This window comes from Alloyangia mangrovi (assembly GCF_002300555.2).
In the GTDB taxonomy this organism is placed as follows: Bacteria; Pseudomonadota; Alphaproteobacteria; order Rhodobacterales; family Rhodobacteraceae; genus Salipiger; species Salipiger mangrovi.
This window is the reverse complement of the sequence record NZ_NTHN02000043.1, coordinates 1-48,372: the sequence shown is the minus strand read 5'-3', so window position 1 is coordinate 48,372 and position 48,372 is coordinate 1. Positions and strand designations below refer to the sequence as shown.

General features: G+C 67.1%; 42 protein-coding genes, 1 tRNA gene and 6 pseudogenes. 23 read left to right on the top strand and 26 right to left on the bottom strand.

Features of this window, described 5'->3' with window-relative positions; genetic code table 11:
- The first annotated feature begins 98 nt into the window (after nucleotides 1-98).
- Entirely contained in the window at nucleotides 99-542 is a 444-nt protein-coding gene (dtd, locus tag CLG85_RS19750; RefSeq protein ID WP_224844268.1) for a D-aminoacyl-tRNA deacylase, read from the top strand.
- 12 nt (nucleotides 543-554) lie between these two features.
- Here the strand turns inward: dtd and CLG85_RS19745 are convergent, their stop codons facing one another.
- The 8 genes from CLG85_RS19745 to CLG85_RS19710 all read right to left on the bottom strand — a co-directional run bounded on the left by CLG85_RS19745 (nucleotide 555) and on the right by CLG85_RS19710 (nucleotide 9,195).
- Nucleotides 555-1,625 carry a hypothetical protein gene (locus tag CLG85_RS19745; protein WP_260349898.1) on the bottom strand — a complete coding sequence of 357 codons (1,071 nt, stop codon included), beginning with the start codon at nucleotides 1,623-1,625 and terminating at the stop codon, nucleotides 555-557.
- A gap of 535 nt (nucleotides 1,626-2,160) precedes the next feature.
- Entirely contained in the window at nucleotides 2,161-2,613 is a 453-nt protein-coding gene (locus CLG85_RS19740; RefSeq protein WP_095883405.1) for an NUDIX hydrolase, read from the bottom strand.
- 141 nt (nucleotides 2,614-2,754) lie between these two features.
- Nucleotides 2,755-2,877, bottom strand: coding sequence for a cytochrome bd-I oxidase subunit CydX (gene cydX / locus CLG85_RS19735; protein ID WP_095883406.1), 123 nt, complete (start codon nucleotides 2,875-2,877; stop codon nucleotides 2,755-2,757).
- 16 nt (nucleotides 2,878-2,893) lie between these two features.
- Complete coding sequence (gene cydB, locus CLG85_RS19730) at nucleotides 2,894-4,054, bottom strand: cytochrome d ubiquinol oxidase subunit II (RefSeq protein ID WP_095883407.1); 1,161 nt, start codon at nucleotides 4,052-4,054, stop codon at nucleotides 2,894-2,896.
- A gap of 5 nt (nucleotides 4,055-4,059) precedes the next feature.
- Nucleotides 4,060-5,673, bottom strand: a complete 1,614-nt coding sequence (locus CLG85_RS19725; protein ID WP_095883408.1) for a cytochrome ubiquinol oxidase subunit I — start codon at nucleotides 5,671-5,673, stop codon at nucleotides 4,060-4,062.
- A gap of 176 nt (nucleotides 5,674-5,849) precedes the next feature.
- Nucleotides 5,850-7,526 carry an amino acid ABC transporter ATP-binding/permease protein gene (locus CLG85_RS19720; RefSeq protein WP_260349897.1) on the bottom strand — a complete coding sequence of 559 codons (1,677 nt, stop codon included), beginning with the start codon at nucleotides 7,524-7,526 and terminating at the stop codon, nucleotides 5,850-5,852.
- On the bottom strand, nucleotides 7,520-8,062 hold the full coding sequence (locus CLG85_RS19715) for an ATP-binding cassette domain-containing protein (RefSeq protein ID WP_260349896.1): 543 nt from the start codon (nucleotides 8,060-8,062) through the stop codon (nucleotides 7,520-7,522). Before CLG85_RS19715 ends, CLG85_RS19720 begins: the two co-directional genes overlap by 7 nt.
- Nucleotides 8,017-9,195 (bottom strand): ABC transporter transmembrane domain-containing protein, encoded by a 1,179-nt coding sequence (locus CLG85_RS19710; RefSeq protein ID WP_260349895.1) that lies wholly within the window; start codon nucleotides 9,193-9,195, stop codon nucleotides 8,017-8,019. Before CLG85_RS19710 ends, CLG85_RS19715 begins: the two co-directional genes overlap by 46 nt.
- A gap of 251 nt (nucleotides 9,196-9,446) precedes the next feature.
- On the opposite strand from CLG85_RS19710, the gene CLG85_RS19705 reads away from it, so the two are divergent.
- Nucleotides 9,447-10,007, top strand: coding sequence for a DUF4202 domain-containing protein (locus tag CLG85_RS19705; RefSeq protein WP_095884085.1), 561 nt, complete (start codon nucleotides 9,447-9,449; stop codon nucleotides 10,005-10,007).
- Nucleotides 10,008-10,104: 97 nt separating this feature from the next.
- The gene (locus CLG85_RS19700) at nucleotides 10,105-10,800 is read left to right on the top strand and encodes a CbiX/SirB N-terminal domain-containing protein (RefSeq protein ID WP_095884086.1); all 696 of its coding nucleotides are present in this window, start codon (nucleotides 10,105-10,107) and stop codon (nucleotides 10,798-10,800) included.
- A gap of 80 nt (nucleotides 10,801-10,880) precedes the next feature.
- On the opposite strand, the gene CLG85_RS19695 is transcribed toward CLG85_RS19700, so the two are convergent.
- The 4 genes and pseudogenes from CLG85_RS19695 to CLG85_RS19680 form a co-directional block, all read right to left on the bottom strand.
- A tRNA-Arg gene (locus tag CLG85_RS19695) sits at nucleotides 10,881-10,957 on the bottom strand.
- Between the two features lie 66 nt (nucleotides 10,958-11,023).
- Nucleotides 11,024-12,405 (bottom strand): annotated as a pseudogene (locus CLG85_RS19690) (sensor histidine kinase).
- A 19-nt stretch (nucleotides 12,406-12,424) separates the two neighbouring features.
- The gene (locus CLG85_RS19685) at nucleotides 12,425-13,843 is read right to left on the bottom strand and encodes a dihydrolipoyl dehydrogenase family protein (RefSeq protein WP_260349894.1); all 1,419 of its coding nucleotides are present in this window, start codon (nucleotides 13,841-13,843) and stop codon (nucleotides 12,425-12,427) included.
- Nucleotides 13,844-13,862: 19 nt separating this feature from the next.
- Nucleotides 13,863-14,604 (bottom strand): annotated as a pseudogene (locus CLG85_RS19680) (TVP38/TMEM64 family protein).
- 350 nt (nucleotides 14,605-14,954) lie between these two features.
- Here CLG85_RS19680 and rpmH point away from each other — a divergent pair.
- The 11 genes and pseudogenes from rpmH to CLG85_RS19625 all read left to right on the top strand — a co-directional run bounded on the left by rpmH (nucleotide 14,955) and on the right by CLG85_RS19625 (nucleotide 23,435).
- On the top strand, nucleotides 14,955-15,089 hold the full coding sequence (rpmH, locus tag CLG85_RS19675; RefSeq protein WP_095881835.1) for a 50S ribosomal protein L34: 135 nt from the start codon (nucleotides 14,955-14,957) through the stop codon (nucleotides 15,087-15,089).
- Nucleotides 15,090-15,222: 133 nt separating this feature from the next.
- Nucleotides 15,223-15,600 carry a ribonuclease P protein component gene (rnpA, locus tag CLG85_RS19670; protein WP_235865365.1) on the top strand — a complete coding sequence of 126 codons (378 nt, stop codon included), beginning with the start codon at nucleotides 15,223-15,225 and terminating at the stop codon, nucleotides 15,598-15,600.
- On the top strand, nucleotides 15,597-15,818 hold the full coding sequence (yidD, locus tag CLG85_RS19665) for a membrane protein insertion efficiency factor YidD (protein WP_095881837.1): 222 nt from the start codon (nucleotides 15,597-15,599) through the stop codon (nucleotides 15,816-15,818). Before rnpA ends, yidD begins: the two co-directional genes overlap by 4 nt.
- 8 nt (nucleotides 15,819-15,826) lie before the next feature.
- Nucleotides 15,827-16,717, top strand: coding sequence for a tRNA 2-thiocytidine(32) synthetase TtcA (gene ttcA / locus CLG85_RS19660; protein WP_095881838.1), 891 nt, complete (start codon nucleotides 15,827-15,829; stop codon nucleotides 16,715-16,717).
- 61 nt (nucleotides 16,718-16,778) lie between these two features.
- A pseudogene (locus CLG85_RS27475) lies at nucleotides 16,779-17,645 on the top strand (diguanylate cyclase domain-containing protein); the annotation flags it as partial.
- A 19-nt stretch (nucleotides 17,646-17,664) separates the two neighbouring features.
- On the top strand, nucleotides 17,665-18,342 hold the full coding sequence (locus CLG85_RS19650) for an EAL domain-containing protein (protein ID WP_311735011.1): 678 nt from the start codon (nucleotides 17,665-17,667) through the stop codon (nucleotides 18,340-18,342).
- A 376-nt stretch (nucleotides 18,343-18,718) separates the two neighbouring features.
- Nucleotides 18,719-20,546, top strand: a pseudogene (gene yidC, locus CLG85_RS19645) (membrane protein insertase YidC).
- Nucleotides 20,543-21,286: an MOSC domain-containing protein gene (locus CLG85_RS19640; protein WP_095881840.1), complete on the top strand. Its 744-nt coding sequence runs from the start codon at nucleotides 20,543-20,545 to the stop codon at nucleotides 21,284-21,286. Before yidC ends, CLG85_RS19640 begins: the two are co-directional and overlap by 4 nt.
- A complete protein-coding gene (gene yihA / locus CLG85_RS19635; protein WP_095881841.1) occupies nucleotides 21,283-21,939 on the top strand; it encodes a ribosome biogenesis GTP-binding protein YihA/YsxC in 657 nt (218 codons plus the stop codon). The genes CLG85_RS19640 and yihA overlap by 4 nt, the downstream gene beginning before the upstream one ends.
- Nucleotides 21,940-22,017: 78 nt before the next feature.
- Nucleotides 22,018-22,911 carry an acetylglutamate kinase gene (gene argB / locus CLG85_RS19630; protein ID WP_095881842.1) on the top strand — a complete coding sequence of 298 codons (894 nt, stop codon included), beginning with the start codon at nucleotides 22,018-22,020 and terminating at the stop codon, nucleotides 22,909-22,911.
- A gap of 32 nt (nucleotides 22,912-22,943) precedes the next feature.
- Nucleotides 22,944-23,435: a SixA phosphatase family protein gene (locus tag CLG85_RS19625; RefSeq protein WP_095881843.1), complete on the top strand. Its 492-nt coding sequence runs from the start codon at nucleotides 22,944-22,946 to the stop codon at nucleotides 23,433-23,435.
- A gap of 346 nt (nucleotides 23,436-23,781) precedes the next feature.
- On the opposite strand, the gene CLG85_RS19620 is transcribed toward CLG85_RS19625, so the two are convergent.
- The 10 genes and pseudogenes from CLG85_RS19620 to CLG85_RS19575 all read right to left on the bottom strand — a co-directional run bounded on the left by CLG85_RS19620 (nucleotide 23,782) and on the right by CLG85_RS19575 (nucleotide 34,412).
- Nucleotides 23,782-24,570, bottom strand: a complete 789-nt coding sequence (locus CLG85_RS19620) for an amino acid ABC transporter ATP-binding protein (protein WP_095881844.1) — start codon at nucleotides 24,568-24,570, stop codon at nucleotides 23,782-23,784.
- A gap of 11 nt (nucleotides 24,571-24,581) precedes the next feature.
- Nucleotides 24,582-25,898 carry an ABC transporter permease subunit gene (locus CLG85_RS19615; protein WP_095881845.1) on the bottom strand — a complete coding sequence of 439 codons (1,317 nt, stop codon included), beginning with the start codon at nucleotides 25,896-25,898 and terminating at the stop codon, nucleotides 24,582-24,584.
- A 1-nt stretch (nucleotide 25,899) separates the two neighbouring features.
- The gene (locus tag CLG85_RS19610; RefSeq protein ID WP_095881846.1) at nucleotides 25,900-27,324 is read right to left on the bottom strand and encodes an amino acid ABC transporter permease; all 1,425 of its coding nucleotides are present in this window, start codon (nucleotides 27,322-27,324) and stop codon (nucleotides 25,900-25,902) included.
- A gap of 158 nt (nucleotides 27,325-27,482) precedes the next feature.
- A complete protein-coding gene (locus CLG85_RS19605; RefSeq protein WP_095881847.1) occupies nucleotides 27,483-28,502 on the bottom strand; it encodes an amino acid ABC transporter substrate-binding protein in 1,020 nt (339 codons plus the stop codon).
- 196 nt (nucleotides 28,503-28,698) lie between these two features.
- Nucleotides 28,699-29,412 (bottom strand): ATP12 family chaperone protein, encoded by a 714-nt coding sequence (locus tag CLG85_RS19600; RefSeq protein ID WP_095881848.1) that lies wholly within the window; start codon nucleotides 29,410-29,412, stop codon nucleotides 28,699-28,701.
- A complete protein-coding gene (locus CLG85_RS19595; RefSeq protein ID WP_095881849.1) occupies nucleotides 29,409-30,086 on the bottom strand; it encodes an HAD-IA family hydrolase in 678 nt (225 codons plus the stop codon). Before CLG85_RS19595 ends, CLG85_RS19600 begins: the two co-directional genes overlap by 4 nt.
- A gap of 4 nt (nucleotides 30,087-30,090) precedes the next feature.
- Nucleotides 30,091-31,143, bottom strand: coding sequence for an RluA family pseudouridine synthase (locus CLG85_RS19590; RefSeq protein WP_095881850.1), 1,053 nt, complete (start codon nucleotides 31,141-31,143; stop codon nucleotides 30,091-30,093).
- Complete coding sequence (crcB, locus tag CLG85_RS19585; protein WP_095881851.1) at nucleotides 31,140-31,514, bottom strand: fluoride efflux transporter CrcB; 375 nt, start codon at nucleotides 31,512-31,514, stop codon at nucleotides 31,140-31,142. Before crcB ends, CLG85_RS19590 begins: the two co-directional genes overlap by 4 nt.
- Nucleotides 31,515-31,690: 176 nt before the next feature.
- Nucleotides 31,691-33,010: a replication-associated recombination protein A gene (locus CLG85_RS19580; protein ID WP_260349892.1), complete on the bottom strand. Its 1,320-nt coding sequence runs from the start codon at nucleotides 33,008-33,010 to the stop codon at nucleotides 31,691-31,693.
- 12 nt (nucleotides 33,011-33,022) lie between these two features.
- A pseudogene (locus tag CLG85_RS19575) lies at nucleotides 33,023-34,412 on the bottom strand (trypsin-like peptidase domain-containing protein).
- Nucleotides 34,413-34,590: 178 nt separating this feature from the next.
- On the opposite strand from CLG85_RS19575, the gene serB reads away from it, so the two are divergent.
- Entirely contained in the window at nucleotides 34,591-35,457 is an 867-nt protein-coding gene (gene serB, locus CLG85_RS19570) for a phosphoserine phosphatase SerB (protein ID WP_095883103.1), read from the top strand.
- Between the two features lie 132 nt (nucleotides 35,458-35,589).
- Here the strand turns inward: serB and CLG85_RS19565 are convergent, their stop codons facing one another.
- Nucleotides 35,590-36,606 carry an asparaginase gene (locus tag CLG85_RS19565; protein ID WP_260349891.1) on the bottom strand — a complete coding sequence of 339 codons (1,017 nt, stop codon included), beginning with the start codon at nucleotides 36,604-36,606 and terminating at the stop codon, nucleotides 35,590-35,592.
- 189 nt (nucleotides 36,607-36,795) lie between these two features.
- Between CLG85_RS19565 and CLG85_RS19560 the strand changes: the two genes are divergently transcribed.
- The 5 genes and pseudogenes from CLG85_RS19560 to cueR all read left to right on the top strand — a co-directional run bounded on the left by CLG85_RS19560 (nucleotide 36,796) and on the right by cueR (nucleotide 42,193).
- Complete coding sequence (locus CLG85_RS19560; protein WP_095883288.1) at nucleotides 36,796-37,323, top strand: invasion associated locus B family protein; 528 nt, start codon at nucleotides 36,796-36,798, stop codon at nucleotides 37,321-37,323.
- A gap of 163 nt (nucleotides 37,324-37,486) precedes the next feature.
- Nucleotides 37,487-38,684, top strand: a pseudogene (gene rlmN / locus CLG85_RS19555) (dual-specificity RNA methyltransferase RlmN).
- A gap of 103 nt (nucleotides 38,685-38,787) precedes the next feature.
- Nucleotides 38,788-39,213: a hypothetical protein gene (locus CLG85_RS19550; RefSeq protein WP_224844314.1), complete on the top strand. Its 426-nt coding sequence runs from the start codon at nucleotides 38,788-38,790 to the stop codon at nucleotides 39,211-39,213.
- A gap of 101 nt (nucleotides 39,214-39,314) precedes the next feature.
- On the top strand, nucleotides 39,315-41,804 hold the full coding sequence (locus CLG85_RS19545) for a heavy metal translocating P-type ATPase (RefSeq protein WP_260349890.1): 2,490 nt from the start codon (nucleotides 39,315-39,317) through the stop codon (nucleotides 41,802-41,804).
- Nucleotides 41,801-42,193: a Cu(I)-responsive transcriptional regulator gene (gene cueR / locus CLG85_RS19540; RefSeq protein WP_260349889.1), complete on the top strand. Its 393-nt coding sequence runs from the start codon at nucleotides 41,801-41,803 to the stop codon at nucleotides 42,191-42,193. Before CLG85_RS19545 ends, cueR begins: the two co-directional genes overlap by 4 nt.
- Before the next feature lie 3 nt (nucleotides 42,194-42,196).
- Here cueR and CLG85_RS19535 read toward each other — a convergent pair whose 3' ends face one another.
- Together CLG85_RS19535 and CLG85_RS19530 are read right to left on the bottom strand one after the other, a co-directional pair.
- Complete coding sequence (locus CLG85_RS19535; RefSeq protein WP_260349888.1) at nucleotides 42,197-44,755, bottom strand: hybrid sensor histidine kinase/response regulator; 2,559 nt, start codon at nucleotides 44,753-44,755, stop codon at nucleotides 42,197-42,199.
- Nucleotides 44,752-45,255 (bottom strand): putative pterin-binding protein, encoded by a 504-nt coding sequence (locus tag CLG85_RS19530; RefSeq protein ID WP_260349887.1) that lies wholly within the window; start codon nucleotides 45,253-45,255, stop codon nucleotides 44,752-44,754. Before CLG85_RS19530 ends, CLG85_RS19535 begins: the two co-directional genes overlap by 4 nt.
- A 167-nt stretch (nucleotides 45,256-45,422) precedes the next feature.
- Between CLG85_RS19530 and CLG85_RS19525 the strand changes: the two genes are divergently transcribed.
- Entirely contained in the window at nucleotides 45,423-46,025 is a 603-nt protein-coding gene (locus tag CLG85_RS19525; protein ID WP_224844325.1) for a response regulator, read from the top strand.
- A 36-nt stretch (nucleotides 46,026-46,061) separates the two neighbouring features.
- Here the strand turns inward: CLG85_RS19525 and CLG85_RS19520 are convergent, their stop codons facing one another.
- A complete protein-coding gene (locus tag CLG85_RS19520) occupies nucleotides 46,062-47,054 on the bottom strand; it encodes a zinc transporter ZntB (protein ID WP_224844326.1) in 993 nt (330 codons plus the stop codon).
- Nucleotides 47,055-47,466: 412 nt separating this feature from the next.
- Between CLG85_RS19520 and CLG85_RS19515 the strand changes: the two genes are divergently transcribed.
- Together CLG85_RS19515 and CLG85_RS19510 are read left to right on the top strand one after the other, a co-directional pair.
- Nucleotides 47,467-47,703: a hypothetical protein gene (locus CLG85_RS19515; protein ID WP_260349886.1), complete on the top strand. Its 237-nt coding sequence runs from the start codon at nucleotides 47,467-47,469 to the stop codon at nucleotides 47,701-47,703.
- Between the two features lie 188 nt (nucleotides 47,704-47,891).
- Entirely contained in the window at nucleotides 47,892-48,146 is a 255-nt protein-coding gene (locus CLG85_RS19510; RefSeq protein WP_224844332.1) for a hypothetical protein, read from the top strand.
- Nucleotides 48,147-48,372: the final 226 nt, after the last annotated feature.

Genomic DNA, 48,372 nt, shown 5'->3' with positions numbered 1-48,372 from the left:
CTGCGCCCGGCGGTCGCGCTCGGCGCGCAGGCGGCTGCGGTGACCGTCAGCCGCGCGGGCGCCAACCCGCCTTGGGCACACGAGCTGGAGGCCAGCGCATGAGGGCGCTGATCCAGCGCGTCTCGGAAGCCAGCGTGACGGTCGAGGGCGCGGTGGTCGGCGAGATCGGCCCGGGCCTCCTGATCCTGATCTGCGCCATGCAGGGCGACACCGAGGCGCAGGCCGACAAGCTCGCAGCCAAGATCGCCAAGCTGCGCATTTTCCGCGACGCCGAGGGGCGGATGAACCGCTCGGTGCTCGACACCGGCGGCGCGGCGTTGGTGGTCAGCCAGTTCACCCTCGCCGCCGACACCCGCAGCGGCAACCGCCCCGGCTTTTCCACGGCCGCCGCCCCGGCGGAGGGCGAGCGGCTCTACGAATATTTCGCGGGGCGCGTGGCAGAGCAGGGCATCGCCACCGCCACCGGCCGTTTCGGAGCCGACATGAAGGTGGCGCTGCTCAACGACGGGCCGGTGACGATCTGGATGGACAGCGAGGGCTGAGCCCCCACCCGGTCACAACTCCGAGCCCGCGACCAACGTGCCGCGCAGGTAGGCCAGCCGCAGCTCGGCATGGGCCAGCGCAAACCTTAGGGTGATCTCTTCGTCCTGTGCCTGCAGCGCGCTCGAAAGCGGGCCGAGAAGCTGCGCCGCGGTCATCTGCCCAGCCCCCAACATCTGCTTGCCGCGGGCTGCCTGTGTCAGGGCCCAGCCCCGTGCCCTTTCAGCAGCGGCGAGGTCGCCACGCAGTGCCTCGCGCTCCTGAGCCGCCGTGCCAATCTCGAAATCGCCGGTGGACGAGGGTCCCTGCGACCAGCGCGGGGCCGCGTCGGGCGGAGCCCAGTCCCCCGCCTCGCTGCCCTCGCCGTCGTAGCCCGAAGCCTCCTCCAGCGCTGCCAGCTCCTCGGGCGAGCGGCGCGAGTCGAGCCCGTCGAGCAGCATGTGAAGCGCGCGGCGCTCCTGCGCCTCCGCCCCGGCGCGCAGGACACCGGCCCGCAGCTCGGAGAGCGGCGGCAGAGAGACCAGCTCGCGCAGCGTGCCGATGCCTTCGACCCCGCCCAACCGACTGTCGCCCATCGCGGCCAGCTCGAAATGGGCGCGCTGCGCCTCCGCCCCCGCGGAGACCCGCTCCGCGCGCATCAGCGCCACCTGAGCGCGCAACTCCTGCAGGCGCTCCGCGGGCACGAGGCCAGCCCCGACCGCCTGCGCAATCGGCCAATCCAGCGAGGCGAAATCGCGATAGGCAGCCTCGAGAAGCGCCGCGCGGGCGCGCGCTTCCTCGGCGGCGAGGTGCTGATCAATCGCCTCGAAGACAAGCGCGTTTGCCTCTTCGGCCAGTGCCAGCGCGGCATGGTCGATCTCGGCCAGTGCGAGGTCCCGCTCGGCCTGCTTGCGCGGAGTGTCGAAACGATCGGGCCCGGCCTGAGCGCTCTCGGACAGGCGCGCCAGCGCGGCCAAGGACAGCTCCGGCCCGAGGTCGGGCAGCCAGGCCAACTCTTCGGCCTCGCCGCGCAGCCAGGCCAGGCGCAGCTCGGAGGCCGTGCGGAAGCTGCCCCCCCTCCAGCACCGCGCGCGCGATGGCCGCATAGGGCGTTCCAGGCAGAATTGCCCCCGGTCGTTGCGCCAGGGTTCCGATCACCGTGCCACGGCCTTCGGCTCGCAGAAGCATGACCTGTGGCACAGCCGCGGTGCCCGGTTCGGATCCCGTGGTGCCATATCCCTGCATGCAACCAGGCAGCAGCGCGACCAGCGCAATGCCGCAGCCCAGACGGAAAGATGACTTGCTCATCCCCCCTCCCCTCTACTCAATCACTCGTTCAACACGCGGCATTGCGCCGCGGCACAGACCGGCAGAGTTGAGAAATCGCGTCGCCCGGCGCTACGTGCGCCGGCCGCCGGCAAGACGGATCCGCCCGCCCCCCTGGACGCGCCGAAACCCGCTCTTGTCGAAAATCGCACTGCTCTGCCTGGAACGGGCTGCTCTTGTAAGAGATCCGGCACCCTCGCCCCTGGATTTGGGTTACCTTATTTTCGCCATATTCCCCAGAGGCCACGCGATCACATGATGCACAATCGCGAAGCTGGCGTTGCTGGAATGCCGCATGGTCGCCCAGGCGACAGTTCAGCTCAGCAGCGCGGAGATGAGGGGAATCTTGTGCGGTGCATCGCAGAGAGTCAGCAGCAGTTCGGAAAGCTCCGGCTCGTCGACGCGCTTGGCGGCGGCTTTGGGGGTGAACCACTTGCGCCTGCGTTCCTTGCGCTCTTTCCAGTCGCGCGAGAGCGTGTCGACGATCATCGGGTAGACCCGCACCCGGCAGCGCAGCGCCGAGCCGCCATCGCGCTGCTTCGGATAGTGGTAGATGCCGATCTCTTTCTTGCCAATGTGGCCCTTGGCACCGGCTTCCTCGAGCGCCTCGATCTCGGCCGCCGCCCAGGGCTTCTTGCCGTCCATTTCCCAGCCCTTGGGCATCACCCAGCGCCCGGTATCGCGTGAGGTCACCATCAGCACCCGAAGCTTTCCGTTCTTGTCCCATCGCATGGGAAGTGCCGCGATCTGCTCACCGAGTGAGGTCATTCCGTCCGATACCTGTTGGGAAACCCGAGCCTGCTACGCGAGAAATGTAACCCCGATGTGACAACGGACAATATACACTGCGCTAAAACGGCAAGGGGCGGCCCGATACGGACCGCCCTCGAGCAGGCACGCTTGGCGAGGTCAGCTCTCGCGTTCGGCTTCCGCAACCATGCGCGCGTCGTCCCGCAGCTCCAGCCACATCGCGTTCATCACCGCGAAGAGCGCCGCCAGCGGCAGGCCGAGGATCCAGGCGAAATACCACATGTGTTCTCTCCTTTTCTCAGTAGGCGCTGTGCGAGCTGGTCACGTCGTCTTCGGTGACCTTGCCCCAGAGCACTTTGTAGACCCAGGCCGTGTAGGCGAGGATGATCGGCAGGAAGATCACCGTCGCCACCAGCATGACGAACAGCGTCAGGTGCGAGGACGAGCTGTCCCAGACGGTGAGCGAGCTGCGCGGATCGACTGTCGAGGGCAGGATGAAGGGAAACATGGTCAGCCCGACGCTTGAGATGACCCCGAGGATCGCCAGTTTCGACCAGAGGAAGGTCGAGACCTCGAACCCCTCGCGCAGCCCTCGCACCGCCATGAAGATGCCCGTGAAGCCGAGGATCGGCGCGATCAGGATCCACGGGCGCTCGGTATAGGCGATCAACCACGACCCCTCGTGCGCCACGTCCTTGAAGAGCGGGTTCGACGGGCCGTCCTTCACGATCTCCGAGGTGATGTGGAAGCCGTCGATGCCGAAGGCCAGCCACAGGCCGGCGAGCGCGTAGCCCGCCGCCGCGACCATCCCCGCCACGGTGCCGATGCGCTGCGCGCGGAAAGCGACCATGCCCTTGGTCTTCACCGACAGCCAGGCCGCGCCGTGCATGATCAGCATCGACAGCGAGACCACCCCGCAGAGCAGCGCGAAGGGGCGCAGCAGACCGAGGAACTTGCCGTAGAAGCTGCCGTCATACATCGGCATCAGATCCTCGGTCAGGTGGAAGGGCACGCCCAGCAGAACGTTGCCCACCGCCACGCCGAAGAGCAGCGCCGGGGCCGCGCCGCCGACGAAGAGCGCCCAGTCCCAACTGCTCCGCCACGTGGCGCTGTCGCGCTTGGAGCGGTACTTGAAGCCCACCGGGCGCAGGATGAGCGCCGCGAGGATGGCAAACATCGCGAGGTAGAAGCCCGAGAAGCTGACCGCGTAGAGCGGTGGCCAGGCGGCGAAGATCGCGCCGCCACCGAGGATGAACCAGACCTGGTTGCCTTCCCACACCGGGCCGATGGTGTTGATCACCACGCGGCGCTCGACATCGGTCTTGCCGACGAAGGGAAGCAGCGCGCCGACGCCCATGTCGAAGCCGTCGGTGAGCGCGAAGCCGATCAGCAGCACGCCGAGCAGCGCCCACCAGATCAGGCGGAGAACTTCGAAACTGATAAGATCATGCAGGATCATGAGGGTTACTCCGCAGGCGCATCGGCAAAGGGACCCTTGCCGTCATGGGTGCGCAGCCGGTGCTCGTGCCGCGCCATCCATTTCTCGGTTTTCTCCACATCCTCCTGCGGGCCCTTGCGGATGTACTTCAGCATGAGGCCCATCTCGACGATGAAGAGCACGGTGTAGAAGAGCGCGAAGCCCGCGAGGGTGAACAGAAGGTCGCCGACGCTCAGGTGCGAGGCCGAGAGCGCGGTGGGCAGGATGCCGTCCACCGTCCAGGGCTGGCGACCGTATTCGGCGACGATCCAGCCCATCTCGGCGGCGATCCACGGCAGCGGGATCCAGAGCACCGCCAGCCGCAGCGCCCAACGGGGATAGGCCCCGCGCCGGAAGTTGCTGAGCACGAAGAAGAGCCCGGTCAGCGCGATGAAGGAGAAGCCGAGGCCGACCATGATCCGGAACGACCAGAACAGCGGCGCGACGCCCGGCACAGTGTCGTCCGCGGCCATCTTGATCTGCTCTTCGGTCGCCTCGCGCGGGTCATCCACGTAGCGCTTCAGCAGCAGCGCGTAGCCAAGGTCTGCCGAGTGCTGCTCGAAGTTCGCGCGCACCTCCGCGGGGGTGGCATCGCGCTCGGCACGGATGGTCATCAGCTCGTCATAGGCGATGATACCTGAGCGGATACGTTCCTCGGATTCCGCGACCAGCTCGTTGATGCCGGGGATTTCCTGCGTCAGTGAGCGCGTCCCGATCAAGCCCATGACCCAGGGGACATGCACCGCGTAATGGGTCTCGCGCGCTTCCTGGTCGGGGAAGCCGATCAGGGTGAAATGTGCGGGCGCGGGCTCGGTCTCCCACATCGCCTCGATGGCGGCGAGTTTCATCTTCTGGGTGTGGCTGGCCGAGTAGCCCGACTCATCCCCCAGCACGACAACCGAGAGCGAGGCGGCCAGGCCGAAGGAGGCGGCGACGGCGATCGACCGGCGCGCCAGCTCCAGGTGACGCCCCTTCAGCATGTACCAGGCCGAGACACCGAGCACGAAAATCGAGGCGGTGATGTACCCCGCCGAGACGGTATGCACGAACTTGGCTTGCGCCACCTCGTTGAAGACCACCTCGAAGAAGTTGGTCATCTCCATGCGCATGGTCTCGGGGTTGAACTCGGCGCCGACCGGATTGACCATCCAGCCGTTGGCGATGAGAATCCACAGCGCCGAGAAATTCGAGCCGATCGCCACCAGCCAGGCAACGATGCAATGCGCCACGCGCGAGAGCCGGTCCCAGCCGAAGAAGAACAGCCCGACGAAGGTCGCCTCGAGGAAGAAGGCCATCAGCCCCTCGACCGCCAGCGGCGCGCCGAAGATGTCGCCGACGTAGTGGCTGTAGTAGCTCCAGTTCATGCCGAACTGGAATTCCATGGTGATCCCCGTCGCCACGCCGAGAACGAAGTTGATCCCGAACAGCGTGCCCCAGAATTTCGTCATCTGTCGCCAGATCGGGCGGCCGGTCATCACATAGACCGTCTCCATGATCGCCACGAGGATCGACAGACCCAGCGTGAGCGGCACGAAGAGGAAGTGATAGAGGGCCGTCATCGCAAACTGCAAACGCGACAGCTCGACAATATCGAGCTCCATGTCAGTACTCCTCTGCGCATGTTGTCCAAAGGCAAGCACCGCCGAATGGCGACCCATAGACCCTTGGTCCACAAGTTAAAATTCGAGGTGGGCGGGTACTCTTTACCGAACGACACCTTTCAGATGCCCTGCTACACCCCACCATTGTGACAGCGGATTGATCTGCATCAAGTTCATCATGATTCTGGGATATAGCTTTTGAGATCGATCACCTGATCGGCGGCCTCCAGCTCCGCGGCGCGGTGCGAAGCTGTGATGATCGCCGCATCTGGCAGAAACTTTCTTGTTCCTGCAATGACTTGCCGAGCCATGTCCGTATCGAGGCCCTCGGTCGGCTCGTCCAGAAGAAGCAGCTTCGGGCGGCGTAGAAGCGCCCGTGCCAACACCAGTCGGCGGGCCTGACCACCCGAGAGCCCGGCCCCGCCCTCACCCAAAGGTGAACCGAGGCCGCCGCGCTCTGCGACCGTCTGTGCCAATTGCACGGCCTCCAGCGCCTCCAGCGCTTCGGCCTCGGTCAGACCGGGGCGGGCGAGCGCGAGATTCTCCAGCACCGTGCCCGACACCAGCGCCGCGCGCTGCGGCACGAGGGTCAGCACCTCGCGCAGTTCCCTGTCCGGCCAGGTTGCCAACGGGCGGTCCAGAAGAGTGATCTCTCCCGCCGTCACCGGCTCCAGCCCGGCGATGACGTCGAGCAGGGTGGATTTGCCAAGCCCCGAGGCGCCGCGGAGCGCGAGCGTTTCGCCGACCCGCAGGCCGAAGGACAGATCATGCAGCAGAAGCCGGGACCAGCCGGGCCGCGCCAGCGAGAGGTGCCGAAGGGTCAGGAGCATCTCCGCATGTGCCTCTGTGACGGCCGTTGCACGAGCCGGGGCCAAGGGGGCCTCTCCCGGCGGTTCAGCAAGCACCCGGCCCGCCGCGTCGCGCATCCGGCCAATCTCGGCCATGCCCCGGCGCAGCGGCAGGAGCGTCTCGCCAAGCGCGAGCGCCACGAAAACGCCGATGGCGGCACGTGCCGGGTCGAGGTCGCTCTCGGCCACCAGCCAGCCCGCCAGCGCGAAGACCCCCGCCGCGGCCAGCGTCACGATCGCCGAAAGCGCCTGCCCCGCGCCGGTGTCGATGCGGTCGAGCTGATCCATGGCATAGCGCGCCTCGTCCTCGACCCTGTCCAGACCTGCGCGCCAGCTCGGCAACACCCCCTGCAGGATCGCCTCGCGCCGCCCGCGGAACAGGCCGATGGCGCGGCGCCGCAGGTCCTGCGAGGCCTCCTCGGCCCGCGCCGAGAGGCCCAGCGTCGCCCGCGCCACCCGCCAGAGCACCACACCGCCGCCCATCATGTAGCCCGCCGCGACCGAGAGCGCGATCGCATGCGAGGTCAGGGCCCAAAGTCCGAAAAACACCGCCAAATGGGTCAGCAGCGCCGCGGCGACAGGCAGGGCCAGCCGCAGCACCACCCCATCGAGCGCGTCCACGTCGGCGGTGATCCTGGTCAGAGCCGAAGCCCCCCGCAAGCGCCGCAGGTCGGCCACGGGAAAGCGCTCGAGCCTCTCCAGCAGGGTGACCCGCAGCGCCGCGAGCGCGCGCAATGTGGCGTCATGAGTTAGCAGGCGCTCGCCGTAGCGTGCCGCCGCCCGGCCAAGCGCCAGCCCGCGCACCCCGGCACTGGGGCGGAAAACGTCGAAGGCGATACCCACCCCCGCGACACCCGCCATGCCCGTCGCGGTGATGAACCAGCCCGAGAGTCCGAGCAGCGCCGCCCCCATCAGCAGCACGAGCACCGCCAGAAGCGCCCCCCGCCACATCGCGAAGGGATGCGCACGCCACAGCAGGCGCAGGATCTGCCAGAGCTTCAGCATGGGGCGGGCTCCAGATCGATGGTGCGGCCCATGGCACCGGCCAGCGCCGGATCATGGGTGGCGACAATCACCGTGCGTCCCTCGGTGGAGAGCTCCTTGAGCACCTCGATGATCGCGGCGCCGGTGGTCGTGTCGAGATCGGCGGTGGGCTCATCGGCGAGGATCACATCGGCGCCGCGGATCAGCGCACGGGCCAGCAGCAGCCGCCGCGCCTCGCCGCCCGATACCCCCGCCCCGCTTTCGCCCAGCACCGTTTCCAGCCCCTCGGGCAGCGCGGCGACGATGCGTTCGGCCCGCGCGCGGCGCAGCGCCTCGGCCGGAACCTCGCCCTCTGCGTTGCCGGTCAGGAAGGCGCGCAGGCTCATGTCCGGGATGTGCACCTGCTGCGGCACATAGGCAATGCGCGCCCGCCAGGCGTCGGCGCTTGCGTGGTCGAGCGGCCGCCCGGCCACCCGCACCTCACCTAGGTCGGACACAAGCAGCCCCGCGATCAGCTCGAGCGCCGTGGACTTGCCGACCCCGCTCGGTCCGCGCAAGGCCAGCGACTCGCCCGGGGCCACTTCGATGTCCGGCAGCGCCACACGGTGCGCCCCCCCCGCGCCACCTGCACCCCGCTGAGCGCCACCGAGGCGGGTCCGGGCAGCGGCGCGGCCTCCACCCCCTGCCCCAGCACCGGGACCGCCTCAGAGGTGACGAGCACCGCGAGGTCCTCCGCCACCGCCTCGGCCGCCGCCTTGTCGTGCCAGGCCGCCGCGAGATCGCGCAGCGGCTGGAAGAAGTCCGGCGCCAGCAGCAGCAGGAACAGCCCTTGGAACAGCGTCAGCCCCGGCCCGAAGAGCCCCCAGGTGCCGATGGTGATCTCCCCCAGCAGCGAGAAGCCGACGTAGACCGCCACCATCGCCACCCCGAGCGCCGAGAAGAGCTCGAGCACCGTCGAGGAGAGGAAGGCCACCCGCAGCACCGCCATGGTCCGCTCGCGCAGCCCCTCGGCGCGCGCCGAGAACTCGGCCCGCGAGGCCTCGGTGGCGTTGAGCAGCAGCAGGTCCGGCAGCGCCGAGATGCGGTCGATCAGCAGCGTATTCATCGCGCCTACTTCGACCATCTGCTTGCGGCTCGCGTCCTGCGCCGCCATGCCGACCAGCGCCATGAAGAGCGGGATCAGCGGCCCGGCGACCAGCAACACCAGCCCCGCGGCCCAGGAAATCGGCAGGATCACCGCGAGAGAGAGCAAGGGCAGCAGCCGGGCGCGCGCCATTGCCGGGCGGAAGCGGGTGATCCAGGGGCCGAGCGCGGCCAGTTTCTCGGTCAGCAGCGCGGCCAGCGCCGCCGAGGATGCGCCGCCCGAGCGCAGTGACTCGCGGTCCAGCAGCGCCTGCCTCTGGACGTGCAGCGTTTCGTCGGCGGCACGGTAGGCGCGCCGTGCGGCTTGGCGCTCTGCCCAGCCGCGGAAGAGCCCGAGCAGCGCAAAGGCCAGCGCCATCCAAAGCGTACGTGCGAGCGGCGCCGCCTCGGCCCATCCGGCGATGCCCCAGGCCAGCGCAGCGGCCTGCGGCAGCCAGAGCGCGCCCGCGAACACCGAGAGGCGCGAAGCCTGGCGCAGTTGGCGCTGCGCCTCGGTGCCAAGCAGGCTCTCGGTGCGGGTCCGCTTCGGCTCGGAGGCTAAAGACATAACGGCTCCACGAGAAAATCTGTTTCTCCCTCAATGAGATAGATGAACGCCGAGGGTTTCAACCCCAAGCCGCCCCGCGCGTCATTCTGCCGCCACCCGCAAAGCCCGCTTCCCGGGCAGCGCGGAGAAAGCCGTGGCCGCCCGCCGCGCCGGAGATTGCGCCGCGCGACCGCCCGTGCGACGCTGAAAGCTCCAGCCCGACAGGAGATTTTCCAGATGCCCCAGCCCCCTAATTGCAAAGGAGCCCGGAGATGAGCGCGCTTGATGACGTCCTGTCCGAGATCGATTCCGCCAACGCGCAAGACCCCAACCGCGAAGACGGCCAGCCCGCCGCGCTGCTCTACGGCGAGCGCATGAGCGCGGAGCTGAGCCGGCTCTTTCCTGCGGCCTCGGAGGTGCTGCAGATCGCCGCGCGCGGCCAGCACGTCGAGCGCTGGCTGCTGCCGCGCGAGTCCTACCCCATGGACCGCCCCGGCTATTTTGCCTGGCGCAAGGAGCAGGGCCGCCGCCATGGCGCACGGCTCGCAGGGATGATGGCAAAGGCGGGCTTTGACGCCGAGGCTCAGGAGCGCGTGGGCGTGTTGCTGCGCAAGGAGGGGATCAAGCGCGACGCCGAGGTGCAGGCGCTGGAGGACGTGATCTGCTTCACCTTCCTCAAGTGGTACTTCTCGCCCTTTGCCGAGACCCGTGATGCCGAGGGGCTGCAGCGCATCGTCGAGAAGACGGCGCTGAAGATGTCCCCCGAGGGCCGCGCCCGGGTGCTGCAGGAGTTCGACCTGCCCGAAGCGTTTGCCGAAGCCTTCCGCGACTGAGACCCACGCGGGGTCCATCGAAGGAACTTGGAAGAGTTTTCGAAACCTCTTGCGGCGCTAGTTTGCGCGGCACGACTGACTATCGAGGCCTGAAGACATGACCCGATCCGCCCTCATCGTCGCCCATGGCAGCCCCTCAGATCCCGATCCGCAGGAAGCGGCGTTGAAGGACCTCGCGGCGCGAGTCGGCGCGCTGCTTCCCGGCTGGCGCATCGGCGGTGCCACGCTGGCCAAGGAGGGGGCCTTCGACGCAGCCGTGGCAAAGCTTGGTGGCCCCTGGATCTACCCCTATTTCATGGCGCGTGGCTATTTCACCAAGAAGGTGCTCGCCGAACGGGCCGAACCGCTGGGGCTGCGGGTGCTGGAGCCCTTCGGCACCGAGCCTGCGCTGGTGACCAGTGCCGCCCATGCGCTGCAGCGTGCACTCTGCGAGAAAGGCTGGCCGGCGCAGGATACAACCCTGCTGATCGCCGCCCATGGCAGCGCCGTGTCCCGCACCAGCGCGGAAAGCGCGCGCGACTTTGCCGCCGCGCTGAAGGCCGAGATGGGATTCGCCGAGGCACTTGCGGGCTACGTGGAAGAGCCGCCCTTCCTGAGCGAGTCGGCCCGGATTATCGGTCAGGCGATCTGCCTGCCGCAATTTGCGCTCAACGCGGGTCATATGCTGGAGGATGTGCCGGAGGCGCTGGCGGAGGCAGGGTTCGCAGGGCCGGTCCTTCCGGCCTTCATCGACTGGCCGGAAACCCCGGAGCTGATCGCGCAAAGCCTTGAAAGACAGGCCGCTTCCGCCTGATCCGGGGGCAGCGGAAACACAAAAAAGAAGGCCACCGCGTTGCGGTGGCCTTCTTTTTTTTGCCGTCCCCCGGTGGGGAGTGGCGGACCGAGGAGGATTCGAACCCCCGACCCCTTGATTCGTAGTCAAGTACTCTATCCAGCTGAGCTATCGGTCCGTGAGGGCGGGGTTTAGAGTTTGTTCGGAGGATGCGCAAGAGCGATTTCGAAAAAAACTTCCGATCTTACCCTAAGTCACCGGTAGGAAGGCGAATTTCGAAGCAGGTGCCGCCCTTGTCGGAGCGCAGGAGCTGCAGTTTCCCGCCGTGATTCCGCACCAGCTCGGCAACGATGGCCAAACCGAGTCCCGCCCCGCCCTTGCGCGCGCCGCCCTGGAAGGGCTGGAAGAGATGCTCGCGCGCCTTCGGCGGCAGCCCGGGGCCGGTATCGGTGACCTCGATCACCCAGGCGTCCTCCTCGGCCCGGCCGATACGGCGATCTCGCCCTCCACGCCGGAGCCGGTGATCGCCTGACGGGCGTTGCGCACGAGATTCCCGATGGCGCGATAAATCTGCTCGGGATCGCCGCGAATCTGCATCGAAGCGGGAATGTCCTCCGAGAGACTCACCTCGTGCTCGCCGATCGCCAGCCGCTCAGCCTCGAGCACCTCGTTCACCAGCTCGGCGAGGTTGAACTGGGTGAGCATCGGCGCGGGCTCCTCGGCCTTGCCGAAGGCCAGCGTCGTCTCGCAGAGCGACACGGCTCGGGTGATCGAGCTGACCAGCTTGGGCGCCATGCGCTTCACCGCCGGATCCTCGGACATCTCGATGCGGTCGGTGAAGAGCTGCGCCGAGCTGAGGATGTTGCGCAGGTCGTGGCTGACCCGCGCCACAGCGCCACCAAGCTGCGCCAGCCGCTCCTTCTGCCGCAGCGACTGCGAGAGCTGTGTCTCGAGGGATTTCAGCGCCTCCTCGGCCTCGCGAATCTCGCGCACGCTGGCGATGGGCTTGATGATCCGCCGCGCGTCCTCGGGATCCTCCGCGTAGCGCTGCATGTGGCCGACAACTCCCTTGATCGGCTTCACCAGCAGCACCCGCACCGCCAGGAAGAGCAGCAGCGCGGTGATCAGCGACAGCAGCGCCGAGACCAGCAACACCCCGAGACCGAAGTCGATCATCGCGGTGCGAAGCGGCAGGCTGTCCATGGTGACCTCGATCAGCTCGCCACCGTCGTCCTTGGGATAGCCGAGCACCCGGATCAGCCGGGGATTGGGGTCGATCAGCCGTTTCAGCGCGTCCTTCATCAGGATCAGCGGGCCTGCCTCGCGCAGATCGTAGGTCTCGTCCACCGAGCTCGGCATCGGCGACGACAGCGCCAGTTCGCGCCGTTCGTCGCGCTGCAGCACGACGTTGTAGACCCCGGCATTGTCGAGAAGTTCGGCCTCGAGCTCGGGCGCCAGCACGTCGTCGGCCAGCAGCGCCAGAGAGGCGATCTGCGCGCGCTCGAGGTGGTCGTTGAGAAAATCCTGCCGGAATCGCGCCACCGAGGGCACGAAGATCAGCACTTCGGCCAGCATCACGAAAACGGTCGTGAGGACAAGAAAGCGGCCTGAGAGCGAGTTGAACATGAAGGGCGGTCTTGAGCTTTCAGGGGAGCAGGCGTTGAACTGTTCGTGTAACAGCCTTGACCGTGCGGTTTTCAAACAATCTGGGTGTGAAATAGGATCCGGCAACCCGTTTGTTAAGCTCCCCCAACGTCGGATAGGGCGCGACCATGCCCGCGATCTGGCTGATCTTCACCTTTGCCGAGAGCGCCAGCGCCCATGTGGAGATGAGATCGCCGGCCTGCGCGCCGACGATCGTGGCCCCCACGGGCCGCCCCTTGTGCACCATGACCTTGGCCAGACCGGCGGTCTCGCGCTCGGCGATGGCGCGGTCGTTGTGTTGCAGCGCCTCGCGCAGCACCTCGAGCTTCTCGCCATAGCGCTGCCGCGCCTCCACCTCAGTGAGGCCGACATGGGCAAGCTCGGGCCGCGTGTAGGTGGCGCGGGGAATGTGGTGCGTCGCGACCTTGGCCGGCAGGCCGAAGAGCGCCGAACGGATCACGATGCCGGCGTGGTAGCCTGCCAGATGGGTGAACTGCAGCCCGCCCGCCGCGTCGCCGATGGCATAGACCCTGCGGTTTGTCGTGCGCAGACCTGCGTCGACCTTGATGCCCGTCTTGGTCGAATCGATCCCGGCCACCTCCAGCCCGAGCCCCGCGGTGTTCGGCCGGCGCCCCGCCGCGATCAGCAGGTGCGAGCCGGTGAGGGTCTTGCCGCTTTCCAACTGCAAATCGATGGCGCTGCCCTTCTGGCTGGCCGCCGTCACGGTTTCGCCTTCGAGAATCGTCACCCCCTCGCTGCGCAGGTGGTCGAGCACGATCGCCGCCATTTCCGGGTCTTCCCGTCCGAGCGCCCGCGCCCCCTCGACCACGGTGACCTGCGATCCGAATCTTCGGAAAGCCTGCGCCATCTCCATACCGATGGGGCCGCCGCCGAGAATCAGCAGCTGAGCGGGCAGCGTGTCCAGCCCCCAGAGGGTCTCATTGGTCAGATAGGGAACATCCGCGAGCCCCGGAACCGGCGGCACGGCGGGGGCCGACCCCGTGGCCAGCACGATGCGGCGCGCGGTGATGCGGTGGCGCCCCGCCTCGACCTCGCGGGCCGACACGAAGCGCGCCTGTTCGCGGATGACCCGCACGCCGAGCCCCTCGAAGCGCTCCTGCGAATCCACCGGAGCGATGCGGGCGATGATCTCCTGCACATGGGCGCGGACGCGGGGCCAATCGACGCGCGGCGCCTCCAGATCGACACCGAAGGCACCGGAGACCTCGGGGGCGTAGGCCTGCGCCGCAGCCGCAATAAGCGCCTTCGAGGGTACGCAGCCGTAGTTCAGGCAATCCCCGCCCATCTCGCCGCGCTCGACCAGCACCACGCTGGCCCCCATCTGCACCGCGCCCGCGGCGACCGAGAGCCCGCCCGAGCCGGCGCCGATGATCAGAAGGTCGGTCTTGATCGTTTCCATGGCACGCGTCTCCCTGACCTCAGATACCCTTGCGCGCTCGCCAAGAGCGCAGAATGATCGGCAGCGCCGCCAGCGCGGCGAGCCCCAGCAGCGGGCCGATGACCTGCGGCGCCCAGAGCAGGCTCAGGTCCGGCGTCTCGCCCCGGTCGAAGACAGAACCGACCCCCACCCCGATCGAGGTGAAGACCAGCGCCCCCGGAATGATGCCCAAGGCGGTCGTCCAGGCAAAGTTCCAGAGCCCGACGCCGACCAGCGCGGGCAGCAGGTTCGCCACGAAGAAGGGCACCGCCGGTACCAGCCGCAGCAGCAGCAGCACGCTCACCTCGTTCTGCCGCAGTCCGTCGCGCAGTGTCTTCAGCTTGCCCTCGGAGGCATCGAGCCTGGCCGCGAGCACCCGCCCCAGCCCGGCGCGTGCCGCGAGAAAGATGGCGACGGCACCAAGGCTGGCCGAGAGCACGTTCAGCGCCGTGCCCGGTCCGAGGCCGAAGAGGAAGCCTCCGGTCACCGAAGCGACCGCGGCCCCCGGCAGCGAGAAGGCGACGATGGCGACATAGGCCGCGACGAATCCCCCCGGCGAGCGCCAGGTAATTGCTGTCGCGCAGCGCCAGCAGCGCCGACCGATTCTCGCGCAGCGTGTCGAAACTGATGTAGTCGCGCAGCGTGAGCGCACCGATCACCGCAACCAGCGCGATCAGTGCCAGTGGCAGGTGCCGCAGGAGGCGGGCGCGGGAAGGCGGAGGAGTAGGGTCCTGATCTGTCATCCTCCTAGAATGGCGTGCGGAATCGCCCGCGCACAGCCCTATCACGCGGCCTTGATCACGACCCGTCCATGCGCGCCGTCTTGCGCCCCGAGCACCGAACCTGCAAGGGCGCAACACGCCCGGCTTCGGAAATCTTGCCCGCAGGTCCGGTTAGAGGTTTGACACGGGAGCCACTCCTGCCTATAGCACGGGCCTCGAATGACCCGGCCCGGCGAATCCGCTTAGGGCCTTCTGTGATGTAAGCTCTTGCTGCCAATCCACTGGCGCACCGGGCGGACGCCGCAGGCAGCAATGAGACCATGTAGACAGACCGGCCTCCCCCGAGGCCAGATCAGACGGAGAAGAGCGCGATGAAACGCACCTTTCAGCCTTCGAACCTCGTTCGCAAGCGCCGCCACGGCTTCCGTGCCCGGATGGCCACCAAAGGCGGCCGCGCGGTTCTGAATGCGCGCCGCGCACGCGGCCGCAAGAAGCTCAGCGCCTGAGCCGCGCGCTCTGCCCATGGCGGAGCGTGTGCACAAGACACCGGCCAAGGCCGCTTCGGGACAGACCGGGGCGGCCTTTGCGCTTGGCGTGCGTGCGGATGCGGAACTCAGCAACGCCCAAGGCGATGCCCTGATGGGGACGGATACCCCGAAGCTCGAGGTCCTGCGCAAGCGCAGCGATTTCCTTGCGGCGGCGCGTGCCCGGCGACAGCCGGTGCCGTCCTTCCTGCTTCAGGCGCGCTACCGCGATGACGGCTCCGACCTCATCCGCGTGGGCTTCACCTGCTCGAAGAAGGTCGGCAATGCCGTCGCCCGCAACCGCGCCAAGCGCCGGCTGCGCGAGATCGCGCGCCTCGGCCTGCCGGAGCTCGGCAAGCCGGGCTGGGATTACGTGCTGATCGGCCGCGCCGGTGCAACCGCCGAGCGCGAGTTCACCGCACTGCAGGGCGAGCTTGCGCAGGCGGTGCGGCAGATTCATGCGCCGCGGAAGCCCCGGAAGCCGCAGTCGTGAGCCCGCTCGCGCATATCGCTGCCCTGCCCGTCCGCGCCTATCGCCTGATCTTCTCGCCCTGGGTCGGCCATGGCTGCCGCTTCCAGCCGACCTGCTCCGCCTACGCGCTCGAGGCGCTCGAGAAGCATGGGGCGGTCAAGGGCTCCTACCTGACGATCCGCCGCATCCTGCGCTGCCACCCGCTCGGCGGGTCCGGCATCGACAACGTCCCCGATTGAGGCCGCCCATGTTCGACGACGACGCCGACGACATCCACCCGCTGTTCTACGGCGCCCCCAAGAGCACCGAGTTCAAGAAGCTGCGCAAGCGCATCGTGCAGAACACCCGCGAGGCGGTGGAGCAATACGGCATGATCGAACGCCGCGAGGATGGCTCCATGCCCAGATGGCTGGTCTGCCTCTCGGGTGGCAAGGATAGCTACACATTGCTCGCCGTGCTGCACGAGCTGAAGTGGCGTGGCCTGCTGCCGGTCGAGATCCTCGCCTGCAACCTCGACCAGGGCCAGCCGGGCTTTCCTGCGACGGTGCTGCCCGAGTTTCTCGAGAAGATGGGCGTGCCGCACCGGATCGAGTATCAGGACACCTATTCGATCGTCATGGACAAGGTCCCGCAGGGCCGCACCTACTGCGCGCTCTGCTCGCGCCTGCGCCGCGGCAACCTCTACCGCATCGCCCGCGAGGAGGGCTGTTCTGCGGTCGTGCTGGGCCACCACCGCGACGACATCCTCGAGACCTTCTTCATGAACCTCTTCCACGGCGGACGGCTTGCCACCATGCCGCCGAAGCTGGTCAACGAGGAGGGTGACCTCTTCGTCTACCGCCCGCTGGCGCATGTCTCCGAGGCGGATTGCGAGAAATTCGCCCGCTCGATGAACTACCCGATCATCCCCTGCGATCTCTGCGGCTCGCAGGACGGGCTGCAGCGGCAGCAGGTGAAGCAGATCCTCGATGGCTGGGAGAAGAACTCCCCCGGTCGGCGCCAGGTGATGTTCAAGGCGCTGACCAACATCCGTCCATCGCACATGATGGACCCCAAGCTCTTCGACTTTGCCGGGCTGATGCGCGACATGACAAAGCGCGCGCCCGATGCCGACGACGGGATTCCCGACCTGCGTTAAGCCTCGCCTTACCCCTTTGCGCTAGTTCTGGTGCCGTCTCTGACGACGCAGGGGGCGCACCATGCCGCCGGATCACGCATATAGGCCACCTCTCCACCACAGTGCGGCACGGACACGGGCGCTGCTGCACCGCTGGATGCTCGGGCCGCACATGCTGGCCTTTCTCCCCGCCATCTCCCTTGCCGGCTTCTGGCTTGGTGGGGAAGTGCTCCTTCTGGCGCTGGCGCTGACCATTCCGCTGATCTACGGGCTGCTGCTCACTGGCGACTCCCACGCTGCCCTCAGCAGCGCCCGCAGTGGACGCGACCTCGTCAGCATGGCCATGGCGCAGGAGCTTGCCGAAGACAGCTATGAGCGCGCCCGCGCCGCGGAAATGCACACCGCCTGCCTGCTCTTCGAAGCCGAGGGGCTGGACACCATCTCGCGCCGCATAGGCGAGGAGGTGGCGGAAACCCTGCGGGTGCTCTTCCTCCACCGCCTGCGCGAGCTGCTGCGCCCCGAAGACAGCGCGATGCGTATCGGCGACTCGCGCTTCATGGCGCTGATCGCCCCCGGACTCCGCCTCGATCTCGAGGCGCTGCTTGCCCTTGCCGACCGGCTTCAGCATGGGTTGGAAGAGCCCGCCGCCACTGACACGGGCGTGCATTACCTTTCAGTCGCCATCGGCTTCTGCGGCTCCTCGCGGCTTCGCAAGGGGGCCGAGGGCTCCGACATGCTCGACTGCGCCCAGGCCGCGCTGCGCGAGGCGATGGACAATGCCCCCTCCGCCATCCGTGCCTGGAGCGAGGGGATGCGCGCCGAGCGTCGGGCGCGCACCGCCCTGCTCTCCGAGGTCGAAACCGCTCTGGCGAAAGGGCAGATCCAGCCCTGGTACCAGCCGCAGCTCTGCACCTCGACCGGCGAGATCAGCGGGGTGGAGGCCCTGGTGCGCTGGATGCACCCGCAGCATGGCATCGTGCCCCCCCGCCCGGTTTCTCGAAGCGCTGCAGGATTCGGGCCGCATGGAACAGCTCAGCGACGCGGTGCTGCACCACAGCCTGACGGCGCTGCGCGGCTGGGATCAGGACGGGCTGCGCATCCCCCGCGTCAGCATCAACTTCTCCGAGGTCGAGCTGCGCAATCCGCGGCTCGTCGACCGCCTGAAATGGGATCTCGACCGCTTCGGCCTGCCCGCCAGCCGACTCGGGGTGGAAGTGCTCGAAACGGTGATCGCCGAAAGCCCCGACGGGATCATCGCCCGCAATATTTCAGCGCTGGCGCGGATCGGCTGCCGCATCGACCTCGATGATTTCGGCACTGGTCACGCCTCGATCGGCGCGCTGCGGCGGGTCACCGTACACCGGCTGAAAATCGACCGCAGCTTCGTCACCCGCATCGACCGCAGCGAGGACCAGCGGCGCATGCTCGCGGCAATCCTCGGGCTGGCGGACCGCCTGGGCCTGGAAACCGTGGCCGAGGGTGTCGAGAGCAGTGGCGAACACGCCCTGCTGGCACAGCTCGGCTGCGACCACGCGCAGGGATTCGGAATCGCCCGCCCCATGCCCGCACCGCAGCTCGCCGAATGGGCCCGCGCGCACGCGCTGAACATCGCCGCTGCGCAGAAACTCGGACGCAGCAACGGCTGACCCCCCGCACCTGCTCCAATCGGACCGCCGCTGGTCTCCCGCGCCATCGCAAGCCGGCCCCCATGCAGGCGCCCACGCCGGCCAGTCGTCAGCCTGCCTCCGTCGAAGTCGCGGAGAGGACATGCTGTTTGGCGTCCCCCAGGCCACGCATCCGGTGCGCCCTGGCCAGCTTGCGCCCTTGCCCACTCGGCGGAGCCGTCCGCGATCGCTCGGCCTGATCGAGCCTGCCCGCGCTGCCCCACCTCTCTGTAACGCCACGCTCCATGGCCTGAAACGCCGACAAACCCCCTTTTCGGTCATGATTCGGCTTGACCTTTGGGGGTCCGCCCTGTTGAACCCGGCCTTGACTTTCCAAGGACAGGTGGCGGTCTCTCGCATGGACAATCAGAACAAGAATCTGCTCATCGCCACGGCGCTGAGCTTCGTCGTGATCCTCGTCTGGTTCCTGCTTTTCCCGCCACCGGAAACGACGGTGGACGCGACGGCCCCGGCCGCGACCGAGCAGACGCTCGGAGACCGCGCCCGGCGTGACCGCGCCGAATGCGGCGACCGAGACGACCGAGGCCCCGGCCTCCACCGCGACCCCCGCGGCCACGCTCGAAACCGCGCGCGTCGACATCGCCGCGCCGAACCTGATCGGCTCCATCGCCCTCACCGGCGGCCGGATCGACGATCTCAAGCTGAGCCAGTACCACGAGACCAACGACGAGAGCTCGCCGATGGTGACGCTGCTCGAGCCCGTGGGCAGCGACAGCCCCTATTACGCCGTCTACGGCTGGGCCCCCGGCAACGGGCTGCAGGCCGGCGACGTGCCCGGTCCGAACACCGAGTGGAGCGTCGAAAGCGGCGAGACCCTCGATGTCGACAGCCCGGTCACCCTGCGCTGGGACAGCCCCGCCGGCCTGATCTTCCGCCGTACCTTCGCCGTCGACGAGAAGTTCATGTTCCGCGTCACCCAGTCGGTGGAGAACACCTCGGGCGCCGAAGTCTCCGCCGCACCCTACGGCATCCTTGCCCGCCACGGGGAGCCGGCGGATCTCAAGAACTTCTTCGTGCTGCACGAGGGCTCGGTCTCGATGACCGACGGCACCCTGGCCGAGAACAAGTACAAGAAAATCCGTGATTTCGACCCGGCAGCCGAAGCCGGAACCCGCGCCGAGACCTACCAGGTGTCGCAGAACGGCTGGATCGGCTTCACCGAACACTACTGGGAAACCGTGCTGATCCCCGATGGCGGCACCAGCTACCGCCAAGCGATCAAGTACAACGAGGCCCGCGACATCTATCAGGCAGAGATCGTTCTGCCGACGCAGACCATCGCCCCCGGTGCCACTGCCGAGGTCTCGACCCGCATGTTCTCGGGCGCCAAGGTCTGGGAAGTGATCAACGCCTATCAGGACCAGGGCGTCGACCGCTTCGTCGACAGCATCGACTGGGGCTGGTTCTTCTTCCTCACCAAGCCCATCTTCTGGCTGCTGCACCATCTGCACCAGTGGATCGGCAACATGGGTGTGTCGATCATCGCCCTGACCATCTTCCTCAAGGCACTGCTCTTCCCGCTGGCCTACAAGTCCTACGTCTCCATGGCGAAGATGAAGGAACTGCAGCCGCAGATGGAGGAGATGAAGAAGAAGGCCGGCGACGACCGCCAGAAGCTCCAGCAGGAGATGATGGCCCTCTACAAGCGCGAGAAGGTCAACCCGGCTTCGGGCTGCCTGCCGATCCTGCTGCAGATCCCGATCTTCTTCTCGCTCTACAAGGTGATCTTCGTGGCCTTCGAGCTGCGGCACGCGCCCTTCTTCGGCCCGTTCCAGGACCTCTCGGCACCTGATCCCACCTCACTCTACAACCTCTTTGGCCTGCTGCCCTGGGCGGCTCCCGAGGCGGGCACGACGCTGGCCATGATCTTCATAGGCATCCTGCCGATCCTGCTGGGCATCTCGATGTTCCTGCAGCAGAAGCTGAACCCGACCCCGGCAGATCCGGCGCAGGCGATGATCTTTGCCTGGATGCCCTGGGTGTTCATGTTCATGCTCGGCGGCTTCGCTTCGGGCCTGGTGCTCTACTGGATCACCAACAACACGATCACCTTCACCCAGCAGTACCTGATCATGCGCAGCCACGGGGCCAAGCCTGACGTGTTCGGCAACATCCGGTCGACCTTCAAGCGCAAGCCCAAGGACGCGAAGTCGGGCGGAAAATGAGCGGACGGGTCACCCAAATCTGGCGCCACCCGATCAAGGCCCATGGCCGCGAGGCGCTGGACCGGGTGACCCTTCATGCGCACCAGTGCCTGCCCTTCGACCGGGCCTGGGCGGTGGCGCACGAGCTCTCGGATGCGGACGGCTCCGAATGGGTCCGCTGCGGCAACTTCAGCCGGGGCGCCAAGGCGCCCCAGCTCATGGCGATCAGCGCCGAGATGGACGAGGCGGCGGGCACCATCACCCTGCACCACCCGGACCGCCCTGACCTGACCTTCGATCCCGATAGCGACAACGACGCCTTCCTCGACTGGGTGCGCCCGCTGATGCCCGAGGACCGGGCGCAATCGGCGCGGCTCGTCCGGGCGCAGGCGCGCGGCATGACCGATGCGCCCTTCGCCTCGATCACCCTGTGCAACATGGCCTCGCACCGTGCGGTCGAGGCGCAGATCGGCCAGCCGCTGTCGATCCACCGCTGGCGCGGCAATATCTGGCTGGACGGGCTGGCGCCCTGGGAAGAGTTCGATTGGGTCGGGCGCGAGATTCGCATCGGCGGCGCGACCTTCATCGTGCGCGAACGGACCGGCCGCTGCGCCGCCACCACTGCAAACCCCGAGACAGGCCAGCGCGATGCGGATACGCTGGGCGCGCTGCGTCACTGGGGACATACGGATTTCTCGGTGCAGGCCGAAGTGACAGAGGGCGGCGAGATCGCCCATGACGACGAGGTAACCCTGCTGTGACGACCCCCCTTCCCTTTCCCATCGCCGAAGAGCCCGATGACGCCACCCGCGAGGCGGCGCGCAAGGCCTTTGCCGGTGACGTGCAATTCCTCAAGGGCGTGGTCGCCATGGACGGGCTGCCGCCTGACGACCGCCCCGAGGTCTGCTTTGCCGGGCGCTCCAACGTCGGCAAGTCGAGCCTGATCAACGCCCTCACCGGGCGCAAGGGCCTTGCCCGCGCGTCGAACACGCCGGGCCGGACGCAGGAGATCAACTTCTTCACGCTGAACGAGAGCCACTATCTCGTCGACCTTCCGGGCTACGGCTTTGCCAATGCGCCCGTCGCGATCGTCGAGAAGTGGCAGCGGCTGCTCAAGCAGTATCTCTCGGGTCGGGTCTCGCTGCGCCGCGCCTTCGTGCTGATCGACGCCCGCCACGGGGTGAAGGCCGTGGACGAGGAGATCATGGAGTTGCTCGACAAGTCCGCCGTGACCTTCCAGGCGGTGCTGACCAAGACCGACAAGCTCAAGGCCAAGGACCTCGACAAGATCCTTGCGCAGGTGCGCGAGAAGCTCTCGAAGCACCCCGCGGCCTATCCGGAGATCGTGCTGACCAGTTCCGAGAAAGGGGACGGCATCCCGACCCTGAGGGCGATCATCACCGGGCTTTCCTGAATTTCCTCTTCGCAATCCCCGGCGTTGGATCTAGTTCTCCGGAACAGAGACCTTTCCCGCATCGAGGATGCACCCCAGATGAAGAAGCAGACGATGAACCGAGACTGGATCGCCACCGCCCGCACCCTGAACGAAGCCCTGCCCTACCTGCAGCGCTACACAGGCGCGATCGTGGTGGTCAAGTTCGGCGGCAATGCCATGGGCGACACCGACGCCATGGCGGAATTTGCCCGGGACATCGTGCTGATGCGTCAGGTCGGCGTGAACCCTGTCGTCGTGCATGGCGGCGGCCCGATGATCAACGACATGCTCGCCAAGCTGAACATCCAGTCCGAGTTCAAGCGCGGCAAGCGGGTCACCGATCAGGCCACCGTCGAGGTGGTCGAGATGGTGCTGACCGGCCTCGTCAACAAGCGGATCGTGCAGGCGATCATGGACGAGGGCGGCCGCGCCGTGGGCCTCTCGGGCAAGGATGACGATCTCATCGTCTGCGAGGCGGACGATCCGGAACTGGGCTTCGTCGGCCGCCCGGTGGAGTGCAACGTGCAGGTGCTGCACGATCTCTTCGCCGCCGGGATCATCCCCGTGGTGGCTCCCGTCGCCACCGGCATGGACTATCTAGAGACCTTCAACGTCAACGGCGACACCGCCGCCGGCGCGCTTGCCGCGGCGCTGAAGGCCGATCGCCTGCTGCTGCTGACCGACGTGTCGGGCGTAAAGAACAAGGCCGGCGACGTGGTCACCCAGATGACCCCCGAGGAAGTGCGCGCTATGATCGACGACGGCACCATCGCCGGCGGCATGATCCCCAAGACCGAGACTGCTCTGAAGGCGGTCGAGGAAGGCGTGCGTGCGGTGGTTATCCTCGACGGGCGCGTGCCCAACGCCTGCCTGCTCGAGCTCTTCACCGAGCATGGCGCGGGGTCGCTGATCCGCCGCGCCGATCTGGAACCTGCGCGCCCACGCAGCTGAAAGGCGGCGCGTGGCCCAAAAGGGAGAGGGCTATGAAACGGCTCATCCTCATGCGCCACGCGAAATCCGACTGGTCGGTCGGCATGCCCGACCACGCGCGGCCGCTCAACGCGCGCGGACGCAAGAGCGCCGAGGCGCTCGGGGACTGGCTCCGGGCGCAGGACATCCTGCCCGATCAAGTGCTCTGCTCCTCGGCCGCACGCACCCGCGAGACGCTGGATCTGCTGAACCTCGGAGAGGTCATGACCCGCTTCGAGGACCGGCTCTACCTCGCGGCCCCGGCAACGCTGCTGAAAGGCCTGCAGGGCGCGAGCGGCGAAACCGTCCTGATTCTCGCGCACAATCCGGGAATCGGTGATTTCGCGCAGGGGATCGTTGAGCGGGGGCCGGATCATCCGAAATTTGGCGCCTATCCCACCGGCGCCACGCTGGTCGCGGATTTCGAGACCGGCGACTGGTCCGACGTCCGCATGGGCAGCGCCCGCTGCCATGCGTTTGCCGTGCCGCGCGATCTGCTGACTTGAGAAACCCCTGCGAAACCGAAGTCCAAAAAAAAGTGACGCCCGCGATCCCCCTCCCAAAGGATCGCGAGCGCCGCTGCGCCGGTCACTAGGCGAAGGCCCTGACGTCACGTGGTCCGGGTCAGCCGCATCGTATCGCACATCCTCCCCTACGGCGATCCGATCTCGGCCGACACTCGGACGACCACACTACGCAAGTCCCTTCTCGAAAACCGGTACAGATTTCTCCGGCCGATGGCCGAAAAGCGTCAAAACTTAGACGCTTCGTAACGGACTGTAACACAAGTGACAAAAAAACGAGCCCCAATTTAATGGGGCTCGCTATTAATATTCATATTTTTTCTGTGGATTAGTGCCCGAGAATCTGGCTCAGGAAGAGTTTCGTCCGTTCGTGCTGCGGATTGTTAAAGAATTCTTCCGGCTCATTCTGTTCCACGATCTGTCCGGCATCCATGAAGATGACCCGATTCGCGACCTGACGGGCGAATCCCATTTCGTGGGTGACGCAAAGCATGGTCATCCCCTCTTCGGCAAGTTCGACCATCGTATCGAGCACTTCCTTGATCATCTCGGGGTCGAGCGCCGAGGTGGGTTCGTCGAAGAGCATGATCCGCGGCTTCATGCAGAGCGAACGGGCGATCGCCACGCGTTGCTGCTGGCCGCCCGAGAGCTGGCCGGGGTACTTGTTGGCCTGCTCGGGGATTTTCACCTTCTCGAGGAAGTGCATCGCCGTCTCTTCCGCCTGCTTCTTGGGGATCTTGCGAACCCAGATCGGCGCCAGCGTGCAATTCTCGAGAATTGTCAGATGCGGGAAGAGGTTGAAGTGCTGGAAGCACATGCCGACCTCGGAGCGGATCTTGTCGATGTTCTTCAGATCCGAGCTCAACTCGATGCCGTCGACGACGATACTGCCCGCCTGGTGTTCCTCCAGGCGGTTAATGCAGCGGATCATCGTCGACTTGCCCGAGCCCGAGGGCCCGGCGATGACGATCCGCTCGCCGCGGTAGACCGTCAGGTCGATGTCGCGCAGCACGTGGAAGGTCCCGTACCACTTGTTCATCTTCGTGATCTGGATGGCCACCTCGTCGGAGACCTTCATCTGGCTGCGATCGACTTCGCGTGTTGCAAGTTCAGACATAAAAGGTCTCCTTAGCGGTGCTCTCTACGGAGCTTTTTCTCGAGGAAGAGCGAATAGCGGCCCATGCTGAAGCAGAAAATGAAGAAGCACAGGCCGATAAAGACGAAGAGTTCCCAGTAAACGCCGTTCCAATCGGTGCTCGCACGGATCGAGCTGGAAAGGCCAATGGGATCGAGAAGGCCGATGAAAACGACCAGCGTGGTATCCTTGAACAGACCGATGAAAGTGTTCACGATCCCCGGGATCGAGATTTTCAGCGCCTGCGGCAGGATGATCAGCCGCATCGATTTCCAGTAGTCCAGCCCCAGCGCGTCGGCGGCCTCGTATTGCCCCTTCGGAAGTGCGGCAAGACCGCCCCGGACCACCTCGGCGATATAGGCCGCCGAGAAGAGCGTCACCATGATGATGACGCGCAGCATCAGGTCGAAGTTGGTGCCCGGCGGCAGGAAGTAGTTCAGCAGCAGGGACGCGGTGAACAGCCAGACGATCAGCGGCACGCCGCGGATGATCTCGATGAAGGCCACCGAGAACTTGTTGATGATGAACATGTCCGACTGCCGCCCCAGCGCCAGCAGGATGCCCAGCGGCAGCGACAGCACGATGCCCGACACGCCGATGATCGTGGCCAGCAAGAAGCCGCCCATCTTCTGCGTCGCCACGGTCTGCAGCGACAGCGGCACCACCGAGGCCAGCGCCCCGGCCAGCGGGCCGCAGACGAAGAGCCAGTAGAGCACCGGCACGATGATCGCCAGGATCACCGCCAGCAGCGCGCCGATCTTCGGCGCGGCATAGGTCATGATCGCCCAGCCGATGACGAAGCCGAGGATGGCTGCGATCGGCCCCCAGATCGAGCCGCCCCAGATCAGCCAGAACAGCGCGAAGGGCGCGAGGGCGGTCACCCAGAGCATCTTGCGCGGCACCGAGCTGAACAGCACCGGGGCAACCGCCGCGAGGAAGAGCAGAAAGGCGAGGATCGGCCGCCAGTAGAGCTCCTTGGGGAAGAAGCCGAAGATCAGCTGCGGCCAACGTTCCGCCAACACCGCCCAGCAGGCGACTGAGGCATCGGCGCCGTAACGCTCCGCCGCCAGTGCCCGACACTCGGACAGGTTGGAGGCGTCCCAGATGCCGCGCAGGGCCCAGGGCAGCAGGTGGCTCAGGGCCGCGTAAACGACCCAGAGCGAGAGCAGGGTGAGCAGGATGTTAAGCCAGCCCGAGAAGAGGTTTTCACGGATCCACTTCACCGCGCCAACCTGGTTCAGCGGCGGATCCTGCTGGTCGAGCATGGTGTCGCGGACATAGGCGACGGTCTGTGCGTGGGTGTCGCTCATGTCACCGCTCCTTCAGCTTCACGGAGGAGTTGTAGAGGTTCATCACGCCCGAGATCAGCAGGCTCAACACCAGGTAGAACAGGCCCAGAAGCAGCATGCCCTCGAGTTCGCGGCCGGTCTGGTTGATGGTGATGCCCCCGAGGGTCGAGCGCACGTCCATGTAGCCCACGGCGATGGCGAGCGAGCTGTTCTTGGTCAGGTTGAGGAACTGCGAGATCAGCGGCGGGATGATCACCCGGAGCGCCTGTGGCAGGATCACCAGGTTCATCGTCGTGCCCGGACGCAGACCCAACGCATAGGCCGCCTCGGTCTGCCCCTTGGAGATGGCAAGGATGCCGCCGCGCACGATCTCGGCGATGAAGGCGCCGGTATAGAGCGACAGCGCAAGCCACAGGGCGATCAGCGAGTTGCGCAGGTGCACGCCGCCGTCGAAGTTGAAGCCGCCGAGATGGGGCTTGTCGAGCGAAGCACCCAGCCCCACCAGCACCACGATCAGCGGCACGAGCACCGCGGCGATCTGCAGCGGAAGGGTCATCGGGCGCTTGCCCGTCGATTCCTGGATGTGCGCGGCGCGCGTGCCCAGAAGCTTGGCCCCGACGCCGCCCGCGATGAGCACCGCAAGGATCAGCAGCCAGTCCCAACCGGAGGAGGTCGGGATAACCTCGCCACCCTCTGCGGCACCGTCTCCCGCCTCACCACCTGCAGCCGCAGAGGTGCCGGACTGCCCGGTCTGCACGCCGGCGCCGCCGGTGGCGATGCGGCTTGCACCGTAGGTGCCGGCCATGTTGGTGGTGGCCGCCGCGGCAGCCGGAGCCTCGGGTTCGGGGGCGGCGACGTCGTTGCCGCCCAGCGAGCGGCTGAACACCACGTTGGGAATGTAGACGCCGCGGTTGGTGATCGCCACGCTCTCTCCGAGCAGCATCGACGAGCCATCCTCGCCGCGGAAGTCGCGCGGGGCTGGCATGGATTCGGTCATCAGCGCGAAGATCAGTACGATCCACAGCAGTAGCGGCACGTTGCGGAAGCCCTCGACGTAGACCGCGGTCAGCCGCGAGACGACCCAGTTGTTCGACAGCCGCAACACGCCCGCAATCACGCCGAGCACGGTGGCGAGGGCGCAGCCCAGCACCGCCACGAGCAGCGTGTTGAGGATGCCGACCAGGGCCGCCCGGCCGTGGGTCATCTGGTTGTTGTAGTCGATGAGCTGCTGGTTGATGTCATAGCCCGCGGGCTGCGACAGGAACCCGAAGTTGAAGTCCTTGCCCAGTGCCTCGAGGTTATGGATCGTGTTGGAAATCAGCCACGACAGCAGCAGCCCTATCAGGACCATCGCAACGACCTGGATGGTCATCGAACGGTAGCGCGTGTCGAAAATAAGCTGACTCAGCCGGAAGCCACGCTCCGGCGGATCCGAGATGGTCGCCATTTAGTTCTCCCCGGACGCTTCCGTCACCGAAGGATACCGCGGTGGTTTCTCCACCGTCTGCCCTGCCGGAAGCGCGCTTTCGTTTTATGAAGGCGAAATCGTCTAGATGAGGTGGAAAGGGGCGCAGGTTGTCCCTGCGCCCCTCGCCAAGTCCGGTATCAGCGGAAGGGCGGGCTGTAGAGCAGGCCACCTTCGGTCCACTGCGCGTTCAGGCCGCGCGACAGGCCGATCGGGGTGGCTTCGCCGATGTTCTTCTCGAAGATCTCGCCGTAGTTGCCGCCCGCCATGATGGCGCGCTTGGCCCATTCTGCGTCGAGGCCGAGCATCGCACCCAGTTCACCCTCGGTGCCGAGCAGACGGTTGATCTCGGGGTTGTTCGTCGGGGCCGAGGACAGCTCCGCGATGTTGGCCGAGGTCACGCCGTATTCTTCGGCCGCGATCAGCGCGTTGAGGGTCCAGCGGGCAATGTCGCCCCACTCGTTGTCGCCGTGGCGGACGAGCGGACCGAGCGGCTCTTTCGAGATGATCTCCGGCAGGATCACGTGATCCGACGGGTTCTCGAAGGTGGCGCGGGTGGCCGCGAGGCCCGAAGCGTCGGTGGTGTAGACGTCACAGGCGCCGGCCAGATACTGCTGCTGCGCTTCGGCGTTGGTCTCGATCGGAACCGGCTCGTAGCTGATGTTGTTGGCGCGGAAGAAGTCCGCGAGGTTCAGCTCAGTGGTGGTGCCGGTCTGGATGCAGACAGTGGCGCCATCGAGCTCCTTGGCCGAGGCCACGCCCAGCGACTTCGGTGCAATGAAGCCCTGACCGTCGTAGTAGTTCACGCCGATGAATTCGAACTTCAGGTCGACATCGCGCGAGAAGGTCCAGGTGGTGTTGCGGGCCAGCACGTCGATCTCGCCGGACGCCAGCGCGGTGAAGCGGGTCTGGCCGGTGGTCTGGGTGAAGGCGACCTTCATCGGATCGCCGAGGACCGCTGCGGCGAGCGCACGGCAATATGCCACGTCGAAGCCCTGCCACACGTTGTTTGCGTCGGGGGCCGAGAAACCGGCGAGACCCGTGGACACACCGCACTTCAGCTCCCCGCGCGCTTTCACGTCGTCCAGGGTCGCGGCGCCGGCTGCACCGGCCGCGAGTGCGGCGACGGTCAGAGCGCCGAGAGTTACGGTCTTTTTCATGTTAACCTCTTCCTGTTGTCCGGCCCTCTTGAGCCGGTTCCTTGATCCTTGCTGGATCGGCTTATTAGCCAGGGGCTCCCTCCCTGTGCTGAGGGGAGTTTGGGAGGAAAGTTTTGGCGAGGTCAAGCCGGTCCGACGCGAAAAAAGGCATGCAAATGCCCAGATCTTACGCAAGGATCTTGCGAGAGGTTTGAGATTAGGCAGCTTGGCAGAGGGCGAAAAACCGGTGTGCGTGCAGGAAGGCCTGGCGTTTGATTTCCGCCGCTTCCCGAGCCTCTTCGTCCTCGCCCCAGAGTTCTTCCTGGAAGGTTTCGTCGAGCCGCGACAGCGCCCAGAGGTCCTCGGCGTCGTGCTCACTCTGCGTGGCGGCAAAGCCCAGCACCAGCGAGCCAGTCAGCGCCACGAGGTCATGAAAGGCCGCCAGCTCGAACGGGCTGAACGCATGGGTGCGCTCCGCAAGAAAACGCAGCGGCGCCTCGGGCTGTGAGGCGTGCATGATCCCGGCGCGCGGTTCGAGCCGGGCGCCCATCTCGCGCGCCGCCCAGTCGAGCAGCGGATCCCAGCGCGCGGCCTGCCGCGCGACCAGTTCGGCCGGGCTCTCGGCACGGTAGCACAGCAAGTCGCTGTCGCCGTATTCCGCCAGCATGTCGGCCACCTCGGGGTGCTGCGGCGCGACCTTGTCGATGGCGCTGTTTGCGGTGCGGGTGAAGGGCATGGTGCGCGGGTCGATCTTTTCGTCCTGCGCGCGCCATTCCTCGGCCATGGCCTCGGCGATCGCACGGCTGGGCACCACAAGCGGCGCCTTGCCCGGGGTGCGCAGCGGGCGCCCGTCGAGGTGGACGATGTAACCACCCTCGGCCTTTTCGACCGTGGCGTCCTTGTAGAAGCGGCGGGGCGCCCATTCGCTCATGCGGCTTGGCTCCAGAGTTGCTCCAGCAGCGCCGGAAGCGTGCGGATGTCGTCGATGATGGTACGCGCGGAGGCAAGCCGCGCGCGGTCGTGATAGCCCCAACTGACGCCGATGCCATGAACCCCGGCGTCGCGCGCCATGTCCATGTCGAAGCTCGTATCGCCTAGCATGACGGCCTGATGCGCCTCGACCCCGGCCTCGGCCAGCGCCGCCTCGATCATCGCCGGATGCGGCTTGGAGGGGTGGTCGTCTGCGCATTGCTGGGTGACGAAGAGACTGCGGATGCCGTGGCCGTCGACCAGCCGGTCAAGCCCGCGGCGCGACTTGCCGGTGGCGATGCCGAGCAGCCACTCGGGCCTTGCGTGAAGCTGATCCAGAACCTCCCGCACGTGCGGGTAGAGCGGCGAGCTGGCCTCGGTGCCGTTCTCGATGCGCAGGCGCATGTAGGAGGCTTTGTAGCCCTCGACCATGACCTCGATCGTGGCGGCATCGACACCCGGCGCGAGCCGCGCCACGGCCAGCGGCAGCGACAGGCCGACGATGCCGAGGATCTCCTCGCGGCTCGGGGCCTCCATGCCGACCTCGGCAAAGGCGCCGCGCATCGAGGCGAGAATATCCGCCTGGCTGTCGACCAGCGTGCCGTCGACGTCGAAGATGATCAGTTTCAGGTCCATGCGCTCAGTGCAGCTCTTCGAAGGGATCGTCCGCGGCGAGGTCCTCGGTCCAGCCGAAGGTCTCCCAGCTCTGCGCCATGTGCTCGGGCAGCGGCGCGGTGACGGTCATCGGCTTCTTGGTCACCGGGTGCAGGAAGGTCATCGAACGCGCATGCAGGTGCAGCTTCTTCGAGATGATGCCGCCGAGCTGCGCGCCCCAGCCGTCGCCGAGGTTCTCCTGTCCCGAGCCGCCGTACTTTCCGTCGCCGATGATCGGATGGCCGATCTCGGCCATATGGGCGCGAAGCTGGTGGGTGCGGCCGGTCACCGGCTCCATCGCCACCCAGCTCGCCCGGCCCGCGACGCGGTAGAGCGTGGCATAGAGCGTGTGGGCGCGCTTGGCGCCGGGGGTGCTGTCGATGTCGCGCGGATGGATGGCGCGCATCTTCTCGCCCTCGCCCGAGGCACCGTGGCCGCCGGCCTTGACCAGCCCGTACTTGATCTCGCCGAGGTAGGGCGTCGGCACGCCGGCCACCAGACCCCAGTAGATCTTGCGGGTCTCCTTGTGGCGGATGGCAGCGGTCAGCGCCTGCGCCATCTCGCGGGTGCGCGCCAGCAGCAGCACGCCCGAGGTGTCCTTGTCGAGCCGGTGCACGAGGCGCGGCTTCTCGTCGTAGCCGAATTTCAGCACCTCCGACAGCATGTCGACGTGGCGGGTCTGCTTGGAGCCGCCCTGCGTCGGCATGCCCGGCGGCTTGTTGAGGGCGATGATGTGATCGTCCTTCCACAGCACGCAAGACTGGATCAGCTTGGTGTCGGCGTCCGAGACCTTGGACTTCGGCGTCGCCGCGAGCTTGGCCATCTCCTCGGGCTCCGGCAGCGGCGGAACGCGCACCTGGTTTCCCACGGCAAGGCGGGTCGAGGCCTTCACCCGACCGCCGTCAACGCGGATCTCGCCCTTGCGGCACATCTTCTCGATGCGGCCCTGCGGGACGTGCGGGAAATGGCGCTTCATCCAGCGGTCGAGACGCTGATCGCCGTCGCCCGGCCCCACGGTGACTGTCTGAACGCGGCTCATGCGAAGAAACTCCGAGTGACCAGCAGCCCCGCGAAGAGTGCCGCCAGCGAGACGGCCACCGAGACCGCCACGTAAAGGCCCGCCTGCGCGACATCGCCGCGCTCGTAAAGCGTGGCGAAATCCAGCGAGAAGGCCGAGAAGGTTGTGAAACCGCCCAGCACGCCGGTCATCAGGAACGGCGCGAAGCGGTTGGAGGTATTGGCGAGGATCACCACGATGGCGCCCATGGCAAAGGAGCCGAGGATGTTCACCGTCAGCGTCCCCCAAGGGAATCCCTTTCCGAGCAGCCGCGTCATGGCGAGGCCGGTCAGATAGCGCCCGCTGGCGCCGAGCGCTCCACCGAGCGCGACTTGTAAAACCGTGAGGATCATCCGCGGGACATGTGCGAGGGGGCGCGGAATGTCAAGATTTTCGGGGGTTCGGAGCCAGTGCCGCGGCGCATGGCCGCCATGTGCGCGCGCCCGGCACACGCCGTGCCGGGAAGGGGGCTCCGCCCCCGCCGCGGCTGCGCCGCGACTCCCCAGGGATATTTCCACCTAGAAGAAGGTCAGGCGTTCCGATCTCGCCGGAGCTTGGCGAAATAGTCGAGGCGCTTCTTCAGTTCGCGTTCGAAACCGCGCTCGACCGGGGTGTAATAGCTGCTCCGGCCGATTTCCTCCGGGAAGTAGTCCTGGCCGGAAAAGCCGTCCTCGGCGTCGTGGTCATAGGCATAGCCGCTGCCGTAGCCCTGCTCTTTCATCAGCTTGGTCGGGGCGTTGAGGATATGCTTGGGCGGCGGCAGCGAGCCGGTCTTCTTCGCCGCGGCGCGCGCGGCCTTGTAGGCGACGTAGGTGGCGTTCGATTTCGGGGCCAGCGCGAGGTAGACCAGCGCCTGCGCCAGCGCCAGCTCCCCTTCGGGCGAGCCGAGGCGCTCGTAGGTCTGCCAGGCCTGCAGGCAGACCGCCTGCGCCTGCGGATCGGCGAGGCCGATGTCCTCGACCGACATGCGGGTGATGCGGCGGGCGAGAAAGCGCGGATCCTCGCCGGCCTCGAGCATCCGGGCGAACCAGTAGAGGGTGGCATCGGGATCCGAGCCGCGCACCGATTTGTGCAGCGCCGAGATCAGGTTGTAGTGCCCGTCACCGGACTTGTCGTATTGCGCGGCGCGGCGCATGAGCCGGGAAGAGAGCGCTTCAGTGGAGAGCGCGCCCTCGACGCGCCAGGCCATGACCTGTTCGATAAAGTTGAGCAGCGCCCGGCCGTCGCCGTCGGCCATTTCCAGCAGCGCGGCGCGGCCGGCCGCGTCCAGCGGCAGGCTCCGGCCAAGCTCGTGCTCGGCGCGCTGCGCGAGGCGTTCAAGATCGTCGCCGGTGAGCCGCTCCAGCACCAGCACCTGCGCGCGCGACAGCAGCGCCGCGTTGAGCTCGAAGCTGGGGTTCTCGGTGGTGGCGCCGACAAGGAGGATCGTCCCGTCTTCCATATGCGGCAGGAAACCGTCCTGCTGCGCCTTGTTGAAGCGGTGGATCTCGTCGACGAAGAGCAAGGTGCCCTGCCCGTTGCGGTGGCGGATCTTCGCGGCCTCGAAGACCTTTCGCAGTTCCGGCACGCCGCTGAAGATGGCGCTGATCTGGACGAAATGCAGGTCGGTGGCATCCGCCAGCAGCCGCGCGATCGTGGTCTTGCCGACCCCGGGCGGGCCCCAGAAGATCAGGCTCGACAGCGCCCCTGCGGAGAGCATCACCCCGAGCGGCGCCTCGGGGCCGAGCACCTGCTGCTGGCCGATCACCTCGCCGAGCGCTGTCGGCCGCAGCCGGTCCGCCAGCGGGCGGGGACCGCTGCGCTCGGGTTCGGGGCTGCGGCCCGCGGGATCGTCGAAAAGATCGGACAAGCCGTCGCCCCCTCAGACCCGGAAGCGCAGGGAGATACGACCGTTGCCGCGCTCCGCATCGATCTGGATGCGCGGCGCGGCGCTCTTCAGCAAATCGTCAACGTCGCCCGGAAGCTCGATGTCCCGGCCATTGACCGCGCGCAGGAGATCCCCCCGCTGCAGGCCGATCCGCGCGCCCCAGGGGCCGGGATCGACCACCACCACGCCCTCGCCCCCCCGCCAGCGGCAGGCCGAGCTCGGTTTGTACCGCCGGATTGAGCCGCGCCAGCGTCAGCCCGGGCAGCACCGCGCGCTCGTCCAGCGTGACGCGCTGCTGTGGCGGATCGTCGGGGGCGGCGATCATCGCGACCTTGGCCTGTTGCTGCGCGCCGTCGTGCAGGTAGGTGATCTGCGCCTCGTGGCCGAGGCCGGTGACCGACATGCGGTAGAGCATCTCGGCAGGCGTGTTCACCCTCTGCCCGTCCACCGCCAGAACCACGTCGCCGACATCCATCCCGGCCTGCGCGAAGGGGCTAGCCTCGTGCAGCTCTGACACCAGCACGCCGCCCGGAAGCCCCATCCCGAGGCTTTCCGACAGTTCCGCATCGACGCTCTGCCCGGTCATCCCCGCCCATGGGCGCTCGAAGGAGGTCTTGCCCGCCTCGGCCTGCTCGACGAACTGCTTCACCAGCGCCGAGGGGATGGCGAAGCCGATGCCGTTGGAGCCGCCGGAGCGGGTAAGGATAGAGGTATTCACACCAATGAGCTGGCCCTTCACGTCGATCAGCGCGCCGCCGGAGTTGCCCGGGTTGATCGGCGCGTCGGTCTGTATGAAGTAGCCGCGGGCGTTGCCGGTCGCGGTGCCCGAGCGCGCCAGACCCGAGACGATCCCCGAGCTGACGGTCTGGCCGACGCCGAAAGGGTTACCGATGGCCAGCGCCAGCTCGCCCACCTCGACCGTGTCGCTGTCGCGCAGCGGCAGGAAGGGCATGCCCTTGGCGCCGTCGAGCTTGAGGATGGCGAGATCGGCCTCCTCGTCCGCCAGCAGCACCTCGGCGTCGTATTCGGCGCCGTTGTTGAGCACCACGCGGATGTCGGTGGCCTGGCCGACCACGTGGTAGTTCGACACCACGATGCCATCCTCCGACAGGATCACTCCCGAGCCGAGCGAGTTCTGCACCCGGGGGCGGCCCCGGAAATCCTGGAAGAGGTTGCCGAAGAGCGGATCGCCGGCAAAGGGGCTGCGGGCCTCGACCACGCGGCTGGCGTAGATGTTCACCACGGCGGGCGTCGCCTGTTTCACCAAGGGCACGAAAGAGAGGGAGATTTCCGCCTGGCTCTGCGGCACCTGCGTCTCGGCAAGGGCCGGGACTGCGGTGAGCGTGAGGGCAAGGGCGGGCACGATCAGGATGTTTCGGAGCATTATGCGGTCCTCCAGTCCCTTTCGATATGTCGGGGCAAACCCGCGATTGCAAGTCACGCCCCGGTGCGCTTCGCGTGCGCTTTTCGTGCACTGCACCCTGCCCCGCCCTGCTGCGGAGACTGGAAAAGCCGCGCGCGCCGTGCCAGAAGCCGCCGCGTCAGACATTGGAGTGCCCCTCATGCAGATCGTCTCGCTCATCGCCCGCCCCGGCACATTGGACACCGCGCTGGTCGAGAGCCTGCGCAACGCCTTCGGCGGCGGTCCGGTCACCGTGCTCTCGGACGGCGAGGCGGCGGAATTCCCTGTCGAGACGGCGCCCGGCAACTTCGAGGAGGTGCGCAGCTCGCTCGCAGCGCAGGCCGATCTCAACATCCTGCCCGCCGAGGGGCGCCGAAAGAAGATGCTGCTCGCCGACATGGACAGCACGATGATCCAGCAGGAGTGCATCGACGAGCTGGCCGAGGAAGCCGGGGTCGGCGCGCATGTGAAGGGGATCACCGCCCGCGCGATGAACGGTGAGCTCGATTTCGAAGGCGCACTGACCGAGCGCGTGGCGCTGCTCAAGGGACTGCCCGAAAGCGTCATTGGCAGGGTGCTCGAGACCCGCATCACGCTGATGCCCGGCGGCCCGGAGCTGGTCGCGACGATGAAGGCGAACGGCGCCTATGCCGCGCTGGTGTCGGGCGGTTTCACCGCCTTCACCGCGCGTGTCGCCGAGAGAATCGGCTTCGACGAGAACCGTGCCAACACGCTGCTGGTGGAAGACGGCAAGCTGACCGGCGTTCCGGCCCGGCCGATCCTCGGGCGCGAGGCCAAGGTGCAGGCGCTGGAGGAGATCAGCGCGCGGCTCGGCATCCTCGAAGAGGACGTGCTGGCGGTGGGCGACGGGGCCAACGACCTGGGCATGCTCGGCCGCGCCGGATTTGGCGTGGCGCTGCACGCGAAACCCTCTGTGCAGGCGCAATGCGATCTGCGGGTGAACCTCGGGGACCTGACGGCGCTGCTGTTCCTGCAAGGCTATGCCCGCGGCGAGTTCGCGGGCTGAGGCCGCGGATCCGGGGGCGCTGCCCCCGCCCGCCTGCGGCGGACTCCCCCGGGATACTTGGGCCTAGAAGAAAGGCCGCTGGAAAGGGACCGGGGATCGGTCCCTTTCGGGTTTTCGGGCGGTTGTACGGGCTCAGGCGGCGAAGAGCGTGTCGAGCGGGCGGACCTCGCCGGTCACCAGCCCATCGAAGTTGCACACCTCGGGATTGAGGAAGCGGTGCACATCGGGATGCGCCGGGTCCGCGACGCCAAGCCGCACCAGCAGCGAGGCCATGACGCATTCCGCCGCGCGGGTCGCGCCGTCGAGAATCTTCACCGCGACGCCGAGGCCGCGCTGCGGCAGGATGGCGACGAAGTAGCCCTCGGCCCCGGTCTTGATCGCGATCGGCTCGAGCGCGGCGCGCATCAGCAGGGTGCAGGCGCGGCCCTCGCCGGCCACGAGCTCGGGATAGGCGTACATCGCGTCGACCAGCTCGGCGCCGGCGCGGCTGAGTGCATCGTAGCGAAGATGCGCGCCAGCGAACCAGGCCATCGCCCGCGCCATGCCGTGCATGCTGGTGGCGAGATTGGGCGCCGAGCAGCCGTCGATGCCATAGCAGGGGCTGACCTCGCCGGTGACGGTCTCGAAGGCGTCGCGCACGGCAAGTTGCACCGGGTGTTCGGGCAGAACGTAGTCGGGTCCGCCGCCGAGATACTGGCTCAGGGTCAGGAAGCCCGCGTGCTTGCCCGAGCAGTTGTTGTGCACACGGCAGGGCCCCTTGCCCTCGCGGATCATCTGCAGTTTCAGCGCCTTGTCCCGGCTCGGCTGCGGGCCGCAGCGCAGGTCGTCGTCGGAGAGCTCGAGGTCGGCGAGCCAGGCCTCGACCGCCCCGACGTGCATCGGCGCGCCCTGGTGCGAGGCGCAGGCCAGCGCCAGCTGCGGCGGGGTCAGGTGCCAGGCCTCGGCGGCGCCGGAGGCGACCAGCGGCAGGGCCTGGATCATCTTCGACGAGGAGCGCGGGTAGACCACGGCCCGCGGGTCGCCCCAGGCCTCGACGATGCCGCCGGAGGTGTCACAGATGACCGCATGGCCAAGGTGCAGGCTCTCGGTCAGCGGGCCGCGGCGGACCTCGACGAGGGGCACGGCGGCGGTGACGGTGTCTTGGGGCATGTGGGTCCTCACAAACGAGCGATATTCTGCCATCGGGGCTTTCTCGCCCCGCGTGTTTCGGTCTATTGTCCCGCCGTCGAGCACGAATGGTCGCGCCGGTCAAGAGACCGACAGATGTCTGGAACAGAGCTGTCAGAGGTCGGGGCGCGAGCGGGCAACAAGAGGCAAGCACGGCTGGAGGCTGCAGGTATGAAGTCAATTCTCGGTGGGGTTCTGGGCGCGGCGCTCGCGCTTGGCGCAACGGTTGCGGGCGCGCAGGAAGAAAGCACCAACCGGGTGAACGCGATCACCGACTGGTCGGTCTTCGAGGGGCAGAGCCCGCGCGAATGCTGGGCGGTGACCACCTACAAGGAAAGCGTCAACACCAAGGATGGCCGCGTCGTGTCGGTGAAGCGCGGCGACATCCTGCTGATGGTCTTCTACCGTCCCGAGGCGAATGTCATGGGCCAGGTGGCCTTTACCGGCGGCTATCCCTTCGCCGGCGGCTCGACCGTGGGCGTGGACATCTCGGGCGAGAAGTTCGACCTCTACACCGAGGGCGAATGGGCCTGGCCGGCCACCCCGCAGGACGATGCCAAGATCATCGCGGCGATGAAGCGCGGCTCCGATGCGGTGCTGAGCGCGGGCTCGGCGCGTGGCACCAAGACCAAAGACACTTTCTCGCTGCTTGGCTTTACCGCCGCGGTGGAAGACGCGCAGAAGCGCTGCGGCGGCTGAGCCGCAGCCACGCTGCCCTCCGGGCCGAATGGTCGCAGGTCTGTTGAATTTTCCGGGGCCGTCCATAGATGAGCCCCTTCGAGGGAACGCGCCTGCGCGTTCCCTTTGACTTATTGCAGCCGAATCCTGTATGGAGAGGCCTTCTTTTTCCGAGGATGACGTGATGACTGCCAGCGCGCCGATCACCCAGGACGTGGTGACGATCCCCCGCAAGCTGCCGGAAAGCGGCAAGGTGAACCTGATCGGTCTCACCCGTGACGCCCTGCGCGCCGCGTTGATCGAGGCCGGCACGCCCGAGAAGCAGGCGAAGATGCGCGTGGGTCAGATCTGGCAGTGGGTCTATCACTGGGGGGGTGCGCGACTTTGCCGAGATGACCAATCTCGCCAAGGACTACCGCGCGCTGCTGGCCGAGACATTCATCATCGAGCTGCCCGAGATCGTCTCGAAGCAGGTCTCGGCCGATGGCACCCGCAAGTATCTCGTGCGCATCGCCGGCGGTCACGAGGTCGAGGTGGTCTACATCCCCGAGGAAGACCGCGGTACTCTCTGCATTTCCTCGCAAGTGGGCTGCACGCTGACCTGTTCCTTCTGCCACACCGGCACGCAGAAACTGGTGCGCAACCTGACCGCGGGCGAGATCATCGGCCAGGTCATGCTCGCGCGCGACGACCTCGGCGAGTGGCCCGAGCCCGGCACCGGCACCGGCGAGAGCGGGCCGCGCCTGCTGTCGAACATCGTGCTGATGGGCATGGGCGAGCCGCTCTACAACTTCGACAACGTGCGTGACGCGATGAAGATCGCCATGGACGGCGAGGGCATCGCTCTCTCGCGCCGACGCATCACGCTCTCGACCTCTGGCGTGGTGCCGGAGATCGCGAAATGTGCCGAAGAGATCGGTTGCCTGCTGGCGGTGAGCTTCCACGCCACCACCGACGAGACCCGCAACACGCTGGTGCCGATCAACAAGCGCTGGAACATCGAGGAGCTGCTGAACGCGCTTCGCGAGTACCCGCGCCTGTCGAACTCCGAGCGCATCACCTTCGAATACGTGATGCTCAAGGACGTGAACGACACGGATGCCGACGCACGCCGCTTGGTGAAGCTGATCCAGGGCATCCCCGCCAAGATCAACCTCATCCCGTTCAACGAATGGCCAGGTGCGCCCTACCAGCGCTCGGATTGGCCGCGGATCAAGCAGTTCGCCGACATCATCTATAAGGCCGGCTACGCCTCGCCGATCCGTACCCCGCGCGGCGAGGACATCATGGCTGCCTGTGGTCAGCTGAAATCGGCCACCGAACGTGCGCGCAAATCGCGCAAGCAGATCGAGGCCGAGACCGGCCTCGGCGGCGCGGCTTGACTTACCTGATTTAAACAATCAGGATTACCTCACCTAGCCAGTTCCGTCTCCGGGACAGCCCGGATCGACAGCCCTTCAGGGGCGACTGGCTGGGAGAGGTTCCATGCGACATGAACGGTTCGACCGGGTCGATCTGCGCCCCGCGGAAGCGCGGGCGGTGCGGCTTCTGCGGCTCTGGCGCGCGGGTGACGAAGCCACCGCGCAGCTCGAGCTGCGCGACGTGCTCGGCTTCACCCGCGCCCGCGCCTGCCTGCGGGCCTTCGGCGACTTCGCCGATATCCTCACACGACATGGCTGGCACGGACCGCTGATCCTGCCGCTCGACGCGCAGGGCATCTCGGATGACGAGCGTGCCATTGCCCGTTTCGTGCTGACCGCCACCGAGCAGGACCGCGAATTGGCGCTTGCTGAGGCCACCATGCTCGTCCTTCCCGCGCATATCCTGACGCTCACCAATGCCGCCGAACGGGTCGGCCTGCCCCTGCTGTGCGAGGAGTGCCGCGCGCGCCTCGACTGCCCGCTGAACTGAGACTGATCACCGGACCGGGCCAAGTGACAAAGGGCCCCTTGACCTTCCAGTGACTGGAACCTCTATGTAAGGGACCGACCAGGATTGGAAGGAGTCGCATCATGGCCGACGGAGACCTGCGCTTCGAAGTGACGAAGATGACCTGCGGCGGTTGCGCCGGTCGGGCGCAGAAGGCGCTTGCCGGGGTCGAGGGGGTGACCGACGCCTCTGTGAACCTCGCGACGAAGATGGCGCATGTCAAAGGCAGCGCGGGCCTGCCTGCCCTCCGCGCCGCGCTCGACAAGGCGGGGTATCCCGCGCTCGAATCGAGCATGCGTCTCGGCATCGAGGGCATGACCTGCGCCTCTTGCGCGGGCCGGGTCGAGCGCGCCCTGGCGGATGTACCGGGTGTGCTCTCGGCCAGCGTGAACCTCGCCAGCGAGACTGCCGACGTGAAGCTGCTTGCCGGTTCCGCCGAGGCCCCCGCGCTGATCCGTGCGGTCGAGGGAGCGGGCTACAAGGCCAGCCTTGCCAGCGACGACAGCGCCGAACAGGAGGCGCGCAAGAGCGCCGAGCAGGCGGCGCTGAGGCGTGACCTGATCATCGCCGCCGCGCTGACCGCGCCGGTCTTCCTGATGGAGATGGGCGGGCATTTCATCCCCGGCGTGCATCATCTGATCGCCTCGACCATCGGCACGACCACCTCCTGGCTGCTCCAGTTCGTGCTGGTGACGGCCGTCCTGCTCTGGCCGGGGCGGCGCTTCTACCAGGTCGGCTTGCCATTGCTGCTCAAAGGCGCCCCGGACATGAACTCTCTGGTGGCACTCGGCACGTTGGCGGCCTGGCTCTATTCCACGGTCGCGCTCTTCCTGCCCGGGCTCCTGCCCGAGGGCACACGCGCGGTCTATTTCGAGGCCGCGGCGGTCATCGTCACGCTTATCCTGCTTGGCCGCTTCCTCGAGGCGCGGGCCAAGGGCCGCACCGGCGCCGCGATCAAGCGGCTTGTGGGTCTGAAGCCCTCGACCGCGCGGGTCGAGCGCGGTGGCGAGATCACCGAGCTGCCGATTGCCGAGGTCGTGGCGGGCGACGTGCTGCACGTCCGCCCCGGCGAGCGCATCGCCGTCGATGGCGAAGTGCTCACCGGCCGCTCCTACGTCGACGAAAGCATGATCACCGGCGAGCCGGTACCGGTGGAGAAATCGACAGGCGCCACGGTGGTCGGCGGCACGGTCAACGGCGCGGGCGCACTCAGCTTCCGGGCGACGGCGGTCGGCGCCGACACCATGCTGGCGCGGATCATCGCCATGGTCGAGGAGGCGCAGGGCGCCAAGCTGCCGATCCAGGCGCTGGCCGACAAGGTGGTGATCTGGTTTGTCCCCGCCGTCATCGCCGCCGCCACGCTTACCTTCCTTGCATGGCTGATCTTTGGCCCCTCCCCCGCCCTCACCTACGCGCTGGTCGCCGGGGTCTCGGTGCTGATCGTCGCCTGCCCCTGCGCCATGGGGCTCGCCACGCCGACATCGATCATGGTCGGTACCGGGCGCGCCGCCGAGCTGGGTGTGCTCTTCCGCAAGGGCGACGCGCTGCAGCGGCTTGAAAGCGTCGGCATTGTCGCCTTCGACAAGACCGGCACGCTGACCGAGGGCCGCCCCGAGCTGGTTCGCACGACCGCCGCCCCGGGTTTCGACGAAGGTGAAGTGCTGCGCCTCGCCGCCAGCGCCGAGCAGAGCTCGGAGCACCCGATCGCCAGGGCACTGGAGCGCGCCGCCGAGGGCGCCCTGCCGCAGGCGGAAGAGGTCGAAGCCATCGCCGGGCACGGCCTCAGTGCGCGCGTGGAGGGCCGCCGCGTGCTGGTCGGCGCCGCCCGACTGATGGCCCGCGAGGGGATCGACCTCGGCCCGCTGAGCGCCGCGCATGACGAGATTGCTGCGGCCGGTCAGACACCGGTTCTGATTGCCGTGGATGGGCATATCGCTGGGGCACTGGCCGTGGCGGATAAGGTCAAGCTGGGCGCCAGGGCGGCAATAGCCAAGCTGCACGCGATGGGGCTGAAGACCGCGATGATCACCGGTGACACGCGCGCCACCGCCCAGGCCATCGCCGCCGAGCTCGGCATCGACCACGTCGAGGCCGAGGTGCTGCCCGAGGGCAAGCGCGATGCGGTGCGGGCGCTGCGCGACGCGCATGGCGCCGTGGGTTTTGTCGGCGACGGCATCAACGATGCCCCGGCGCTGGCCGAGGCCGAGGTGGGGCTCGCCATGGGCACTGGCACTGATGTCGCCATCGAGAGCGCCGACGTGGTGCTGGTCTCGGGCGATACGAAAGGCGTTGTCGAGGCGGTGCACCTGAGCCGCGCGGTGCTGCGCAACATCCGGCAGAACCTCTTCTGGGCGTTCGGCTACAACGTGGCGCTGATCCCGGTGGCGGCGGGGGTCTTCTACCCGGCCTTCGGGACGCTGCTCTCGCCGATGCTGGCGGCGGGGGCGATGGCGCTGTCGTCGGTCTTCGTGCTGAGCAACGCGCTGCGGCTGCGCCGGCTCGCCCCGGCCATGACGCCAGAACGCGGCGCACACGCCGTCCAAACCCCTGCAGCTCGGGAGGTCAAGGCATGAATATCGGAGACGTCGCGACCCGCGCCGGGCTGCCGCCCAAGACCATCCGCTACTACGAGGACATTGGCCTTTTGACCCCGCATCGGGGCGCCAACGGCTACCGCGCCTTCACCGAGCAGGACGTGCACAAGCTGGCCTTCCTTGCCCGCGCCCGCGCCCTCGGGTTCACCATCGAGGATTGCCGCGCGCTCCTCGCCCTCTACGAGGACGAAAGCCGCGCCAGTGCCGAGGTGAAGCACATCGCCGAGGAGCATCTCGCGCAGATCGACGAAAAGCTGGCCCAGCTTCAGCAGATGCGCGACACGCTGGCGCATCTTGTCCACGCCTGCCACGGCGACGACCGCCCGGATTGCCCGATCCTCACGGATCTGGCCGGCCCCGAGAGCTGAGCCTCAGTCCTGCAGCTCCAGCCCCAGCAGCGCCTTGCGCGTGGCGCGCCAGACCGGGAGCACCATGTCGAGGCTGTCCGGCGGCAGCGGCGCCCCTGCGCGCGCCCTGTCCTCCTGCAGGCGGAGCGCCCGGTGCAGCGCACTGGCACCGAAGACGGCGGCGGAGCCGGCGATGCGATGCACCTTTTCGGCGTAGCGCGCTGGCGCGATCCCTTCGCCCAGTTCCTCGGCCAGCCCGGCAAGCCCGGTCTCGGTCTCAGCCAGGAAACGGTCGCGCAGCGTCGCGAAGAGCTCTGGCCCGAGCGAGTCTGCCGCAGCCCCGAGCGCGACGTCGTCGAGCACGTCCACCGGCACCTCTGAAGGCTCATCCGCCGCCTCTTCGGAGCGGGCCGTTCCGCTGTCCGAGCTCGGCGCGAGACCGGAAATCACCTCGGCCAGCGCGCGCCAGGTGATCGGCTTGGTCAGCGTGGCGCACATGCCCGCATCGCGGAAGCGCGCCATGTCGGCGGGCAGCGCATGGGCGGTGAGCGCGACAATGGGCGTCTCGACGTTGGCGCCGCCGCCAATGCGGATCCGGCGCGTCGTCTCGACCCCATCCAGACCCGGCATGGAGATGTCCATCAGCACGATGTCGAAAGGGTCAGCCGCAGCGATGCGCAGCCCCTCTGCGCCGTCATGCGCCTCGGTCACTGCGTGGCCCATCTTGCGCAGCATGGCGGTGGCAACGAGGCGGTTCACCGGGTTGTCCTCGACCACGAGGATGCGCGACGGCGCCATTTCGGGAATGGACTCGACCGGCTGCGCCAGCACCGTCTTCTTGGGCGCGCGCTCGGCGGGCAGCGCGACATGGAACCGCGTTCCCTTGCCCGGGTCGCTCTCGACCGAAACCTCGCCGCCCATGGCCTGCACCAGCCGCCGCACGATGCCGAGCCCGAGCCCGGTGCCCTCGGCGGCGCGCATGTAGGAGGAATCGAGCGTGACGAAATCCTCGAAGATGCGTTCGAGCTGGTCCTCGGGGATGCCGATGCCGTTGTCATCGACCTCGAAGGTTAGCGTGCCGTCCGGCGACAGGGCGATGAGCGAGAGCTGGATCTCGCCATTCTCGGTGAATTTGATCGCATTGCCGACGAGGTTCACCAGCACCTGCCGAAGCCGCGTCCGGTCGCCCATCAGCAGCGGCACGGGCAGCTCGGGCAGCCGCACCTGCAGCATGTTGCCCCGCGCCGCCGCGGTGGGGCGCAGCACGTCGACCACCTCGCGCGCCAGCTCGACCGGGCAGTAGGGCGCGCGGGCGAAGCTGAAACGCCCGGTCTCGAGCCGAGAGTGGTCGAGAACGTCGTTCACATGCTGCAGCAGCACGTCGCCGGCGCGGCGCAGGATTTGCACATATTCGCGCTGGTCGCGACCCAGCTCGGTCTCGGTCAGCAGCTCGAGCGCGCCGATCATCCCGTTCAGCGGGGTGCGCATCTCGTGGCTCATGATGGCGATGAAGCGGGCCTTGGCCTGCTCACCTTCGACGGCGCGGTCGCGCGCCTCGACCAGCTCTTCCTCGGCGCTGATGTCGCGGGTGATGTCACGGAAGTAAATCGCCCGCAGCAGCTCGCCCTCGTGCTCGGTCTCGGTCACCGAGAGCTCCATCGGGTAGCGGGAGCCATCGGCGCGAAGTCCCTCGCAGCGCACACGGCCCCGCCCCGCATGGCAGGCCATCCCCGGATCGCCGGCCTCTTCGGTGTCATCCGGAAACAGCAAGTCCGAGACGCGCCGCCCCAGCACCAGCCGGCTGTCATATCCCGAGATGCGGCTCGCCGCGTCGTTGAACTGCAGGATTGCGCCGCTCCGGTCGGTGACCACGATCCCGTCGAGCGCGGTGGAGACCACGGCCTCGAGCCGGTGGTTGGCCCTTGCACGTCGTTGCGCCTGGTCACGCGCCACATGCATCAGCTGCCACAGCGCGACAACGCCGAGCGCCAGTGCCAGCACCAGGATCAGCGCCATCCCCGAGAGCCGCACCAGCGAGTTCATCACCTTGCGCCGCTGCGTGTCCGAAGCCGCCGAGAAGGCCCGCACGCCCGAGAGCGAGACCTCCCGCACCGCGAGCCGCACCTCCTCGGCCTCGGTGCGCAGCTCGGGCAGCGCTGCCACGAGCCCGCTGTCGGGGCCATCGAGATACGGCACGGCCGTGTCGAGGAAGGATCTGACGGTCTCCATCGGTTGCTGCGCGCGCGGTGTATTGACGATGTTGGCGTAAAGCGCGCCGCGCGAAATGGTCTGGTAGCGGCTGTAGAAAATGTCGAAGGTCAGCCGCAATTCTTCGGGCTGCAGATATTCCACGGGCCGGTCCAACTCGCTTTGCAGGCGGCCGAATTCCACCTCCATTTGCGCGAGGGACCATTGGCCATTGTCGGAATTGGCGGTGGCGAGCCCCTGAATCTGCCGCGCGGCATCAACCGTCAGCAGCACCAGCGCCGCGAGACACAGAACAATGAAAGGCGCGCTCAGCGCGGCCCAGCGTTTGCGCGTCGGCAGGCTGCTGCCCTCATCGGAGGAGGATGCGGCGCTCACGGTTCGATGACGATCCGGCTGAGCTGCCAGATGCTGCGCGCGAAGATGATCTCGCTTCGGAACTCGGGATGCTCGTCAAAGGGATAGACGATCCAGAGCGGCCCCTTGTCCCGCACGCTCATCAGCGAGCCGTTGCGGGCCCAGGCGATGATCGGCCCCTCCGGCACCGCGTCCTCGATCGGGATCTCTGCGGAATACTCGTTGATCGCCACCGCCCGCAGCGTGCCCTCGGTGACCTGCAGCGCATGAACCAGATCGTGTAGCGACACCCCGGTGAAGCGCTGCGGCCCCTCGGTCCAGATTGTGGCCGTGGTGAAGGTCGTGGTTCCGATGGCTTCGAGCATGTGCAGATCAAACACCGCGCCTTCGGGAGCATTGGTCACGGGCACCGCGCCGGTCACCGTCAGGAGAACCGGCCCCTGCGGCGCCTCAAGCGGAATGGCAAGCGCCGGAACGGTTTGAAGAAGGAAAAACGCACAGCAAGCTACCCAACGGAACATGACGTTCAACCTCCTTGCGAACCTTATTGCTGCTCAATATCATACGACCCAGTTACCCAAGCGCAAAGAACTACCATATTGCGAGTGACCGAACCAGTTAGTGAAACCATCCGGTAATATTTTTGCGCCAGAAATCGCTTGCGGCATAGGTCGCACCAGGAGGACATATGCGTATTCTGGTCGCCGATGACCACGATCTCGTCCGAGAGACGATTGCCGCTTTCCTGCGATCGGAAGGTATCGATGACGTGGACACCGCCGCAACGCTGGACGAGGCAATCGCGCTTGTCGACCGGGGTATTTCCTTCGACCTGATCCTGCTCGATTACAACATGCCAGGCATGTCCGGTCTCACCGGCCTCGACCGCATGCGCGAGGCCAGCGCGGGCGTGCCCGTGGCGCTGCTTTCGGGTACAGCGACCGCCGACATCGCGCAGGCGGCGATTCGCTCCGGCGCGGCCGGGTTCATCCCCAAGACCCTGCCTTCCAAGACCATTGTCAGCGCCGCGCAGGTGATGGCCGCGGGCGAGGTCTTTGCTCCCTACAGCTTCATGACCCAGGTCCCCGACGGCAAGGCCGCCGAGCTGACCCCGCGCGAGCGCGAAGTGCTCCGCGGCCTCTGTGCCGGCAAGTCCAACAAGGAGATCGCCCGCGATCTCGACCTGCAGGAAGTGACAATCAAGCTGCACGTGAAGACCCTCAGCCGCAAGCTCGAGGCGCGCAACCGCACCCATGCCGCGATGATCGCCAAGGAGCTGAACCTGGCCTGACCCCTGCCGGGATCCGCGCCGGAAGCGCGGGCCGCCTCAGATCCAGCGCATCTTGCGCAGGATCAGAAGCTGTAGCCCCACGACGATCAGCAGCCCGCCGCAGAAAAGCCAGAAGGCCACCGGCTCGCTTGCCCCCGGCATCCCCGCCACATTGATCCCGAAGAGGCCGGTCAGGAAGCCGAGCGGCAGGAAAAGCGCCGAGAGCACCGACAGCATGTACATGTTGCGGTTGAGCCGGTCCGAGAGCTGCCCGGCCAGTTCGTCGCGCACCAGCGCCATGCGCTCACGCATCGCGTCGGCATCTTCCACCACCCGCTCCAGCGCATCCAGCTCCTCCTCGAGCTGGCGCAGGTCGTCCGCCTCCAGCCAGGCCGGATGGCTGCCCTGCAGGGCCCTCAGGGCGTCGCGCTGCGGCAGCAGGTAGCGCCGGAGAATGATCGCCCGGCGCCGCAGCTCGACCAGTTGCTGGCGCATCGCGTCATGCCCTTCCTCGAGCACCTCCTCCTCGAGCCGGTCCGCCTGGTCCTCGATGCCGCTCCAGAACTCCTCGATGCGGTAGGTCAGGCGCTCGACCAGTAGCGACAGGAAGCCCGCGCAATCCTCGGGACCGCTGCCCATGTCGAGCGCCCGTGCGATGTCCTCCACCGCCCGCACTTTCCGGCGCGACAGGCTGACGATACGTTTCTCGTCGATCCAAAGGCGGATCGACACCATGTCCTCGGGATCCTCTCCCTCGATCGTGTTGATGCCGCGCAGGATGACGATGAGCCCGTCGCCGATGCGGGTGATGCGCGGCCGGGTTTCCTCGGCCACCAGCGCATCGATGATCGTCGGATCGAGGTAGGAGAGATTGTCAACGATCCAGGCTGGCGCGTCGGCATGCGCAGCGCGCAGATGCACCCAGCCTAGCGTGTCGCTACGCAGCACTTCCGGCGCCTCGGCGGGCAGCAGGCGCCTCCCGCCCTCCGGCCCCGAGAGCACGAATCCGGTTTCGATCAGGTCTTCGGGGTTTGGGACGAGCTCCTGCATGGCCCAGAAGGTACACCGGATCGCGCAAAGGACAAGCGCTCTCGCCAGGGGAAAATTCGACGCCAATTCAAGGACTCCGCCAGTCGGGCCAAGGGCTTCGGTGCGGTCTGTTCAAAAACGCACAGCGACTGGTGATTTTTTGGAAACCCATACGTTTCCCAAGTCTCGATCACGGAAAACCTGCGGTAAAAACTGAACTTGCCAGTTCATTTCCTCAGAAAATCTTCGAGTTCAGACCCCATGGGAAGCCGGATGCTCACTTTCAAGCCCACGATTTCGAGAGCCGGCGTGATCGATCTGGTGATTTGCTAAACAGCCGTAGAATAACGATTTACTCGTCATCCCCGACGCAAGAAGGGACGCGGCGACGCCTTACGCCACCGCAGACAATCGCAAGAAAAGGAACGCCGCCATGAAAACTTTCATCGCATCCGCACTTATCGCCACAGCAGCCTTGACAGGCGCAGCCTCGGCAGCACCCCAGACCTCCGCTTCCGCACAGAAGGAAATCCGGACGCTGATCCCGAACGCACAACTGCAGGGTCTGACCCCCGCCGAAATCGTCTCGGTCGCCCAGGCGATGGACCGCGTCGACGGCGCCGCACAGAAGATCGGCACCGGCGAGGCCCTGATCAAGTCGCTGAAGTGAGCGCCAGCGCGCGCTGATCGGCGCGCGCCCTTGCTCCACCGTCACGCGACAGTTCGCGTGACGCACCCGGCGGACCGTCCACGCTGAACGGCCCCCCTCCTCCCCCGGGGCAACAGACCCCAGCGCCTCGGCGCATCCCCCAATGGCATCGCAGAATGCCGCTCAAGACCTTACGGAAGGATCATCCAATGAAAACCCTTATCACCTCCGCCCTAATCGCCACCGCAGCCCTGACCGGCGCCGCATCCGCAGCCACCACCACCGCTGCAAACGCGACCAGCATCATCAAGAGCACGTTGCCGGGTACCGATCTCTCGGCACTGAGCACCGAGCAGCTGGTGGCCGTCGCCGGCACCCTGCAGAACACCGACGGTGGTGCGGCCAAGAAAGCCGGCGTGACTCGCGCGCTGATCAAGTCGCTGCAGTTCAAGGCAGAGCAGTAAACCAATCCGGGCTGCGCTCCCCGCAGCCGGCGATGCACCGCTCGCGGCGCAAGGGCCGGTCCGTTCTCGGGCCGGCCTTTTCATGTGCGGAGCTGTCAATTTCCAGGGCCGTGCCGCAGGATACCGCGCAGGGATGTCCGGGCGGCGAGAGCCGATGCACGCGGCATCCCCGCAACGAAAAGGGGCCGCCCAATGGGCGGCCCCTTCCCTATGCCGGCCCGGTCCG

Bases quoted from the DNA above. Each gene is read 5' to 3' on its own strand.
- rpmH (WP_095881835.1), top strand. From the start codon at position 14,955: ATGAAACGCACCTTTCAGCCTTCGAACCTCGTTCGCAAGCGCCGCCAC.
- CLG85_RS19710 (WP_260349895.1), bottom strand. From the start codon at position 9,195: ATGTCTTTAGCCTCCGAGCCGAAGCGGACCCGCACCGAGAGCCTGCTT.
- cydX (WP_095883406.1), bottom strand. From the start codon at position 2,877: ATGTGGTATTTCGCCTGGATCCTCGGCCTGCCGCTGGCGGCGCTCTTC.
- CLG85_RS19565 (WP_260349891.1), bottom strand. From the start codon at position 36,606: ATGCCCCAAGACACCGTCACCGCCGCCGTGCCCCTCGTCGAGGTCCGC.
- CLG85_RS19705 (WP_095884085.1), top strand. From the start codon at position 9,447: ATGAGCGCGCTTGATGACGTCCTGTCCGAGATCGATTCCGCCAACGCG.
- CLG85_RS19700 (WP_095884086.1), top strand. From the start codon at position 10,105: ATGACCCGATCCGCCCTCATCGTCGCCCATGGCAGCCCCTCAGATCCC.
- CLG85_RS19745 (WP_260349898.1), bottom strand. From the start codon at position 1,625: ATGCGGCCATCGCGCGCGCGGTGCTGGAGGGGGGGCAGCTTCCGCACG.
- CLG85_RS19605 (WP_095881847.1), bottom strand. From the start codon at position 28,502: ATGAAAAAGACCGTAACTCTCGGCGCTCTGACCGTCGCCGCACTCGCG.
- CLG85_RS19600 (WP_095881848.1), bottom strand. From the start codon at position 29,412: ATGAGCGAATGGGCGCCCCGCCGCTTCTACAAGGACGCCACGGTCGAA.
- CLG85_RS19530 (WP_260349887.1), bottom strand. From the start codon at position 45,255: ATGTTCCGTTGGGTAGCTTGCTGTGCGTTTTTCCTTCTTCAAACCGTT.
- CLG85_RS19525 (WP_224844325.1), top strand. From the start codon at position 45,423: ATGCGTATTCTGGTCGCCGATGACCACGATCTCGTCCGAGAGACGATT.
- CLG85_RS19685 (WP_260349894.1), bottom strand. From the start codon at position 13,843: ATGGAAACGATCAAGACCGACCTTCTGATCATCGGCGCCGGCTCGGGC.
- dtd (WP_224844268.1), top strand. From the start codon at position 99: ATGAGGGCGCTGATCCAGCGCGTCTCGGAAGCCAGCGTGACGGTCGAG.
- cydB (WP_095883407.1), bottom strand. From the start codon at position 4,054: ATGATCCTGCATGATCTTATCAGTTTCGAAGTTCTCCGCCTGATCTGG.
- CLG85_RS19595 (WP_095881849.1), bottom strand. From the start codon at position 30,086: ATGGACCTGAAACTGATCATCTTCGACGTCGACGGCACGCTGGTCGAC.
- CLG85_RS19610 (WP_095881846.1), bottom strand. From the start codon at position 27,324: ATGGCGACCATCTCGGATCCGCCGGAGCGTGGCTTCCGGCTGAGTCAG.
- argB (WP_095881842.1), top strand. From the start codon at position 22,018: ATGAAGAAGCAGACGATGAACCGAGACTGGATCGCCACCGCCCGCACC.
- CLG85_RS19515 (WP_260349886.1), top strand. From the start codon at position 47,467: ATGAAAACTTTCATCGCATCCGCACTTATCGCCACAGCAGCCTTGACA.
- CLG85_RS19625 (WP_095881843.1), top strand. From the start codon at position 22,944: ATGAAACGGCTCATCCTCATGCGCCACGCGAAATCCGACTGGTCGGTC.
- CLG85_RS19550 (WP_224844314.1), top strand. From the start codon at position 38,788: ATGCGACATGAACGGTTCGACCGGGTCGATCTGCGCCCCGCGGAAGCG.
- CLG85_RS19720 (WP_260349897.1), bottom strand. From the start codon at position 7,526: ATGCTGAAGCTCTGGCAGATCCTGCGCCTGCTGTGGCGTGCGCATCCC.
- CLG85_RS19590 (WP_095881850.1), bottom strand. From the start codon at position 31,143: ATGAGCCGCGTTCAGACAGTCACCGTGGGGCCGGGCGACGGCGATCAG.
- CLG85_RS19640 (WP_095881840.1), top strand. From the start codon at position 20,543: ATGAGCGGACGGGTCACCCAAATCTGGCGCCACCCGATCAAGGCCCAT.
- CLG85_RS19740 (WP_095883405.1), bottom strand. From the start codon at position 2,613: ATGACCTCACTCGGTGAGCAGATCGCGGCACTTCCCATGCGATGGGAC.
- CLG85_RS19545 (WP_260349890.1), top strand. From the start codon at position 39,315: ATGGCCGACGGAGACCTGCGCTTCGAAGTGACGAAGATGACCTGCGGC.
- CLG85_RS19650 (WP_311735011.1), top strand. From the start codon at position 17,665: ATGGCATCGTGCCCCCCCGCCCGGTTTCTCGAAGCGCTGCAGGATTCG.
- crcB (WP_095881851.1), bottom strand. From the start codon at position 31,514: ATGATCCTCACGGTTTTACAAGTCGCGCTCGGTGGAGCGCTCGGCGCC.
- CLG85_RS19520 (WP_224844326.1), bottom strand. From the start codon at position 47,054: ATGCAGGAGCTCGTCCCAAACCCCGAAGACCTGATCGAAACCGGATTC.
- ttcA (WP_095881838.1), top strand. From the start codon at position 15,827: ATGTTCGACGACGACGCCGACGACATCCACCCGCTGTTCTACGGCGCC.
- serB (WP_095883103.1), top strand. From the start codon at position 34,591: ATGCAGATCGTCTCGCTCATCGCCCGCCCCGGCACATTGGACACCGCG.
- CLG85_RS19620 (WP_095881844.1), bottom strand. From the start codon at position 24,570: ATGTCTGAACTTGCAACACGCGAAGTCGATCGCAGCCAGATGAAGGTC.
- CLG85_RS19510 (WP_224844332.1), top strand. From the start codon at position 47,892: ATGAAAACCCTTATCACCTCCGCCCTAATCGCCACCGCAGCCCTGACC.
- CLG85_RS19615 (WP_095881845.1), bottom strand. From the start codon at position 25,898: ATGAGCGACACCCACGCACAGACCGTCGCCTATGTCCGCGACACCATG.
- cueR (WP_260349889.1), top strand. From the start codon at position 41,801: ATGAATATCGGAGACGTCGCGACCCGCGCCGGGCTGCCGCCCAAGACC.
- CLG85_RS19725 (WP_095883408.1), bottom strand. From the start codon at position 5,673: ATGGAGCTCGATATTGTCGAGCTGTCGCGTTTGCAGTTTGCGATGACG.
- CLG85_RS19560 (WP_095883288.1), top strand. From the start codon at position 36,796: ATGAAGTCAATTCTCGGTGGGGTTCTGGGCGCGGCGCTCGCGCTTGGC.
- rnpA (WP_235865365.1), top strand. From the start codon at position 15,223: ATGGGGACGGATACCCCGAAGCTCGAGGTCCTGCGCAAGCGCAGCGAT.